The sequence below is a fragment of the Micromonospora sp. WMMD882 genome, from assembly GCF_027497255.1.
Classification (GTDB): domain Bacteria; phylum Actinomycetota; class Actinomycetes; order Mycobacteriales; family Micromonosporaceae; genus Micromonospora.
Window position 1 is genome coordinate 5,233,282 of sequence record NZ_CP114903.1, and the last position, 57,671, is coordinate 5,290,952.

General features: G+C 73.9%; 47 protein-coding genes, 1 tRNA gene and 1 riboswitch (2 of these 49 only partly in view). Of the genes, 27 read left to right on the forward strand and 21 right to left on the reverse strand.

Annotation, left to right across the window (positions count from 1 at the left end; all coding sequences use genetic code 11):
- On the forward strand, positions 1 to 599 hold the end of the coding sequence (locus O7606_RS22390; RefSeq protein WP_281595988.1) for a S8 family serine peptidase. The gene continues 1,087 nt to the left of window position 1, outside the view; 599 of the gene's 1,686 nt are visible here — the last part of the coding sequence; its start codon lies beyond the left edge, outside the window; the stop codon is at positions 597 to 599.
- 107 nt (positions 600 to 706) lie between these two features.
- On the opposite strand, the gene O7606_RS22395 is transcribed toward O7606_RS22390, so the two are convergent.
- Together O7606_RS22395 and O7606_RS22400 are read right to left on the reverse strand one after the other, a co-directional pair.
- Positions 707 to 2,092: a hypothetical protein gene (locus tag O7606_RS22395; protein ID WP_281595989.1), complete on the reverse strand. Its 1,386-nt coding sequence runs from the start codon at positions 2,090 to 2,092 to the stop codon at positions 707 to 709.
- 313 nt (positions 2,093 to 2,405) lie between these two features.
- Entirely contained in the window at positions 2,406 to 3,068 is a 663-nt protein-coding gene (locus tag O7606_RS22400) for a helix-turn-helix domain-containing protein (RefSeq protein ID WP_281599811.1), read from the reverse strand.
- 252 nt (positions 3,069 to 3,320) lie between these two features.
- On the opposite strand from O7606_RS22400, the gene cysS reads away from it, so the two are divergent.
- Both cysS and rlmB read left to right on the forward strand, forming a co-directional pair.
- On the forward strand, positions 3,321 to 4,736 hold the full coding sequence (gene cysS, locus O7606_RS22405; protein WP_281595990.1) for a cysteine--tRNA ligase: 1,416 nt from the start codon (positions 3,321 to 3,323) through the stop codon (positions 4,734 to 4,736).
- A complete protein-coding gene (rlmB, locus tag O7606_RS22410) occupies positions 4,736 to 5,869 on the forward strand; it encodes a 23S rRNA (guanosine(2251)-2'-O)-methyltransferase RlmB (RefSeq protein ID WP_281595991.1) in 1,134 nt (377 codons plus the stop codon). Before cysS ends, rlmB begins: the two co-directional genes overlap by 1 nt.
- 105 nt (positions 5,870 to 5,974) lie before the next feature.
- On the opposite strand, the gene ugpC is transcribed toward rlmB, so the two are convergent.
- Positions 5,975 to 7,066 carry a sn-glycerol-3-phosphate ABC transporter ATP-binding protein UgpC gene (gene ugpC, locus O7606_RS22415; RefSeq protein WP_281595992.1) on the reverse strand — a complete coding sequence of 364 codons (1,092 nt, stop codon included), beginning with the start codon at positions 7,064 to 7,066 and terminating at the stop codon, positions 5,975 to 5,977.
- Positions 7,067 to 7,439: 373 nt separating this feature from the next.
- Here ugpC and O7606_RS22420 point away from each other — a divergent pair.
- Positions 7,440 to 7,513, forward strand: a tRNA-Thr gene (locus O7606_RS22420).
- A gap of 26 nt (positions 7,514 to 7,539) precedes the next feature.
- Here O7606_RS22420 and O7606_RS22425 read toward each other — a convergent pair.
- On the reverse strand, positions 7,540 to 7,821 hold the full coding sequence (locus O7606_RS22425) for a hypothetical protein (RefSeq protein ID WP_281595993.1): 282 nt from the start codon (positions 7,819 to 7,821) through the stop codon (positions 7,540 to 7,542).
- An 87-nt stretch (positions 7,822 to 7,908) separates the two neighbouring features.
- Here O7606_RS22425 and O7606_RS22430 point away from each other — a divergent pair, with 87 nt between their 5' ends.
- The 4 genes from O7606_RS22430 to O7606_RS22445 all read left to right on the forward strand — a co-directional run bounded on the left by O7606_RS22430 (position 7,909) and on the right by O7606_RS22445 (position 12,426).
- A complete protein-coding gene (locus O7606_RS22430; protein WP_281595994.1) occupies positions 7,909 to 8,310 on the forward strand; it encodes an AraC family transcriptional regulator in 402 nt (133 codons plus the stop codon).
- A gap of 34 nt (positions 8,311 to 8,344) precedes the next feature.
- Entirely contained in the window at positions 8,345 to 8,758 is a 414-nt protein-coding gene (locus O7606_RS22435; protein WP_281595995.1) for a VOC family protein, read from the forward strand.
- Between the two features lie 349 nt (positions 8,759 to 9,107).
- The gene (locus O7606_RS22440) at positions 9,108 to 11,483 is read left to right on the forward strand and encodes a M4 family metallopeptidase (RefSeq protein ID WP_281595996.1); all 2,376 of its coding nucleotides are present in this window, start codon (positions 9,108 to 9,110) and stop codon (positions 11,481 to 11,483) included.
- Positions 11,484 to 11,610: 127 nt separating this feature from the next.
- Positions 11,611 to 12,426: an enoyl-CoA hydratase/isomerase family protein gene (locus O7606_RS22445; RefSeq protein WP_281595997.1), complete on the forward strand. Its 816-nt coding sequence runs from the start codon at positions 11,611 to 11,613 to the stop codon at positions 12,424 to 12,426.
- Positions 12,427 to 12,597: 171 nt separating this feature from the next.
- Here the strand turns inward: O7606_RS22445 and O7606_RS22450 are convergent, their stop codons facing one another.
- From O7606_RS22450 to O7606_RS22460, 3 genes are all read right to left on the reverse strand, one after another.
- A complete protein-coding gene (locus O7606_RS22450) occupies positions 12,598 to 13,758 on the reverse strand; it encodes a hypothetical protein (RefSeq protein WP_281595998.1) in 1,161 nt (386 codons plus the stop codon).
- 66 nt (positions 13,759 to 13,824) lie between these two features.
- The gene (locus O7606_RS22455; RefSeq protein WP_281595999.1) at positions 13,825 to 15,366 is read right to left on the reverse strand and encodes an FAD-dependent oxidoreductase; all 1,542 of its coding nucleotides are present in this window, start codon (positions 15,364 to 15,366) and stop codon (positions 13,825 to 13,827) included.
- Positions 15,367 to 15,429: 63 nt separating this feature from the next.
- Complete coding sequence (locus O7606_RS22460) at positions 15,430 to 15,912, reverse strand: MSMEG_6728 family protein (RefSeq protein ID WP_281596000.1); 483 nt, start codon at positions 15,910 to 15,912, stop codon at positions 15,430 to 15,432.
- A 67-nt stretch (positions 15,913 to 15,979) separates the two neighbouring features.
- On the opposite strand from O7606_RS22460, the gene O7606_RS22465 reads away from it, so the two are divergent.
- Positions 15,980 to 17,914: an NAD-binding protein gene (locus tag O7606_RS22465; RefSeq protein WP_281596001.1), complete on the forward strand. Its 1,935-nt coding sequence runs from the start codon at positions 15,980 to 15,982 to the stop codon at positions 17,912 to 17,914.
- A gap of 206 nt (positions 17,915 to 18,120) precedes the next feature.
- Here O7606_RS22465 and O7606_RS22470 read toward each other — a convergent pair whose 3' ends face one another.
- Both O7606_RS22470 and O7606_RS22475 read right to left on the reverse strand, forming a co-directional pair.
- On the reverse strand, positions 18,121 to 19,377 hold the full coding sequence (locus O7606_RS22470) for an APC family permease (protein ID WP_281596002.1): 1,257 nt from the start codon (positions 19,375 to 19,377) through the stop codon (positions 18,121 to 18,123).
- A gap of 10 nt (positions 19,378 to 19,387) precedes the next feature.
- Positions 19,388 to 20,155, reverse strand: coding sequence for a phosphatase PAP2 family protein (locus O7606_RS22475; RefSeq protein WP_281596003.1), 768 nt, complete (start codon positions 20,153 to 20,155; stop codon positions 19,388 to 19,390).
- A 99-nt stretch (positions 20,156 to 20,254) separates the two neighbouring features.
- Here O7606_RS22475 and O7606_RS22480 point away from each other — a divergent pair, with 99 nt between their 5' ends.
- Positions 20,255 to 21,463, forward strand: coding sequence for a DUF4032 domain-containing protein (locus O7606_RS22480; protein WP_281596004.1), 1,209 nt, complete (start codon positions 20,255 to 20,257; stop codon positions 21,461 to 21,463).
- A 63-nt stretch (positions 21,464 to 21,526) separates the two neighbouring features.
- Here the strand turns inward: O7606_RS22480 and O7606_RS22485 are convergent, their stop codons facing one another.
- The 5 genes from O7606_RS22485 to O7606_RS22505 form a co-directional block, all read right to left on the reverse strand.
- Entirely contained in the window at positions 21,527 to 22,714 is a 1,188-nt protein-coding gene (locus tag O7606_RS22485; RefSeq protein WP_281596005.1) for a hypothetical protein, read from the reverse strand.
- The gene (locus O7606_RS22490; protein ID WP_281596006.1) at positions 22,639 to 23,163 is read right to left on the reverse strand and encodes a hypothetical protein; all 525 of its coding nucleotides are present in this window, start codon (positions 23,161 to 23,163) and stop codon (positions 22,639 to 22,641) included. Before O7606_RS22490 ends, O7606_RS22485 begins: the two co-directional genes overlap by 76 nt.
- Positions 23,164 to 23,229: 66 nt before the next feature.
- On the reverse strand, positions 23,230 to 24,339 hold the full coding sequence (nagA, locus tag O7606_RS22495; RefSeq protein ID WP_281596007.1) for an N-acetylglucosamine-6-phosphate deacetylase: 1,110 nt from the start codon (positions 24,337 to 24,339) through the stop codon (positions 23,230 to 23,232).
- Entirely contained in the window at positions 24,336 to 25,235 is a 900-nt protein-coding gene (locus O7606_RS22500; protein WP_281599812.1) for an ROK family protein, read from the reverse strand. The genes nagA and O7606_RS22500 overlap by 4 nt, the downstream gene beginning before the upstream one ends.
- A gap of 128 nt (positions 25,236 to 25,363) precedes the next feature.
- A complete protein-coding gene (locus O7606_RS22505) occupies positions 25,364 to 26,290 on the reverse strand; it encodes a sugar isomerase (RefSeq protein WP_281596008.1) in 927 nt (308 codons plus the stop codon).
- A 195-nt stretch (positions 26,291 to 26,485) separates the two neighbouring features.
- Here O7606_RS22505 and O7606_RS22510 point away from each other — a divergent pair, with 195 nt between their 5' ends.
- From O7606_RS22510 to O7606_RS22530, 5 genes are all read left to right on the forward strand, one after another.
- Complete coding sequence (locus O7606_RS22510) at positions 26,486 to 27,271, forward strand: DeoR/GlpR family DNA-binding transcription regulator (RefSeq protein ID WP_281599813.1); 786 nt, start codon at positions 26,486 to 26,488, stop codon at positions 27,269 to 27,271.
- Between the two features lie 174 nt (positions 27,272 to 27,445).
- Positions 27,446 to 28,690, forward strand: coding sequence for a hypothetical protein (locus O7606_RS22515; RefSeq protein ID WP_281596009.1), 1,245 nt, complete (start codon positions 27,446 to 27,448; stop codon positions 28,688 to 28,690).
- Between the two features lie 230 nt (positions 28,691 to 28,920).
- Positions 28,921 to 29,916 carry an ATP-binding cassette domain-containing protein gene (locus O7606_RS22520; RefSeq protein ID WP_281596010.1) on the forward strand — a complete coding sequence of 332 codons (996 nt, stop codon included), beginning with the start codon at positions 28,921 to 28,923 and terminating at the stop codon, positions 29,914 to 29,916.
- The gene (locus tag O7606_RS22525) at positions 29,913 to 30,929 is read left to right on the forward strand and encodes an ABC transporter permease subunit (RefSeq protein ID WP_281596011.1); all 1,017 of its coding nucleotides are present in this window, start codon (positions 29,913 to 29,915) and stop codon (positions 30,927 to 30,929) included. The genes O7606_RS22520 and O7606_RS22525 overlap by 4 nt, the downstream gene beginning before the upstream one ends.
- 158 nt (positions 30,930 to 31,087) lie before the next feature.
- Positions 31,088 to 31,585: a DUF3263 domain-containing protein gene (locus tag O7606_RS22530; protein WP_281596012.1), complete on the forward strand. Its 498-nt coding sequence runs from the start codon at positions 31,088 to 31,090 to the stop codon at positions 31,583 to 31,585.
- A gap of 95 nt (positions 31,586 to 31,680) precedes the next feature.
- Here O7606_RS22530 and O7606_RS22535 read toward each other — a convergent pair whose 3' ends face one another.
- Entirely contained in the window at positions 31,681 to 31,896 is a 216-nt protein-coding gene (locus O7606_RS22535; protein WP_281596013.1) for a hypothetical protein, read from the reverse strand.
- Positions 31,897 to 32,074: 178 nt separating this feature from the next.
- On the opposite strand from O7606_RS22535, the gene O7606_RS22540 reads away from it, so the two are divergent.
- From O7606_RS22540 to O7606_RS22550, 3 genes are all read left to right on the forward strand, one after another.
- Complete coding sequence (locus O7606_RS22540) at positions 32,075 to 32,380, forward strand: hypothetical protein (protein ID WP_281596014.1); 306 nt, start codon at positions 32,075 to 32,077, stop codon at positions 32,378 to 32,380.
- A 105-nt stretch (positions 32,381 to 32,485) separates the two neighbouring features.
- Positions 32,486 to 33,346 carry a hypothetical protein gene (locus O7606_RS22545; protein WP_281596015.1) on the forward strand — a complete coding sequence of 287 codons (861 nt, stop codon included), beginning with the start codon at positions 32,486 to 32,488 and terminating at the stop codon, positions 33,344 to 33,346.
- 104 nt (positions 33,347 to 33,450) lie between these two features.
- Complete coding sequence (locus tag O7606_RS22550; RefSeq protein ID WP_281596016.1) at positions 33,451 to 33,960, forward strand: GNAT family N-acetyltransferase; 510 nt, start codon at positions 33,451 to 33,453, stop codon at positions 33,958 to 33,960.
- A 135-nt stretch (positions 33,961 to 34,095) separates the two neighbouring features.
- On the opposite strand, the gene O7606_RS22555 is transcribed toward O7606_RS22550, so the two are convergent.
- Complete coding sequence (locus O7606_RS22555) at positions 34,096 to 36,510, reverse strand: AAA family ATPase (protein ID WP_348651174.1); 2,415 nt, start codon at positions 36,508 to 36,510, stop codon at positions 34,096 to 34,098.
- A 985-nt stretch (positions 36,511 to 37,495) separates the two neighbouring features.
- Here O7606_RS22555 and O7606_RS22560 point away from each other — a divergent pair.
- Entirely contained in the window at positions 37,496 to 40,432 is a 2,937-nt protein-coding gene (locus O7606_RS22560) for an alpha/beta fold hydrolase (RefSeq protein WP_281596018.1), read from the forward strand.
- Entirely contained in the window at positions 40,432 to 41,301 is an 870-nt protein-coding gene (locus O7606_RS22565; protein WP_281596019.1) for an ABC transporter permease subunit, read from the forward strand. Before O7606_RS22560 ends, O7606_RS22565 begins: the two co-directional genes overlap by 1 nt.
- 37 nt (positions 41,302 to 41,338) lie before the next feature.
- Here the strand turns inward: O7606_RS22565 and O7606_RS22570 are convergent, their stop codons facing one another.
- Complete coding sequence (locus tag O7606_RS22570; protein WP_281596020.1) at positions 41,339 to 42,706, reverse strand: DNRLRE domain-containing protein; 1,368 nt, start codon at positions 42,704 to 42,706, stop codon at positions 41,339 to 41,341.
- 180 nt (positions 42,707 to 42,886) lie between these two features.
- On the opposite strand from O7606_RS22570, the gene O7606_RS22575 reads away from it, so the two are divergent.
- Positions 42,887 to 43,717 carry a peptidoglycan recognition family protein gene (locus O7606_RS22575; RefSeq protein ID WP_281596021.1) on the forward strand — a complete coding sequence of 277 codons (831 nt, stop codon included), beginning with the start codon at positions 42,887 to 42,889 and terminating at the stop codon, positions 43,715 to 43,717.
- Between the two features lie 34 nt (positions 43,718 to 43,751).
- Here the strand turns inward: O7606_RS22575 and O7606_RS22580 are convergent, their stop codons facing one another.
- Entirely contained in the window at positions 43,752 to 44,477 is a 726-nt protein-coding gene (locus tag O7606_RS22580; RefSeq protein ID WP_281596022.1) for a prepilin peptidase, read from the reverse strand.
- 113 nt (positions 44,478 to 44,590) lie between these two features.
- Positions 44,591 to 44,726: riboswitch (SAM riboswitch) on the forward strand.
- A gap of 11 nt (positions 44,727 to 44,737) precedes the next feature.
- Here O7606_RS22580 and thrC point away from each other — a divergent pair.
- The 3 genes from thrC (at position 44,738) to paaN (ending at position 49,158) form a co-directional block, all read left to right on the forward strand.
- A complete protein-coding gene (gene thrC / locus O7606_RS22585; RefSeq protein ID WP_281599814.1) occupies positions 44,738 to 46,027 on the forward strand; it encodes a threonine synthase in 1,290 nt (429 codons plus the stop codon).
- 386 nt (positions 46,028 to 46,413) lie between these two features.
- Complete coding sequence (locus O7606_RS22590; protein ID WP_281596023.1) at positions 46,414 to 47,430, forward strand: GNAT family N-acetyltransferase; 1,017 nt, start codon at positions 46,414 to 46,416, stop codon at positions 47,428 to 47,430.
- 54 nt (positions 47,431 to 47,484) lie between these two features.
- On the forward strand, positions 47,485 to 49,158 hold the full coding sequence (gene paaN, locus O7606_RS22595; protein WP_281596024.1) for a phenylacetic acid degradation protein PaaN: 1,674 nt from the start codon (positions 47,485 to 47,487) through the stop codon (positions 49,156 to 49,158).
- Between the two features lie 42 nt (positions 49,159 to 49,200).
- Here paaN and O7606_RS22600 read toward each other — a convergent pair whose 3' ends face one another.
- Complete coding sequence (locus O7606_RS22600; RefSeq protein WP_281596025.1) at positions 49,201 to 49,731, reverse strand: GNAT family N-acetyltransferase; 531 nt, start codon at positions 49,729 to 49,731, stop codon at positions 49,201 to 49,203.
- Between the two features lie 226 nt (positions 49,732 to 49,957).
- Between O7606_RS22600 and O7606_RS22605 the strand changes: the two genes are divergently transcribed.
- Entirely contained in the window at positions 49,958 to 50,161 is a 204-nt protein-coding gene (locus O7606_RS22605) for a cold-shock protein (protein ID WP_013288855.1), read from the forward strand.
- A 1,041-nt stretch (positions 50,162 to 51,202) separates the two neighbouring features.
- Positions 51,203 to 52,825 (forward strand): chaperonin GroEL, encoded by a 1,623-nt coding sequence (groL, locus tag O7606_RS22610; protein ID WP_281596026.1) that lies wholly within the window; start codon positions 51,203 to 51,205, stop codon positions 52,823 to 52,825.
- 96 nt (positions 52,826 to 52,921) lie between these two features.
- Here the strand turns inward: groL and O7606_RS22615 are convergent, their stop codons facing one another.
- Positions 52,922 to 55,405: a S8 family serine peptidase gene (locus O7606_RS22615; protein WP_281596027.1), complete on the reverse strand. Its 2,484-nt coding sequence runs from the start codon at positions 55,403 to 55,405 to the stop codon at positions 52,922 to 52,924.
- Between the two features lie 20 nt (positions 55,406 to 55,425).
- Here O7606_RS22615 and O7606_RS22620 point away from each other — a divergent pair, with 20 nt between their 5' ends.
- Positions 55,426 to 57,300, forward strand: a complete 1,875-nt coding sequence (locus tag O7606_RS22620; RefSeq protein WP_281596028.1) for a glycerol-3-phosphate dehydrogenase/oxidase — start codon at positions 55,426 to 55,428, stop codon at positions 57,298 to 57,300.
- Between the two features lie 13 nt (positions 57,301 to 57,313).
- On the opposite strand, the gene O7606_RS22625 is transcribed toward O7606_RS22620, so the two are convergent.
- Positions 57,314 to 57,671, reverse strand: the 3' portion of a protein-coding gene (locus O7606_RS22625) for an FAD-linked oxidase C-terminal domain-containing protein (RefSeq protein WP_281596029.1). The gene runs 1,043 nt beyond the window's last position; 358 of the gene's 1,401 nt are visible here — the last part of the coding sequence; its start codon lies beyond the right edge, outside the window; its stop codon occupies positions 57,314 to 57,316.

Sequence of the window (57,671 nt, forward strand, 5' to 3'; positions counted from 1 at the left end):
GCCCGAACGTGATCAGCGTGTCGTCGCTCGGCCCGTCGTACAAGAAGTCGGACTTCTCGAACTACGGCACCGAGCAGACCGCCGTCGCCGCGCCGGGCGGCTGGTTCCGGGACGGGTTCGGCACCGACACGTACCGGACCGACGCGAACATGATCCTCTCGGCGTACCCGAAGCACGTCCTCCAGGAGGAGGGCTCGGTCGACGCCGACGGCAACATCGTGGCCGGCGCCGAGACCTTCGTCTTCAAGGACTGCAAGGCCAACGGTGAGTGCGGCTACTACACCTACCTCCAGGGCACGTCGATGGCCGCGCCGCACGCCTCCGGGGTCGCCGCGCTGATCGTCAGCAAGTTCGGCAAGAAGGAGCGTCGGGACGGCTTCGGCATGGACCCGAAGCTGGTGGAGCAGCACCTCTACCGTACGGCCGCCGAGCGGGCCTGCCCGGAGCCGCGCCTGCAGCAGTACCGCAACGAGGGCCGGGACGAGACGTACGACGCCTACTGCGCCGGCAGCCTCAACTTCAACGGCTTCTACGGCTACGGCGTTATTGACGCCTACGCCGCCGTGAAGACCCCCCTGAAGCCCAACGCCCGCCCCTGACACCCGTCTTCTCCGCTCCAGTTCAGGGAAACTGCGGCATCCGGCGCCTCGGATGCCGCAGTTTCGCTGTTGTGGTGGCTGGGTCATCTCCGCCGTGGGGATCGGGGTCATCGCCGCCAGCCGCGGGCGGCCAGGACGGCCCGGACCTCCCGGAGCACCGCCGGGAAGTCGTGACGCAGCCGCCGGCTGGTCACGTGCAGCACCAGCCAGCCGGCGCCGACCAACTGGTTCAACCGGAGCCGGTCCCGGTGCAACTGCTCCGGACTGGCGTGCCACTGACCGTCGTACTCGACGGCGACCTGGAACTCCGGCCAGGCCAGGTCGGGGTGCACGACCAACCCCGACGCCAACCGGACCGGATACTGGGTGACCGGTCGGGGCAACCCGGAGAGCACCAGCCGGGCCCGCAGGTGCGACTCGGGCGGTGACTGCGCGCCCGGGTCGACGAAGTCGAACACCCGCAACGCCTGCCGACCACCCGGTCGACCGGCGTTACGTTCGCCGAGGTCGACGAGCGCCGCCCGGGTGGTCAGCCCGAGCGCCAGCATCGTGTCGATGACGGCGATCGCGTGGAGCGGATCCTCCCAGGCCGCGGTCTCCCAGGCGGCCCGGGCCGGCGAACTCGTCGGCACCGCCCTCGCCGCTCCCGCCATGCCAGGAAGGTCTGCCGCCGCCCCGGCCATGCCGGGAATGTCTGCCGCCGCCCCGGCCATGCCGGGAATGTCTGCCGCCGCCCCGGCCATGCCGGGAAGGCCCGCTGCCCCGGCCGTTTTCGGGCGGCCCGCTGCCCGTGCCGCCGGTGGGCGGTCCGCTGCCCTGGCTGGTTCCCGGCTGCCTGCTGCCCGGGCCGCCCCCCGGCCGCCCGCAACCCCGGTCGCGGCGGTGGCGTGAGCCGGTCCGGTGGTGTCGATCGGGCCGAACGCGACCGTCGTGCCAGTCGGTGTCGGCCGTGACATCGGGGCGGGCCGATCACGGTGGGCTGACCTCGGCGAGGTGGTCGAGCCGACCAGCGCCGACGCGGCGGTCACCCCGCCCGCCCCGCCCCCGCCCACCATGCCCCCGCCCACCATGCCCCCGCCCACCCCGCCCCCGCCCACCATGCCGGCCGACCACCGGGCCGACGGCGCGGGCGTGTGGCAGCCGAGCGGCGCCCCGGTGGTGTGCACCCGCACCCCCTTCCGAGCGCCCATCCGCGCCGGATGCGGGATCAGCACGTGCACGTCGGACTCGAAGGTCGCCGCGTGCGTGACCCCGTGCAGGTAGGCGGCGGAGGAACCGGCGATCATGCCCCCGGACGGCAGGACGAGCGCGGTGGCCCGGCAGGCCAGCGCGTGATCCTGGGGCAACCGGGCGTCGGCGTAGAGGTCGTGGCCCAACCGCAGCCAGGCTCTGCTGCGGAGCTGGTGACGGGTGATCAGGCCGTGGCGTACGACGTCCGCGCCACGGAAGACCTGCCAGACGAGGGCATCGGGGCGGTGCGGCGAGGGAGGCATACCGGCAGCCTGCACCGGTGGTGGCGACTCCGCTACCCCCTGTGGACAACTGCGTCCCCTCGATCAACTCTGCCCTGTGGACAACACCCGAACCGCCGCCGGATGTGTTAGGGGCGCCCCGCCGAGAGGCCTGAGATTGAGGCGCGGACGAGGTGGCACGCGTGGTGGCGCGCCGGACGTTTCCTTGGAAACGGGGTGACGTCGCGACGATAGCCCCTATTTCCCGGAAATGGCCTCGCCGGCGGGGCCGTCCTCGCCAGCGGGGACGGTGGGGACGGTGGGGACGGCGGGACGTGGGTCAGGAGAGGGGTGGTCAGGAGAGGGCGCGGGTGATCGCGGCGGCGGCGGAGAGCACCTGCTCGCCGACCGTGTCGGCGTCCAGCGGGGCCAGGGCGACCACGCCGACGCTCGCCTCCAGGCCGGGTACCCCGAGCACCGGTGCGGCCACGCCGTACGCCCCGGGTTGCAGTTCCCCGGCGGTGGTCACCGGGCCGGCGGACCCGGCGCGACCGGCGAGGATGGCCCGGCCGGCCGCGCCGCGTTCCAGTGGGTGCCGCGACCCCGACCGGTACGCCACGTGGAACGACGTCCAGCTCGGCTCGACCACGGCCAGGGCGACGCCCTCGCCCCCCTCGACGATGGTCAGGTGCGCGGTGGCGCCGGACTGCTCGGCCAGCCGGCGCAGGGCGGGCAGCGCTCCTTCGGCGAGCAGCGGCTGGGCCCGGCGGGCCAGGTGCAGCACGCCCGCGCCGAGCCGGAGTCGCCCAGCGCCGTCGCGGCGCAGCATGCCGTGCTCGGTGAGCGCGCTGACCAGCCGGTAGACCGCGGCCCGGCCGATGCCGAGCCGGTGCGCCGCCTCGGTGACGGTCAGGCCGCCGGTGGCGTCGGCGACCAGGTGGAGCAGTCGCAGCCCCCGGTCCAGGGTCTGCGCCGTCTCCCCGCCGGCCCGCCCGCCCGTCGGCCCGCCTGGCGGCAGGGTCGCGTGCCCGCCCGCCGGCCCACCCGCCGGCCCGCCCGCGTGCCCGCCCGCCGGCAGGGTCGCGGCGGTCGGTGACGATGACGTGTCCGCGCCGGTCGGGCCGGCGGGCGGCGGGGGCGTGCCGGTTGGCCCGGCGGGCGCTGCCGCGCCGGTCGTCGGGCCGTCGGGGCGTGCGGCCGTCTCCACAGCAGGAAGCGTACGGCCCGGCACCGGACGGCCCGGAAGTGTGGGGACCGTTACCCTTGTACGGTGACGCTGCGCCTGTATGACACCGCCTCCCGATCGGTGCGGGATTTCGTCCCGCTGGAAGCCGGCAGGGTGGGGGTCTACCTGTGTGGTCTCACCCTCCAGGCGCCGCCACACATCGGTCACCTTAGATCAGGCGTCAACTACGACGTGTTGCGGCGCTGGCTGCTGGCGAAGGGTTTCGAGGTCACCTTCATCCGCAACCTGACCGACATCGACGACAAGCTGCTGGTCAAGTCGTGCGAGCAGGATCGACCGTTCTGGTCGATCGCGTACGACAACGAGGTGATCCTCGCCGCCGCGTACCGGGCGCTCAACGTGTTGCCGCCCACCTACGAGCCGCGCGCCACCGGGCACGTCCCGGAGATGCACGAGCTGATCGCCACGCTCGTCGATCGCGGGCACGCCTACCCGGCGACGGACGGCTCCGGCGACGTCTACTTCGACGTCGCCTCCTGGCCGGCGTACGGCGAGTTGTCCGGTCAGTCGCCGGACGCCATGCAGTCGGCCGGGGACGCCCCGGACCGGGGCAAGCGGGATCCGCGCGACTTCGCGCTGTGGAAGGGCGTCAAGGCGGACGAGCCGGGTGACGCGTACTGGCCGTCGCCGTGGGGGCGGGGCCGTCCCGGCTGGCACATCGAGTGCTCGGCGATGTGCTGGCGTTACCTGGGCGGGGAGTTCGACATCCACGGCGGCGGGCTCGACCTGACCTTCCCGCACCACGAGAACGAGATCGCCCAGTCCCGGGCCGCCGGGCTGCCGTTCGCCCGCTACTGGGTGCACCACGGCCTGCTCAGCCTCGGCGGGGCCAAGATGGGCAAGTCGGCGGGGAACGCTCTCGACCTGGCGTACGTCGACTCGCTCGGGGTGCGCCCGGTGGAGTTGCGTTACTACTTCGCCTCGGCGCACTACCGGTCCCGCATCGACTACACCGAGGATGCGCTGCGCGAGTCGGCGACCGCGTACCGGCGGGTCGAGGGTTTCGTGCAGCGGGCCGCCGAGCGGGTCGGTCCGGGCGCGCCGGGTGGGCTGCCGCCGGAGTTCGTCGAGGCGATGGACGACGACCTGAACACGTCCGCCGCGTTGGCCGTCCTGCACGACCTGGTCCGGGACGGCAACACCGCCCTGACCGGCGGGGACGATGTGACGGTCCGCACCACGCTGGCCGCCGTCCGGGCGATGCTGGCTATTCTCGGGGTCGATCCCCTGGACGCCGCCTGGACGGGCGGCGGTCGTGGCGACGACCTGCGTGGCGTCGTGGATTCTCTGGTCGCGCTGGCCCTGGAGCAGCGTGCCCAGGCGCGCAGCCGTAAGGACTGGGCCGCCGCCGACGCGGTCCGCGACCAGCTCAAGCAGGCCGGTGTGGTGGTCGAGGACACCCCCCAGGGCCCCCGTTGGACTATTGGAGAGCAGGACTGATGCCCGGCAACTCACAGCGCCGTGGCCGGCGACTCACCCCCAAGCAGGGGGCCCCGAAGGGTTCCGGCGGCAAGAACCGCGACTCGCTCGCCGGGCGGGGCAGGACCCTCCCCGCCGACGAGCGCCCGTGGCACAAGGCGTACTCGGGTACCGAGCAGGTGCCCCAGCGGACGGCCTGGAAGCAGGACAAGGAGCGCCGCGCCGCCGCCGAGGAGGGCCGCGCGCCCAAGATCGGCCAGCCCGGCACCAAGGACACGACGTGGGGCAAGGGCAGCCGGGCCGGAGTGCCGCTGCGTAACAGTGGCGGTCGGGGCGCCGGCCGATCCACCGGCGCCGGGCGGGGCGGTGGCCCACGGGTGGCGCCGGGCCGGAAGTCGAACCCGGCGAAGGACGGCCCCGAGCTGCTGGTCGGCCGGAATCCGGTGCTGGAGTCGCTGCGCGCCCTGGTGCCGGCGACCGCGCTCTACACGGCGCAGGGCATCGACGTCGATGACCGGATCAAGGAGATCATCCGGACGGCCGCCGATCGGGGCATCGCCAACCTGGAGGTCAGCCGGGCCGAGCTGGACCGGATGACCGGCGGGGTGCTGCACCAGGGCGTCGGCCTCCAGGTGCCGCCGTTCGCGTACGAGCCGTTCGAGGATCTGGTCGCCGCCGCGCTGGAGCAGACCGCGCCGCTGCTGGTGGCGCTGGACGGGGTCACCGACCCGCGTAACCTCGGCGCGGTGATCCGTTCGGCCGCCGCGTTCGGCGCGCAGGGGGTCTTCGTGCCGGAGCGGCGGGCCGCCGGGATCACCGCCACCTCCTGGCGGACCAGCGCGGGCGCGGTGGCCCGGGTGCCGGTGGCCCAGGTGACCAACCTGACCCGGTCGTTGAAGGCCTGCCAGAACGCCGGGTTCATGGTGGTCGGGCTGGACGCCGACGGCGAGACCGACCTGTACGACCTGGAGGCGGCCGTCGGTCCGCTGGTCGTGGTAGTCGGCTCCGAGGGGCGGGGGCTGTCCCGGCTGGTCGGCGAGACGTGCGACCTGACCGTCAGCATCCCGATGGTCTCCGACGTCGAGTCGCTCAACGCCAGCGTCGCCGCCGCGGTCACCCTCGCCGAGGTGGCCCGCCGCCGCGCCGCCGCCTGATCCGGTCGCGCCGCCGGTCACCGACCCGGTGCGTCGCGTCCGTCACCTGCGACAACGAGAAGGGGGCGGCCCGCCGATCGGCGGGCCGCCCCCTTCTCCGTCACATCAGATCCGGTGCCCGGTGGCGGCGTTGAACACGTGGGTACGGCCGGGGCGCGGCTTGACGAACACGGTGTCACCCATGTTCGGCATGGCCCGCCGGTCGGTACGCACCACGAACCGCTCGTTCGCGCCTTCCAGCGCGGCGTGGCCGTAGACGTTGGCGTCGGAGCCGAGGTCCTCGACCAGCTCGACGACGACGGGCATGCCGCCCTCGGTCGGGCTGACCAGGTCGCAGTCCTCCGGACGGAAGCCCACGGTCACCTTGCCGTTGCCGCCCTCGGCGCGGGCCGCCTCGACCTGCCTGCGGTCCAGCGGGATGAGCATCTCGGCGAACGAGGCGCCGTTCTCGCCCAGCGGCACGGTCTTGATGTTCATGGCGGGGGAGCCCATGAAGCCGGCGACGAAGACGTTGGCCGGGGTGTCGTAGAGCGCCCGGGGGGTGTCCACCTGCTGGAGGACGCCGTCGAGCATGACCGCCACCCGGTGACCCATGGTCATCGCCTCGACCTGGTCGTGGGTGACGTACACGGTGGTGACACCCAACTTGGCCTGCAACGACGCGATCTGGGTACGGGTCTGCACCCGGAGCTTGGCGTCGAGGTTCGACAGGGGCTCGTCCATGAGGAAGACCTGGGGCTCCCGGACGATGGCCCGGCCCATCGCGACCCGCTGGCGCTGGCCGCCGGAGAGGGCCTTCGGCTTCCGGCCGAGGAACTCCTCGAGCTGGAGCAGGCTGGCCGCTTCCTTCACCCGCCGGTCGATCTCCGCCTTCGAGGTCTTGCGGAGCTTGAGCGCGAACGCCATGTTCTCGTACACCGTCATGTGCGGGTAGAGGGCGTAGTTCTGGAAGACCATCGCGATGTCGCGGGCCTTCGGCGGCAGGTGCGTGACGTCGCGCTGGTCGATGTAGATCGAGCCCTCGTCGACGTCCTCCAGGCCGGCGAGCATCCGCAGGCTGGTGGACTTGCCGCAACCGGAGGGGCCGACCAGGACGAGGAACTCGCCGTCGCCGATCTCCAGGTCGAGCTGGTTGACGGCGGGACGCTCGGTGCCCGCGTAGATGCGGGACGCCTTGGCGTAGGTGACCGTGGCCATGAGGGGTGCTTCCTTTCACCGGCAGGAACGTGCCGGACGATCCGAGTGAAGGAGCGACCGGCGCGGTGCCGCGCCGGCCAACCGGGCGAAACCCGGCAACTGAGGGGCGCCGGAATGTCGTCCGTGTCACTGCACGGTAAACGGGATTTCCTCCGCTGCCAAGGCGGGGGGCAAGGGATGGGACCGACGACATTCGCATACCGGTCAGTCAGGCACGCACGGCCATCAATCGCTCGTAAATTGGCTGCGTTGCGTGCACCCTGGCGTCACAACCCGGCCCCGGGTGTCGCATCGGATCACGTTTCCGGTGCTGAGGGCCCTGGTGAAGGAGGAAATCCGGACGCCAGTCGCTATGCTGACCACGGACGCACGCGCCCCTGTAGCTCAGCTGGCCAGAGCACTCGCCTTGTAAGCGAGATGTCGCCGGTTCGATCCCGGCCGGGGGCTCCTTTTCCCGTTGGTTTCGGGTCCGTTCAGCCCTGGACGGACCCGACCGGCGGACCCCACCCGCCCGACGTCGACCCCTCCGGGGTCGACCCGCCGCCCGTGGACCGGCCGACGTCGCCGCCCGTGGACCGGCCGACCTGGGCGTACGTGATCACGCGGTGCCGGGCGGCGAGCCGGTCCACCCGGGCCGGGGGCCAGGTCGTCGCGGTGGCCTCCGCGCCCGTGACGAGCGGTGGCGGCGCCCCGACCGGCCCGAGCGCCCACGCCCGCAGCCGGTACGGCGCTGCCACGTCGACGCTGAACTCCATAGTAGACATTGTGCCTCAGTGGCGGCGGCTTCGCCCGTTGGTCGGTGAGCAGGCAATTCGTCGTAGGCTGGCGGCCGTGATGGGCGGATGAGCCGCGCGGTGGAGCAGTCCAACCGGGCGATGCTGCGGGCCCGGGACGCGATGGACCGCTCGTACGCCGAGCCACTGGACGTTCCCACCCTGGCCCGGATCGCGCACGTCTCCCCGGCGCACTTCATCCGGACGTTCCGGGCGACCTTCGGTGAGACGCCGCACCGTTACCTCCAGCGTCGCAGGGTCGAACGCGCGATGTCGCTGCTGATGACGACGGACCGGGACGTCACGGACATCTGCTACGCGGTCGGCTTCGGCAGCCTCGGCACGTTCAGCCGCACCTTCCGGGGGATCGTCGGCGAGTCGCCCACCGCGTTCCGGCGGCGTCGGGCGGCTGCCGACGCCGTGCCGAGCTGCTTCGCCAAGGCCTGGACCCGGCCCAGCAGTTTTGGATAAGCAGCAGGTCAGCGCGGGGCTCTACGGTGCTCGCATGACGATGATGAACGCGATCAGCCGCTCCCAGATCTTCGTGCTCGACCAGGACGAGGCCCTCGACTTCTACGTCGGCAAGCTCGGGCTGGAGGTGCACACCGACGTCGACCTCGGCTTCATGCGCTGGCTCACGGTGAACGTCCCGGGCGACCGCGAACGGGAGATCCTGCTGGAGAGGCCCGGTCCGCCGGCGCTGGACCCGGCCACCGCCGAGCAGGTGCGGGAGCTGCTCACCAAGGGCGCCGCGGGCGGCTACCTCTTCATGACCACCGACGACGCGTACCAGACGCACGCGGACCTGGTGGCGAAGGGCGTGGACATCACCGACGAGCCGACCGAGCGTCCGTACGGCATCGACTTCGGTGTCCGTGATCCCTTCGGCAACCGGATCCGCGTCGGCCAGATGTTCTGAGACCGGCCGGGCCGCCGTCCCCCGCAGGCCGCGGCGGGTCCCCACCCCGTTCCGGTGCGCCCCGGCCGGCCGTGGGGACCTGTCGCGTCGGCTCCCGGGACGAGATCGTCGGCCGAACATCCACTGCGGACCCTCAACCAGGCAAACGATCTTGACATCTGTCGACCGGGCTGGTCTCATGCCGTTCGGACGGGCGACGAGACCCTGCGGACCCACCGCCGGGAAACCGTGTCCGGCCGGACGGCCGGGTGTCGACGGGGGACACCTCCACCTCATCTTTCATGCCTCCCTCGGTCGCCACGTCCACCTGCGTGACTGACTGTCACACCTCTGCCTGCCAGGAGGGCATGTGAGAAGATCCCTCGCCGCTGTCAGCTCGGCGCTGCTCGCCAGCAGCCTGCTGACCGGCGTCGCCGCCACCCCGGCCCAGGCGGCGCCCACGCCCGCCGACCCGGACGCCGCCGCCCGCTCCGCGCTGCGGGCCAACCCCGCCGTGGTCAAGGGCAGCAACCGCGAGTCGTACGCGGCGCACCGCACCACGGTCGACCGCGACGGCGCCGGCCACGTCCGCTACACCCGTCGCTACCAGGGCCTGCGGGTCGCCGGTGGGGACTTCGTCATCCACACCACGCCCGGCGGCGGGTACGCCGGCTCGTCGGTCGGCCTGACCACCCCGCTGACCCTGGACGTCAAGCCGACGTTCCCGGCCGCCTCGGCGAAGACGCTGGCCGCGGCGCGGTTCAAGGGCCGACGCACCTCGGTGGGCACGCCGGAGCTGTTCGTCGACGCCACCTCCGGCAAGGGCCGGCTGGCCTGGGAGACGGTGATCACCGGCTGGCAACCGGACGGGCAGACCCCGTCCCGTCTCCACGTCGTCGTCGACGCCACCACCGGCCGGCTGATCGGCACGTACGACGAGATCGCCATGGTCGCCGGCACCGGGTACGGCGTGCACGGCGGCCAGGTCACCATCGACACCGTCGCCGCCAACGGCAGCTACACGCTCACCGACCCGGTGCGCGGCGACGGCTCCACCTGCGACATGGGCAACGACACCGTCACCTGCGCGCCCTTCACCGACGCCGACAACGTCTGGGGCAGCGGCACCGTCGGCAGCCGACAGTCGGCGGCGGTGGACGCGCACTACGGGGCGGCGAAGACGTACGACTACTTCAAGAACGTGCACGGCCGCGACGGCGTCTTCGGCGACGGCCGGGGCGTGCGCAGCCGGGTGCACTACGGCGACAACTACGACAACGCCTTCTGGGACGGCCTCCAGATGACCTACGGGGACGGTTGGGGCAACGCCAGCCCGCTGGTCTCCCTGGACATCGCCGGGCACGAGATGACCCACGGCGTCACCGACAACGTGGTCCCCGGCGGTCTCACCTACGCCGGTGAGGCCGGCGGTCTCAACGAGGCCACCAGCGACATCTTCGGCACCGCCGTCGAGTTCTACGCCAACAACCCCACCGACCCGGGTGACTACCGGATCGGCGAGAAGCTCGGCCCGGCGCTGCGGGTCATGTACAACCCGGCGCAGGACGGCGTCTCGGACAGTTGCTGGTCGACCGCCACCGCCGGCAAGGACGTGCACTTCTCGTCCGGCGTCGGCAACCACTTCTTCTTCAACCTGGCCGAGGGCACCGGGGCCACCCCGTACGGCACGTCGCCGGTGTGCGGCTCGGCCCCGGCGGTCACCGGGATCGGCCGGACCAGGGCGGAGCGGATCTGGTGGCGGGCGCTGGACGTCTACTTCACCTCGAACACGTCGTACGTGAACACCGCCAACCCGGGCAACACCGCACGGGCGTACACCCTGCGGGCGGCGGCCGACCTGTTCGGCGGCTGCGGCGTCGAGTACCGGGCCGTCCAGGCGGCCTGGACGGCGGTGAACGTCGCCGGCGGCGACGCGGCCTGCACGGCGGCGGACGGCTTCTCGCTGACCCTGACGCCGACCAGCACGGCGGTCAACGCGGGCGAGTCGGCGACGGCCGGGCTCACCCTGGCCACCACCGGCGGGGCGGCGCAGCCGGAGGTCACGTTCTCGGTCAGCGGCCTGCCGGCCGGTGCGACCGCCTCGTTCAGTCCGACGGTGACCAGCTCCGACGGCCAGACCACGCTGACCGTCACCACGGCCGCCGGCACCCCGGCGGGCAGCTACCCGGTCACGGTCACCGCCACCGGAGCGACGGTCACCCGGACGGCCAGCCTCACCCTGATCGTGTACGGGCCGGGCGGCGTCTGCCCGGTCGGGCAGCAGCTCGTCGACCCCGGCTTCGAGTCGGGCGGCACGGGTTGGACGGCCACCCCCGGAGTGGTCGGGCAGTTCGGCGCGGTCGGCCAGCCGGCCCGCACCGGCGTCTGGAGCGCCTGGCTGGGCGGTCACGGCCGGACCAGCACCGACTCGCTCGACCAGCGGCTCGCCCTGCCGGCCGGCTGCGCCACCTACACGCTCAGCTACTGGATGAGCGTGCGGACGGCGGAGACCAGCACCACCAAGGCGTACGACACGATCAGGGTGCAGGTGCTCGACGGGTCCGGGGCGGTGCTGGCCACCCTGGCCACGTACTCGAACCTCAGCCGCAGCGACGGGTACGTGTCCCGGAGCCTGTCGCTGGCCCCGTACCAGGGACAGAGCGTGACGCTGCGGTTCGTGGCGACCGAGGACGTGTCGTTGCAGACCTCGTTCGTCCTGGACGATCTCGCGGTGACCATCGCCTGATCCCGGTGATCCACCGGCCGGACCGACCGTCCGGCTGACCGGCGCCCGGCGGGGCCCGGCGACCACCCACCCCGGTGGTCGCCGGGCCCGCGTCGTTAGGGTCGGCGGACGAGAAGGGTGGTGGGCGGTGTCGGACCCGCAGTTGACGGTCGAGGTGACCGGGCCGGTGGCGACCGTGACGATCAGCAACCCGGCCCGGCGCAACGCGATGACCCACGAGATGTGGCGGCGGTTGCCGGTGCTGCTGGACCGGGTCGAGGCGGACCCGGCCGTCCGGGCGCTGGTGCTCACCGGGGCGGGGGACACCTTCTGCGCCGGCGCGGACCTGGCCGACCTGGGGGAGACGCTGGCCCTCGGTGACGCCGGCGTCGCGGTCGCCGCCGAGGAACGGCTGGCCGCCTTCGCCAAACCGACGATCGCCGCCGTGCGGGGGGCCTGCGTGGGCGGCGGCTGTCAGCTCGCCGTCGCCTGCGACCTGCGGATCGTCGCCGCGGACGCGCGGTTCGGGGTGCCCCCGGCCCGGCTCGGGCTGGTCTACCCGGCCCCGACCACCCGCCGGCTGGCCGCCCTGGTCGGCCCGGCAACCGCCAAGTACCTGCTCTTCACCGGCGAGCTGATCGACGCCGAACGGGCCGTCCGGGTGGGGCTCGCCGACGAGGTCGTGCCGGTGGACCGGCTCGCCGACCGGGTCGCCGGGCTGACCGGGAGCGTCGCCGCCCGGTCGCAGCTCACCGTCGTCGCGGCCAAGGAGATCGTGGACGGCCGGGCGGACGCCGACCGGGTCGCCTGGTGGTACGGGCAGGTCCAGACCAGCGGCGAGGCCCGCGAGGGGGTGGCCGCCTTCCACGAACGCCGCCCGGCGCGGTTCACCTGGGCGGTCCCGCCGGAAAAAACGTCCGGACCGGATGTCGGAGCCGGGCCGGCCGGTTCGTGGGGTGACTGAGGCCGGCACCGGACCGACGGCGCGCTCAGGAAGATCCTTCGTGAGCCCGGACGGGAGGGGCCGCCGGCCGCCCGGCTGAGCGGGCCGACCCACCGGCCAACGGGGACGCTCAGCCGGGCGGGGACACCGGAGCCACCGGCCCCGCCGGACGCGTCGGGCCGGAGCAGCAGGTCAGGTGGCGCGTCCCCGGCGGGCGGCGGTGGCGGCGCGGGCCGCGTCGAGCGGGCGGCTGACGCAGTCGGCCATCTGCGCCACCAGCTCGCTGTGCAGCAGCGGCCGGTTCACCTCGCTGGCCACCTGCAACGCCGGCCCGGAGACGGAACGCCAGATGGCGGCCAGCCCCGCGCCGAGGCCGAGCAGCGCGATCGCAGCCCGGGTGACCGGGGAGCCGCCGGCCGCGGCGGCGCTCACCCCGACCACCGCCACCAGGACCAGCACCAGCGGTACGAGCACCGGGTAGAAGATTCCCCGCGCGGCCCGGACCACCAGTTTCCGGTCCCGGATGATCAGGTTGCGGGCGACGATCGCGTAGTGCTCCTCGTCGAGCAGGTCCCGGGGGTGCAGGCCGCCGGTCAGCACGCCCCGCCACAGGTCGCCCTGGTTGCGCAGCTCGTGGGCCAGGTCGCGGGGCTCGGCCTCGGCCGGGTCGCCGGCCAGCGTGGCCCGGACGGCGGTCGTCCAGCTCTCCAGCGAGCGGCGCACCACCGGGGCGGCGTACGGCGGCAGCACGCTGGCCAGCTCCTCCAGCCAGCGGCGCAGCTCGGTCTGCCGGCCGCCGAACCGGTGCGCCAACTGCTCGGCGTCGCACCGCCGTACGGTGTCGGCGAGCGAGCGTCCGAGCCGGTACGCGAGCCCGACCCGGTGGTTGGTGGCCATCGCCCAGCGCAGCACGTCCACGTTCAGCTCGTTGAGGGCGAACAGCATCGCGGCCACGTCGCCGGGCCGGTCGTGCCGGGCCCGACCGACCTTGGCCTGGGCGGCGGCGGTGGACGGGCCGACCCCGTCGTTGCGGCTCAACGCGGCGATCTGGGCGAGGGCCACGTCCACCCCGTCGAGGTACATCTGCATGCGCTGTCGTCCCGACATCTCGGTCAGGTTGGACAGCTTGGCCGGGGGGACGGTCGGACGGGGCCCGCCCCCGTCACCCAGGCCGGTGAGCTGCGCGTGGTGGTACGCGTCGGCCATCCACCAGCCGAGCCGCAGCGCGGTCACCACGCACGCCCGTTCCGCCGCCGTCCCGGGGTGTCCCGCGCTGGCGTCGGGCTCGGGGCGGCCGGCCTCGTCGAGGCGGGGCGTCGGCTCCGCGCGGAGCCGCTGGTGGCGTGACTGCACAGGTCCCTCGCTGGCGTACCGTTACGCCCAGCTTATTCGTATACCAGTGCTAATTTCGTGAAAACGTCATTTCCCGGGGGGCCGGTCGGCGAGCAGCCCACGCGGACGCACCGAACGTACCGGCTCGGCGGCCCCGCCCTCGGCGCGCAGGATGTGGTTCGCGGCGATGATCCCGGTGGCCGCCGCCCGCTCCATCAGCGCGCTCGGGAAGTCCGTCCGGATCCCGTCGCCGGCCAGGTAGAGGCCGGCGGCGCCGGTGCGCACCCCGGGCCGGGTCGCCTGGCCGCCCGGCCGGAACGCCGGGGCCTGCGCCTCCACCCGGGCGCGCAGCTCACGGACCCGCAGCCCGGCCACCTCCGGCCAGAGCGCGGCCAGCTCGCCGCGCATCCGCTCGGCCAGCACGTCGGCGGCCACCCCCGGCTCACACGCGTACGCGTGCACCTCCACCACCGAACCGCCGACGCGCTCCGCCCAGCGGCGGGACTCCCGCTCCAGCCGGTGGTAGAGGGTCACCGAGTCCAGGGTGGCCTCCCGGGACACCCCGCTGAACACCGCCCGGTCGGCGCGCACGTCCCCGTCCAGCCAGTACCGCGCCACCGCGTACGGCGGACCGGGCGGGCCGAACGCGGGCATCCGCGCCACCAGGTCCCCGGCGACCGCCGCGAGCCCGGGGGAGGCCCCGACCAGCGCGGCCAGCGCCGGCGGGTCGACCGCCAGCACCACGTGCCCGCCCCGGTACGCCGTGCCGTCGCCGGTCGTCACCTGCCAGCCGTCCGCGTCCCGCGCCAGGGTGGTGGCCGCCGCCCCGGTGACCACCCGACCGCCGTGCCGCCGCAGGTGCCGGGTCAGCGGCGCCCAGATCACCGTCGCGTAGTCCTCGGCGGGCGCGTCGAACGCCAACCCCTCGGCGTTGCCCAGCAGGTAGAAGTGGAACTGCGCGACCATCTCGGCGGCCGACATCTCCGCCTCGTGGTTGAAGAACGAGTGCGAGAAGACCTCGAACAGCATCGCCCGCGCCCGGTCCGGCAGCCGCAGCGAGTCGAGCAGCTCGGCGGCGGTCCGGTCGTCCAGCTCGGCGTAGGTGCGCTCCGGATCGTAGGTGAGCAGCGGTAACGCGGCGTCCCGGTCCATTCCGCGCAGGTCCCGCAGCCGCAGGCTGGGGCTGCGCAGCAGCAGGGCGAGCAGGTTCGCCGGCGGGGCCGGCGGCAGCCGGCCGAACTCCTCGGTCGGCCACCGTCGACTCAGGATCGGGTAACCCGGCACCGCCCGCAGGAAACCCAGCCCCGGGTCGGCCCGCCGCAGGATCGACCGCCAGTTGTAGTACTGCCGGAAGAACGCGTGGAAGCCGTGCTCGACCACCTGCCGGCTGCCGTCGGCCAGGGTCTCCGGCCACGCGCCGAGCCGCCCGCCCAGGGTGGGCGCGGCCTCCAGCACGGTCACCCGGACGCCCCGTTCGGCGAGCACCACCGCCGCCGACATGCCGGCGATGCCACCGCCGACCACCACCACGTCGACCGGGCGGGGCACCCGCGACGCGCCCCCACCGCCGGGGTCCACGAGGTGCTCCCGTACGCCGATCAACCGGCCGACCCGCTGCGACAGCGCCATGCGCCCAGTCTCCCCCAGCCCCGGCCGGACCGCCCTCCGTGCAGGTCGGGGGGCGCGCCGGGGTCACCCGTCGGGGCAGCGGCGGGGGCGGTCCGAGGCGGGCCAGACGTACTCCAGGTCGTCCGGCACGGCACCGAAGAGCGGGCGGTAGTGGTCGGGATCCTTGCGCAGCAGGGACGACCGGTGGCTGCGGTGCAGGTCCTCCCGGCCCAGCCAGGGCGGCAGGTCACCGGCCCCGGCCAGCTCCGGCTGGGTACGGACCACCCGGAGGCCGCAGCCGGTGGCGAGATCGGCGACGAGGGTGGCCGCGCAGGTGTCCGCCCGCCCGCCCGCGCGCCACACCGCGCACACGTCCAGGCCGTACCGGACCAGCGCCTCCTCGTACCCGGCCCACATCTTCACCGCCGGATGGTGCCGCCAGCCGTACCCGGGTCGGGTCAGGCCGCGCAGCACCTGGATCGCCTCCACCCGCTGCTTGCCGAGCCGGCGCTGGTCCAGCACCCGGGCGCTGGCCAGGAAATCCGGGTACGGAAGGAACGTCTGCACCGCTGAGCTCTACCCGTAGCGTCGGGCCGCATGCCTCGCCCGCGGCGCGTGGACGGCGGTGGATACCATGCGGCGCATGGCGGAGCCCCTGCTCGACCGCGCGTGGCGGGCCGGCCGACGACTACGCCCCAACGGTTCCCGACGCCACTACGTGGTCTGCGGGCACGACCCGCTCGCCTACTGGGTGGTTCGGGCGTTGCTCACCAGCGAGGTCGCCAGCGGCCGGATCCGGGTCACCCTCATCGTGCCGGAACGTCCCCGCTCCGACGGCCCGGACGGGCGGCACATCCACGGCGTCGACGTGGTCCGGGCCGACCGGCTGGACACCGCCACGTTCCGCCGGGTCGGGCTGGCCGACGCGGCCGGGCTGGCCCTGCTGCACCAGGACGACGTGGGCAACCTGTCGGCCGCGCTCTGCGCGCAGGAGGTCGAGCCGAAGCTGCGCCTGGTGGTGCGCATGTTCAACACCGGCCTGGCCAACGGGGTCCGGCAGATCTTCCCCGACTCGGCGGTGCTGTCGGACGCCACCATGGCCGCCCCGGCGTTCGTCGCCGCCGCGCTCGGCGAGGTCGCCCCCACCCACTTCCGGCACGCCGGCCGCACCCTCTACGTGGCCCACCGCGACGACGTACGCCCGGAGGAAGTCGTCTGCGCGGTGGCCGACACCCGCGATCCCCGCGAGGTGCGGCTGCTGCCCGCCGACGAGTCCACGGCGGACGTGGTGCTCGCCGAGGCGACCGGCCGGGCCCCCGGCGCGGAGCTGGCCGCCCGCCGGTTGGCCAGGGCCCGGCGGCGGCGCGGCTGGCGTCGGCCGCTGGCGGTGCCGTTGCGCGCGGTACGCAGCTTCGCCACCCGCAAGATCGGGGCTGCGGTGCTGGCGGTGCTGGCCCTGATCGGGACGCTCGGCTGGCTCAACGGCCGGGCCGCCCACCTGAGCTGGGCCGACGCGCTCTACCTCACCCTGGTCACCACGCTCACCGGCCAGGATCCCGACGCCGCCAAGCCGCTCGCCGAGCAGATCATGCAGGTGGTGCTCAGCGTCGCCGGCCTGGCGCTGATCCCGTTGATCACCGCCGTGGTGGTCGACGGCGTGGTCAACGCCCGGCTGGCCCTGCACTCCGGCCGGATCCAGCCGGACCGGGCCGGGCACGTGGTGGTGGTCGGCCTCGGCAACGTCGGCACCCGGGTGATGGCCCTGCTGCACGACTTCGGTGTCGAGGTGGTGGCGATCGACAGGCACGCCGAGCCGCGTGGCGCGTCGCTGGCCCGGCGGCTCGGCGTACCGCTGATCGTCGGGGACGCGGCGCTGGAGGACACGTTGCGGGCCGCGTCGGTGGGCGCCTGCCAGGCCCTGGTGGTGGTCTCCACCGACGACGCCACCAACCTCCAGGCCGCCCTCAACGGCCGGGCGCTGAACGAGGACCTGCGCGTGGTGCTGCGCCTGTTCGACGGCGACTTCGCCGAACGCATCCAGCGTGCCTTCGGCATCGGCGCGTCGAGCAGCGTGTCGTACCTGGCCGCGCCGTCGTTCGCCGCCGCCCTGCTGGACCGCGCGATGATCGCCACCATCCCGGTCGGCCGGCACGCGCTGCTGGTCACCGAGGTCTCGGTGGCCGCCGGATCTCCGCTGGACGGTCACCCGCTGGACGCGGTCGGCCGTCCCGGCGAGGTGCGGCTGCTCGCGCACGCCCGCGCCGGCCAGCCCCGCTCCGAGTGGCGCCCCGACCCGCGCCTGGTGATCGTGGCCGGTGACCGGCTGACCGTGCTGGCCCGCCGCGCCGGCCTGAACGCGCTGCTCCGCGAGGTCACCGCCCCCGACATTCCGCCCTCGGCCGTTTCCCGGTCCGTCCCGCCGGGCGTTGTCCCGCCCCCGACGGCTCCGGCCGCCCGCGTCGCGCCGCCGACTCCGGGCGGACCACCGGCCCGGAGCGCGCCGCCACCCGTGGAGTCGTTGCCTGCGGAGCCGTTGCCCGCCGAGTCGGACGAGTCTGGCACGTCCTGACGGTCGGCACCGTCTTTCAGCCGCCCTGACGGAGACTTCCACGGTAGTGGATGTCATGTCGGCGGTCTTCGAAAAGGCACGGTGTACGTCCGGCGGGGGCTGGTCGGGCCGGTCGCCGAGATCCTTGATCTGGGGGTGTCGGGCGCTCACGACCAACCCGTTTCGCGGAAACGGAGTCGATCAAGGGGGTGGTCGACCGAAGTCGATCAAGGGGTGACTCGGCGGAAGCGGAAGCGGAAGCGGTGGCGGGCGGCGTACCAGAGGGTGCCGAGGGCGAGGACGCCGAAACCGGCGAGCACGCTGCCCAGCGGCAGGTTGGCCGCGAGCACCAGGCAGCCGACCAGCCCGGCCACCGCCAACGCCCGCCCCGGCAACCGCCGGTCCGGCTCCCGCCCCAGCGTCAGCGCCGCCGCGTTGGTGATCGCGTAGTAGACCAGCACCGTACAGCTCGAAAAACCGATCGCCTGACGGACATCGCCGAGGAGCGCCACCACGATCACCACGGCGGCGACGGTCAGCTCGGCGCGGTGCGGCACCCGGTGGCGGCGGTGCACGGCGGCGAGCCCGCCCGGCAGGTCCCGGCGGCGGGCCATCGCCAGGGTGGTCCGGCCGACCCCGGCGACCAGGGACAACAGCACCCCGGTCACCGCCACGGTCGCGCCGGCGCGCACCACCGGAGCCAGACCGGGCAGGCCGGCGGCGGTCACCACGTCGGCCAGGGGGGCGGCGGAACCGGCCAGCGCGTCGGCCCCCAGCACGCCGACCGTGACCACCGCCAGGACCAGGTAGATCGCCAGCACGACGCCCAACGCCAGCGGCACCGCCCGGGGGATGGTCCGCCCCGGATCGCGTACCTCCTCACCGAGGGTGGCGATCCGGGCGTACCCGGCGAACGCGAAGAACAGCAGGCCGGCGGCGGTGAGCACGCCCCGACCCGAGCCGCCCGGGTCACCCAGCCGGTCGACGGAGACCGCGCCGACGCCGGTCGCCGCGACCAGCGCCAGCACCGCCAGCACCACGCCGACCAGAATCTTCGTCGCGGTCGCGGTCTTGCCGATGCCGCGCAGGTTCACCGCGGTCACCGCCACCACGGCGGCGACGGCGACCAGCCGCGCCCGCTCCGGCCACAGGTACGCCCCGATGGTCAGCGCCATCGCCGCGCAGCTCGCCGTCTTGCCGACCACGAACCCCCAGCCGGCCAGGAAACCGGCGTACGGGCTCAGCCGCTCCCGCCCGTACACGTAGGTGCCGCCGGACTCCGGGTAGCGGGCGGCCAACCGGGCCGAGCTGGTCGCGTTGCAGAACGCCACGAAACCGGCCACGGCCACCGCGAGCAGCAGACCCGCGCCGCCGGCCGCCGCCGCGGCGGGCGCGAACACCACGAAGACGCCCGCGCCGAGCATCGACCCCAGGCCGACGACCACCGCGTCGGCCACGCCCAACCGTCGCGCCAGTCGATCCACGACCCCGACCCTAGGGGTACGGGGTGAACGGCCGGTTCCAGCGCCGTAGCCGACCCGGCAGCGGCAGGGCGTCCCACGGGATCCGGCGCAGGATCCGGTCCAGCAGCAGCCCGAGCAGCAGCCCGGCCACCGAGTCGGTCAACCAGTGCCAGCCCAGGTAGGTGGTGGTGAAGATGACCACGACGGGCGGGACCACCCGGATGGCGGTGACCAGTCGGGGCGGCACGCGCCGGCCGAAGTCGCGCAGCAGCGGGGCGAGCAGCAGCGCCAGCACGCCGTACCAGACGATCGCGTTGGCCACGTGCCCCGACGGGTACGACTGGGCGAACCGCAACGGCAGCTCGTCGGAGAACAGGGGCAGGGTCTGCTCGACCGGCAGGTACGGCTCCTTGACGCTGGCGCTCGGCGCGGGCCGGGCCGTCCAGACCTTCAACGGGCCGATGGTGAACGTCGTCAGCCCGAACGCCACCACCGGCGGCAGGATCGGCCGCACCGACCCCAGCCGGACCGCCAACGCCACGCCCAGCCCCGCCGCGAGCAGCGTCAACGGGGTGCCCTGGCCCAGGAGGTTGAACACCACCGCGATCCGGTACGCGACGGTCGGCCGGTGGTCGGCGGCCCAGTCGGCGACCGCCAGGTCCAGCCCGAAGAGGTGGCCGGCGGCCAGCGCCACGGTGATCCCCACCAGCCCGGCCAGCAGCAGCGCGTCCCACCACCAACCGGCGGGACGCACCGGGGCGGGCCGGGCCTTTCGCCGTACCGTCGGGGTCTCACGCACGTCGGACACGCTACCGGCCGGCGGCGTCCGCCGGTCCGACGCTGTGGGCCGAGCCACGAAGGGAAGCGCCGCACCGGGGCTAGGCGGCATGCTTGACCCGTGCGGATCACTTCGGCCCTTGTCGACCCGGCGCTGCTCGACCTTCCCTGGTCGACCCCGCTGGAGCAGTGGCCTGCCGAGCATCTGGTGGCGCTGCCGCAGGGCATCTCCCGGCACATCGTCCGGTTCGTCCGTCTCGGTGGGTTCGTCTACGCGGTGAAGGAGACCGGCGAGCGGGTCGCCGAACGCGAGTACGACCTGCTCCGGGCCCTGGAACGGATCGACTTCCCCTCGGTGGAGGCGGTCGCGATCGTCGCCGACCGGCACGCCCCCGACGGCGAGCCCCTGGACCCGGTGCTGATCACCCGGCACCTCCAGTTCTCCCTGCCGTACCGGGCGCTGTTCTCGCACACCCTGCGCCCGGAAACCCTGGAACGGCTGCTCGACGCGCTCGCCGCGCTGCTCGTCCGGATGCACCTGACCGGCTTCTTCTGGGGCGACTGCTCACTGTCGAACACGCTGTTCCGGCGGGACGCGGGCGCGTTCGCCGCGTACCTGGTCGACGCCGAGACCGGGGCGCTGCGCACCTCCCTGTCCAACGGTCAACGCGGCGAGGACCTGGAGATCGCCCGGGTGAACATCTTCGGCGAGGCGCTCGACCTGCAGGCCGCCGGGCTGCTGCACGAGTCGGTCGACCCGGAGGTGGTCTGCGAGGAGGTCGTGCGGCGGTACGAGCGCCTCTGGCACGAGATCACCTACGAGCAGCAGGTCGAGCGGGAGGCCCGGCACGACATCGAGAGTCGGATCCGCCGCCTCAACGAGCTGGGCTTCGACGTCGCCGAGGTGGCGCTCTCCACCATCGAGGACGGGCGGTACCTGATCCGGCCGAAGGTGGTCGACGCCGGCTACCACACCCGTCGGCTGCTCCGCCTGACCGGCCTGGACGCCGAGGAGAACCAGGCCCGCAAGCTCCTCAACAACCTGGACGCGTACCGCGCCGAGAGCGACCTGACCGACGAGCAGCAGGCGGCGCACCGCTGGCTGACCGAGGTGTTCGAGCCGGTGGTCCGGGCCGTCCCGGCGCACCTGCGCCGCAAACTGGAGCCGCAGGAGGTGTTCGCGCAGATCATCGAACACAAGTGGCTGCTGTCGGAGCAGGCCGGCCGGGACGTGGGCATGGCCCCGGCGGTCCAGTCGTACCTCAACGAGGTGCTGGTGCACCGCCCCGACGAGCAGGCCGTCCTGGGCGTCGAGGTCACCCCGGCCTGACCGGCGTGCTGCCGGCGTCGTGCCGGCCCTGCGGTGCTGCCGGCGCCCTGCCGGTGATCCGGGTCAGCGGCAGAACAGGCCGCCGCCGCGCAGGTCGCGCACCCGGGCGTACCCGTCGATCGCGCCGTCCCCGCTGACCGCCCGGGTCTGGGTGATCAGCACGCAGGTCGCGCCGTACCGCTCGGCGATCGCGGCCCGCCGCCCCGGCGTGGTGCCGGGGGCCCGCAGTTCGCGCCGGGCCGCCTCACGTTCCTTCTCGTCGCCGATCCACGGGTTCGGCCAGCCCGGGTTGACCGTGTGGTAGCCCAACCAGTTCAGGTGCCGGTCGGCGTGCCGCCGGTCGGTGAGCACGGTGACGCCGGTGGGCACGTACCGGGTGACGAAGTCGTACTCGTGGGACGGGCCGCTCAGGCTCGGCGTGCGGGCGCGCTCCCGCAGCGCCTCGGGCAGCGCGCCGGTCGGCGCCGCGCCGAGGAAGCCGTTCAGCGGCGTGACGTCCACCGCCAGGCCGGCGAGCAGCACCAGCGCCGCGAACGCCCCGAGCAGCCGCCGCCCCGCCCGTCCGCCCCCGACGGGCGCGCTCTCCCCGTCCGCCGGCAAGGTCCGGCCGGCGGGCGACGTGGTCGGCGGCCAGCGGAGCACCGCGCCGGCGACGAACGCGCCGAACGCGACGTGCAGGGCCAGCATCGCGGTCGGCGCGACCCGCAGCAGGTGGTACTGCCCGGTGGCGAACGCGACCACCAGCACCGCCACGGCCAGCCCGCACATCAGCGCCAACGGGTCACGACGCTGGGCGCGCAGGCGCAGGACCAGCGGCGCCAGCCCGAGCAGCCCGTACGCGCAGGAGAGCTGCGTGGGGCTCAGCATCCCCTCGCCGAGCTGCCGGTGGATCTCCACGAACTCGGGCGCGCCGGTGAACAGCCCGCTCACCGTGCTGAACGGCCACGCCGTTACCAGCAGGAACGCGCCGATTCCGACTCCGACGACACGGAACAGGTCCGACCCGCGCCAGCGGGGGCCGGCGGCCAGCAGCACCGCCGTCGCGCCGAGCGCCGTGTTCACGGCGGTGAACGAGTGGACCAGGGTGATCGCCGCGCCGAGAAGTCCGAAGGAGACCAGCGGGCCGAGCTCCCGGCTCCGGCGGTACGCCAGCAGCCGGTCGAACGCGAGCAGCATCAGGCCGACCGCGGTGGTGCTCGGGTACGCCACCACCTCGGCCAGCGAGCGCAGCGACAGGAACCCGCTCCACACCGGAGGGCGGATCCCCCAGAGGAAGAGCGTGGCGAGCAGCGCGAACGCGGCCCGAGCGGGGAACCGGTGAACCAGCGGCAGAACCTGTGGAACGCCCACACCAGCAGCGTCGTGTTCAGCACCGCGAGCACCCCGAACACGGCGGTGGAGGAGAGCCCGGTGACCCGTACGACGACGGCGAGCAGCCAGGTCAGCGGCGAGTGGTAGGGGCTGCCGGCGCCGGTGCCGGTCATCGGGTCCGGTGGGGTGAACAGGTCCCGGGCGAGCGTGTCGACCGTCGCCACGTGCAGCAGGAAGTCGGTGGCCCAGGTGTGCTGGACGGCCACCCCGGCCGACCAGAGCACCAACCCCGCCCCCACCACGTGGTACGCGTTCACCCGGCGACGCCCGTCACCAGCAGCGGCCCCCGACTCCGAACCCTGCTTCCGCCCCAGCCCCTGTCCCAGCACCCCGGGATCCTACAAACGCCCCCACGACTGTCGTCTGTCGAACTCCCCACCGGGCGGGGGCTGGGGTCAGGGGAGCCAGTGGCCGTTTCGCATGACGCGCAGGACGGTGAGGTGGTCGTCGAGGACCACCAGGTTGGCGGCGAGACCGGGGTGCAGGGCCCCTACCTGGTGGTCCAGGCCGACCGCGCGGGCGGGGGTGGTGGCGAGCATGCGGCAGGCGTCCGCCATGGACACTCCGGCGGCCACCGCGTGCCGCAGCGCGGCGTCCATGGTGAGGGTGCTGCCGGCGATCGCCCCGCCCTCGGTCAACCGGGCCACCCCGTCGGTCACGGTGACCGCCTGACCGCCCAGCTCGTACCCGCCGTCGGGCATGCCGGCGGCGGCCATCGCGTCGGTGACCAGCGCGATCCGTTCCGGGCCGGCGACCGAGGCGGCGAACGTGAGCATCCCGTCGTGCAGGTGCACCCCGTCGCCGACCAGCTCGCAGATCACGTTGGGCGCGGAGAGCAGGGCCACGGCCGGCCCCGGCTCCCGGTGGTGCACGGGGCGCATGCCGTTGAACAGGTGCGTGCCGACGCTGGCCCCGGCGGCGATCGCGGCCCGGGTCTGGTCGAAGGTGGCGTCGGTGTGCCCGATCGCGGCGACCACCCGCTCCCCGGTGAGCAGCTTGATCGCGGCGAGCGCGCCGTCACGTTCCGGCGCGAGCGTCACCATCCGGACCGTGCCCGCGCCGATTCGGATCAGCTCGGCCAGCTCGTCGGTGGACGGGTCGCGGAGGTACTGCGGGTTCTGCGCGCCGCAGCGCGCGTCGGACAGGTACGGGCCCTCGAAGTGGATACCGGCGAGCACCCCCTCCCCGACCAGCGGGGCGAATGCCGAGGTGGCCGTGCTCATCAGCGCGAACGGGGCGCTGACCAGGCTCGCCAGCAGGGTGGTGGTGCCGTGCCGCAGGTGGAACGCGGCGGCCTGCCGGGCCGCGTCGGGGTCGCCGGTGGTGAAGGTGTGCCCGCCGCCGCCGTGGGTGTGGATGTCCACGAAGCCGGGCACGATCCAGTGGCCGTCGCGCACCGACGGGTACTCGGCGACGGCCCGGATCCGGCCCTCCTCGACCTCCACGCACCCCTGACGGATCACGCCGTTCGGGGTCACCACCTTGCCGTTCACCCGTACGGTCATGCTTCCTCCAGGAGGTCGAGGGCGAGCAGGGCCGCGCCGAGACAGCCGGCCTCGTCGCCGAGGGTAGCCGCCACCAGCCGGGGCTCCCGGTGGAAGGTGAGCCGTTCGCGCAGGGCCGTGCGGAGCGGGTCGAACAGGTGCCGGCCGGCGCGGACGAGACCTCCGCCGAGCACGACGGCCTGCACGTCGAAGAGCGCCTGGCCGGTGGCGAGCCCGTCGGCGAGCGCCTCGACGGTGTCCTGCCAGACCTCCCGGGCCAGCTCGTCGCCGGCCACCGCCCGGTCGACCACGTCCGCGGCGGTGCTGCCCGGGGCGCCGGCGAGTTCCGCGTACCGGCGGCCGACGGCCGCCGCCGAGGCCACCGCCTCCAGGCAGCCGACCCGTCCGCAGCCGCAGCGCGGCCCGCCGGGGCGGACCAGGATGTGGCCGATCTCGCCGGCGGCGCCGTGCGCGCCGACGACGGCCGTGCCGGCGACCACGTGGGCGGCGGCGATCCCGGTGCCGACCGCGACGAAGAGCACGTGCGGGGTGCCACGTCCGGCCCCGAGGCGGGCCTCGGCCAGCCCGCCGGCGCGCACGTCGTGGCCGAGCGCCGTGGGCAGGCCGAGCCGCGTCACCGCCAGCTCCCGCAGGGGTACGTCCCGGAAGCCCACGTTCGCGGACCAGACCGCCACGCCGGCGGCCTGGTCGACGATCCCCGGCACGGCGATGCCGACGGCCCGGGGAGCGAGCCCGTCGGCGTGGGCCTTGCCGGCCAGCCCCTCGGCGACGTCCAGGATGGTGGCGATGACCGCGTCCGGGCCGCGTTCGGCCCCGGTCGGATGTCGTTCGGAGTGCGCCACCGTGCCGTCCGGGCGGACCAGCGCGCACTTCATCCCCGTCCCGCCGACGTCCAGCGCGACGACGACCGGCGCCCCGACGGCGACCGGCGGCGCGTCGACGGCGTCGGACCGGGGGTGGGCCGGCGGGGCGTGCGGTGCGGGCCCGGTGGGGGCCGGCGGGCCGGGCGGGTCGGGGGCGGGGGTCACGCCAGTACCACGGAACGGGTCAGGTGCCGGGGCGCGTCGGGGTCGAGGCCACGGCTGGTGGCCAGGGCCACCGCGAACCGCTGCGCCAGGATCAGGTCGGCCATCGGGTCGACCGGGGTACGCCCGGCGGCCCAGCGCCCGAGCACCGTACGGCAGCCGTTGGTGCGGCTGTGCACGAACGCCGCGCCGGTGGCGGCGACGTCCTCGGCGAGGCCGTCCGGGATCTCGCCGAACGCCCAGACCAGCCGGCCCGGGGCGGCGATGGAGATCGGCCCGTGCCGGTAGTCCATGGCCGGGTACGCCTCGGCCCAGAAGGTGGCCGCCTCCCGGCACTTCAACGCGGCCTCCTGGGCCAGGCCGACGGTCCAGCCCCGGCCGAGGAAGGTGGCCTGCTCCACCCGGGTCGGGTCGAGCGGCAGCGGGGCCCGGACGGCGACCTCGGCGTCGGCGGCGAGCGCGGAGACGTTGTCGCCGAGGTGGGCGCGGAGCAGCGCGAGGGCGGTGGTGGCGAACCGGGTCTGCACCACGGACCGCTCGTCGGCGAACGGCAGCGGCACGGTGTCGGCGAGGCCGGCGGCCGGGGAGTCGGGGTCGCCGACGATGACGGTGGTCGGCAGGTGGCCGCGCAGCGCGGCGAGCAGGTCGGTGACCTCGGTGGTGGTGCCGGACCGGGTGATCGCGACGAGCCGGTCGTAGCGCCGGGTGGTGGGGAACTCGGACGCCTGGAACGCGTCGGTCTCGCCCTGGCCGGCGGCCTCGCGGCGGGCCGCGTACGCGGCGGCCATGAACCAGGAGGTGCCGCAGCCGACGACGGCGGTCCGCTCGCCGGGGCGCGGGAGTCGGTCGGCGACGGTCGGGGCCAGATTGGCCGCCTCCCGCCAGCAGTCGGGCTGGCTCGCGATCTCTGCGTCCACGTACGCCATGAGAAATCCTCGCAGGGGAGACTGTGCGCAATACGGCTCGTTACAGCTATGTTTCGAGCGTCATTCTGCGCGAAGTCGGGTGCTCCTGGCAACCGCTCGCCGGATCGCGCAGCCGAAGGTTTTGCGCACACCCAGTTTCGCGCACTACTGTGCACGCAATCAATCACCTTCCGTGCAGTCGTGGAGGCCCCCGAGGTGGACCGGTACGCGAGATGGAACGCCCTACTGGAGATGCTGACCGACAGCGGCAGGGTCAGCGTCGAGGAGGCCGCCGGGCGGCTCGACGTCTCCCAGGCCACCATCCGCCGGGACTTCGACCAGCTCGCCCAGCAGCAGATGATCACGCGTACCCGGGGCGGGGCGGTCGCCAACGGCGTCTCGTACGACCTGCCACTGCGCTACAAGACCGCCAAGCACTCGGCCGAGAAGCAACGGATCGGCGCCGCCGCCGCCGCGCTGGTCTCCCCGGGCACCGTGGTCGGCCTCAACGGCGGCACCACCAGCACCGAGGTAGCCCGGGCCCTGGCCGTCCGGGCGGATCTGAACACCAGTGCCGAGGGCGCCCAGTTGACCGTGGTCACCAACGCCCTGAACATCGCCAACGAGCTGCTGGTGCGGTCCCGGATGAAGGTCGTGGTGGCCGGCGGGGTGGTCCGGCCCAAGTCGTTCGAGCTGGTCGGCCCGCTGGGCGGGGCGCTGCTGCGCGAGGTCACCCTGGACGTCGCCCTGCTCGGCGTGGACGCCATCGATCCGCACCTCGGGGCCGCCGCCCACCACGAGGGCGAGGCGGCGATGAACAACCTGATGGTGGCCCGGGCCAAACGTGTGGTGATCATCGCGGACTCGTCCAAGCTGGGCGGGCACGCCTTCGCCCGGATCTGCCCGGTGGACCGGGTGGAGACGCTGGTGACCGACTCCGGCGCGTCCCCCGCCGTGGTGGCGGAGTTCCGCGCCGCCGGGGTCGACGTGGTCTGCGCCTGAGCCGTCGGGCTTCCCGACGGCCCACCGGCGGCCCGACGGGCCCGGCGGCTGGGCGTGGTCTGTCCGGGAAGCGGAAAAGTTCGGTCGAATAACGGACACGTCCGGGACGGCCGCCAGGGCATCGATAAACTGTAGGGTCGCCGCACGTGGCGGAGGAGCCACGACGAGCCTTCCGTGAAGGGCAGTCCCATGCTGCGGCTACGCATACTTCTGACCGCGTCCCTCTGCGCCGCTGTCGGCGCGATCGGCGCGCCCACGGCCCTCGCCGCCCCGGTGGCCCGCGCCGCGGCCGACACCGCGCCGCCGGTGATCGCGGACCTCACCGTCACCCCGGACGACGTCGGGGTCAGCGGGGTCGACCTGGTGCCGGTCACCGTCGCCGTCCGGCTCACCGACGAGTCGGGGGTCATCGAGGCCGGCGAGATGGACGGCGTCGCCACCCCCCTGCTCGGCCTGCGCCGGGTCGAGGGCGGTGAGCGCAACGAGGGCGTGGAGTTGAAGCTCACCTCCGGCACGGCGAAGGACGGCGTGTGGAGCGCGACCGTCCACGTCCCGTCCACCTGGGACGGCCGGTGGGAGGTCGGCCAGGTGATCGCCGAGGACTCGGCCCGCAACCGGCTCGAGGTCGACCCGCGTGACGCGGGGACCACCGTGTCGCTGGAGGTGACCGGCGCCCACCAGCCGGCGGTGACGATGGAGCTCACGCCCGACCCGCTGGTCGGTGACGGACCGCTCACCGTCAAGGGGCGGTTCTACGACAAGGACACCGGCAAGGGCCTCCCGAACCAGCCGATCTTCTTCGGGCACGACAACGTCTGCGTCGAGCAGCCGGGCACGCCCAACGGCGTCACCGCCGCCGACGGCACCTTCAGCAGGGTGTATCCGGTCGGCGACATCTACCTGCGCTGCGTCGGAATCCTGCGTCCGACGAACATCGGCATCGTGCCGGCCTACATCGTCGTCACGTCCGCTCACCCCCGGTTCCGGCCGACCATCACCGCGTCCGCCGACCGGACCACCGTCCAGCCCGGTACGAAGGTCACCTTCACCGGCACGGTCAAGCCGTCCGGCCTGTCCACCGTCGAGCTCCAGCAGCTCAAGGACGGCAAGTGGCAGAAGGTCACCAGCGGGCAGCTCGACGACCGGAGCCGTTTCACGCTGACGGTCACGCCGAAGGCCACCGGTGAGCACTCCTACCGGGTGGCCCGCCCGAGCGATGATCCGGAGCTGGTCGGCGCGTCCAAGACCATCGTGGTGCGGGTGACCACGTCGGGCGGCGACGGCGGCGGGGACGGCGAGCTGCCGATCACCGGCCCGGCCACGTTGCCCATGGTCGGTGGCGCGCTGGCGCTCATCGCCGTGGGGACGGGGCTGACGCTGCTCGGCCGGCGACGTCGGGGGGCGGACCCGGACCGCTGACCGGCGTCGCGCCGTACCCGTCAGGAGCGCGCTGTCGTCGCGCCGTACCCGTCAGGAGCGCGCTGTCGTCGCGCCGTACCCGTCAGGAGCGCGCTGTCGCCGCGGCTGCCCGCCGCGGCGACGGTCGTTCCGGGGTCGGGAAGCGACCCGCGTCGGCGATTCGCGCTTTACTACTACGGATAGCGAAGTATCATCCTTGCCGTCATACAACCGAGCGGGGGAGGTTCACGGTGCCCGCCGTCCTGGAGATAGAAGGTCTACGCAAGACGTACAAGAGCCGCAGGCGCGGCGAACGGCACGCGCTGGACGGCTTCGACATGCGGGTCGACGCCGGTCAGGTGCACGGCTTCCTCGGCCCGAACGGCTCCGGCAAGACCACCACCCTCCGTACGCTGCTCGGTCTGATCCGGCCCGACGGCGGCCGGATGGCGCTGCTCGGCCGGGAGGTGCCGGCCGCGCTGCCCGAGGTCGCCGGACAGGTCGGCGCGATCGTGGAGAGCCCGCAGTTCTTCCCGCACTTCTCCGCGCGGGACACCCTGGAGCTGCTCGCCGGCGCTGGCGGGGTGCCCCGGCCCCGGGTCGAGGAGGTGCTGGAGCTGGTCGGGCTCCGGGACCGGGCCGGCGAACGGGTCAAGACGTACTCGCTCGGCATGAAACAGCGCCTGGCGGTGGCCTCCGCGCTGCTCAAGAACCCGAAGCTGCTGATCCTCGACGAGCCCGCCAACGGCCTCGACCCGGGCGGCATCCGCGAGATGCGGACCCTGGTACGCGACCTGGCCGCCGCCGGGATGACCGTGGTGCTGTCCAGCCACATCCTCGGCGAGATCCAGCTCATCTGCGACTCGGTCACCATCATCTCGCTGGGCCGCCGGGTCGCCTTCGGGCCGGTCGACGAGGTGCTCGCCCGGTACTCCGGCGGCACGGTACGGGTCCGTCTGGAGGCCGCCGCCGACCTGCCGACCGCCGCCGACGCCCTGGGCCGGGCCGGTGTGCCGGTCACCGCGTACGACGACCACCTGATGCTGGCCGGCGTCGACAAACCGGCCACCGTCACCAGGCTGCTCGCCGAGCACGGCCTGTACGTCAGCGAACTCGCCCCGGTCACCGCCGACCTGGAGAGCGTCTTCCTGGAGCTGACCGCGACCGCGCCCGTCCCCGGCCAGCACCGCCAGGTCGACCAGTCCCGCCGGGTCGGCGACGCCAGCACGGGAGGTTGGGGAGCATGAGCCTGTACACCACGGAGCTGCGCCGCCTCGGCAAGCGCCGCTTCACCCGGTACATGACGCTGATCGGCCTGCTGGTGCTGGCCGCCGTCGCGGTCGGCACGTTCCTCACCAACGAGCGGATCGGGCCGGCGCAGCGGGCCACCGCCGAACGGCAGGCCCAGGCGGAGTACGAGCAGCAGATCCGCTTCACCGAGCAGGAGCGCGTCGAGTGCCAGCGGGCGGAGACCGCCGGGGAGCCGAAGAACGGCCGCTGGCCCGAGGACTGCGCCCAGATCACCCCGCCGCCCCGGGACGCGTTCCAGGCGCAGTGGTACCTCCCCTCCACCTTCGACTTCCGGGAGAACTTCGGCGGCGTCCTGACCACGTACGCGGCGATCCTGGTGCTGGTGGCGTTCGTGGTCGGCGCCTCCTTCGTCGGCGCCGAGTGGAGCACCGGCGGCATGATGAACCTGCTGCTGTGGCGGCCGAGACGGACCGGCGTCCTGCTGACCAAACTGGCGGCGCTGCTCACCGGCGTGGCGGCGGTGACCCTGCTCGGCACGCTGGTCTGGACGGCGGCCTTCTGGGCGGTCGGCACGTTCCGGGGCAGCACCGAAGGGATGACCGGCGGCGCCTGGCAGTCGTTCGCCCTCACCGGCCTGCGCGGTTTCGCCCTGGTGCTGGTCGCCGCCGTGATCGGTTTCGCGTTGGCGTCGGCCGGCCGGCACACCGCGTTCGCCCTCGGCGGGGTGCTCGCCGTCGCCGTGGTCGGCCAGTTCGGGCTGGGCATCGTCCTGTCGCTGGCCAACGCGAAGTTCCCCGAGGCGTGGCTGCTCCCCACGTACGCGTTGGCCTGGATGAGCAAGCAGGTCAAGCTGGAGAACTACCAGGCGTGCAACTACTCCACGGTGTCCGGCTGCCAACCCGACACGCTCACCATCACCTGGCAGCAGTCGTCGGCGCTGTTCGCCGTCGGGCTGGTGCTGGCCCTCGGCGCGGCCCTCTGGGGCATCCGCCGCCGCGACATCGCCTGACCGGCAGGCCGGAAGGGACCCGACCCCACGCCTCGTACGCGGGGACGGGTCCCCTCCGACGTCGCCCCCCGGCGTACGGTGCGCTGCTGGCCGGGCCTGGTTAACCTGGGGTTCCCCCGGTTGGCGTCGCCGAGCCGGCCGCCTGCCCGAGGAGCGCCATGCCGCCGTCCGCCGACGCGTTCCCCGGCCGTGCCGAGCGGGTGGAGCCGGAGCCCACGTCACCGCCGGCCGGCGTGCCCCCGCCGCGGTCCGCGCCCGAGGTCGAGTCCACCCGCGTGGCGTCCCCGCCGACCGACCGGCCCCGCGCCACGGAGCCGTCGGAGGCGGTGGAGCTGCCGCCCGGTCCGTCGCGGTCGGTGGAGTTGCCGCCCGGAGAGCCGACGGACCCGGCGGCAGCGGACCCGGCGGTCGGGTCCGGGGCCGGTGACGAGCTGGCCGAACGGGATCGCCGGATCCTCGCCTTCGAGCGGAACTGGTGGCGGCACGCCGGAGCCAAGGAACAGGCGATCCGGGACACGTTCGGCCTCTCCGCCACCCGGTACTACCAGTTGCTCAACGCGCTGCTGGACAACCCCGCCGCCCTCGCCGCCGACCCGGTGCTGGTCAGCCGGTTACGCCGGCTGCGTTCCTCCCGGGCCCGCAACCGTCGCCGCTGACCACAGTCCGTCCCGCGCCGCCCGAACCGCCGCCCGCGCCGTTCCGGCGTCGGATCGCGCCGTTCCGGCGTCGGTCGCGCCGGTCGGCTGCGGCCTCAGCGGCTCTCGTACGTGCGCAGCCCGTTGCCGATCGCGAAGAACGTCGGCGCCCACTCCCCGATGAAGATCCCCCACCGGTCCGCCCGGGCCACGCCGGCCCGTTCCAGGTGCTTGGAGAGGAACCAACTGGTGAAGGAGAGACCGATGCTGACGAACCCGGCCAGATAGGCATGCTCCGACCGTAGGCCGGTCTCGTGCAACCTCTGCAACATCAGCGCTTCCCCCCGTCGCGTCGACGACTGCCGTCAAGCCGAGGCTACTATCGGTGACCGCTCCGGTTCGCTCGGTTGACCGATCGTCCCGGGCGGTCGGCGGGTATGTGGGCGGGCGGGGCGGGTAGGTGGTCCCGACCCGGGCCACCGGGCCGGGTCGGCGAGAGGGGGCACAGCCATGGCCGCACGCGCGTACGCCCGTCATCCGGCGATTCTCGCGGCCCTGGCCGGGGCGGCCGGGGCGGCGCTCGGCTGGCTGGCCCGGGCCGGCCGGAAACGTCCGCCGCAGTCCGGGCCGGACCGCGCGCCGGAGCAGACGGTGAATGCCCCCTACACCGCCGAGGAGCCGTACTCCGGCCTGCCGCGACCGCCGACGCCACCGGCTCCACCCCCGGTCCCGCCGGTCCCGCCGGTCCCGACGCCACCGGTTCCACCGGCGTCGGGCCGACCGGACACCGACGTGCCCGGTGGCATGCCACCATGACCGACGGCGTCACCAGCCGACGACGCCGCCGACGCGACGGACCACGACCGGTGTCGCCACGGCCGACGCAGCGTGGTCGTTCCCGGCCCGGGAGAGTTGACGATGATGCAGGTCAGATCCGCTTCCACGGCGTCGCCGGGGCACCCGGAGAACGAGGATCTGGTGTTCCGGTTCGGGCCGCTGGTCGGGGTGCTCGACGGGGCGACCGTCCCGGACGGTTTCGACACCGGCTGCGTGCACGGCCCGGTCTGGTACGTCCGGCAGCTCGCCGCCCGGCTCGGACTGGCCCAGGCGGCCCGGCCGACCGCCGCGCTGACCAGCCACCTGGCGGCGGCCATCCTGGGGGTACGCGCCGACCACGGCGGCGGGTGCGACCTCGACCATCCGGGAACCCCGTCGGCCACCGTGTGTCTGCTGCGGGACGGCGGCGACCGGGCCGACTACCTGGTGCTCTGTGACAGCCCACTGGTCCTGGACACCGGTGACCGGGTCAGCGTCGTCTCCGACGACCGGTTGGAGGTCGCGCTGGCCGAGCTGCGTGCCGTGCCGGCGACCGTTCCGACGGGCTGTGTCGACGACCCGGTCAGCGGGTTCCGCCGGGCGGTGACGGCGCAGCGCGAGCGGATGAACCGTACGCCCGGGTACTGGGTGGCGGCGGGCGAGCCGGAGGCGGCGTACCAGGCGGTCACCGGGACGGTTCCGCTGCGCGGGCCGGGCGCGGTACGCCGGGCGGCGCTGCTCAGTGACGGGGCGTCCTGCGCGGTCGAGCAGTTCGGCCTGTTCGGCTGGGACGGTCTGCTGGACCTGGTCGGCACGGCTGGCCCGGGCGCGTTGATCGAACGGGTCCGGGCGGCGGAGCGGGACCATCCGGAGCGGTTGCGGCGGCACAAGCGCGCCGACGACGCGTCCGTCGTGCTCTGCGAGTTCGATGGTGGCGCGGTGGCGGCGACCGACCCCGGAGCGTGACGAGGAACACTCCGCCCGGCCGACCGGCCGGTACCCGCCGCCGGACCGGTGGAGGCCAGACGTTCGGGTGGACGCCGCCCGGCCCGCCCGGCAGACTGCGGCACGTGGCTGGAGACGTCCGGTTGGCGCCGGTGGACGAGGGAAACCTGGAGCCGCTGCTCTCGGTTGCCGCCGCGGAGGCGGAACCGGGTGACGTGATGCCGCCGGTGGAGGCGCCGGCCGGCTGGTCGCTGGCCCGCCGGGACGCGTTCCGGGAGTTCCACCGGGCCCACTTCGGCGGCCTCCACGGCGGCACCGGCACCGTCATGTACGCGATCCTGCTCGGCGGCGAGGTGGTCGGCATGATCCGGATGGCCCGCCGGGCGGAGCCGGGTACGGTCGAGGCCGGCATGTGGCTGGGGCGTTCGGCCCGGGGCCAGGGGGTCGGCGCGGCGGCCCTGCGGGAGCTGCTCGACGTCGCCGCCGCGCACGGCATGCACACCGTGGTCGCCGAGACCACCGTCGACAACGCGGGCGCGCTCTCCGTGCTGACCCGCTGTGGCGCGCGGCTCCGCGCCGACGGCGACCAGGTGTACGCGGAGATCTCCCTCGACGCGCCCGCCCCGAACTGCTGAGCCGCCCTGCGGCGTGAGTTACCGGCCTCTCCTCCAGGATGTGGGGGCATCCTTTCCGAGGGACACCCCGCCTCAGGGACATGAGGTCGAGCAGACGCCGGAGGGCGAGACGATCGAGCGCCGACGGCGGGTCGATCACGCCTTGGCGGCGTACGCGGCCAGCCAGGCGACCTGATCCGGGTCCAGGGACGGGCGGACCCGACGGCGGGCCTGCGCGACGTGCGCGGCGGTGACCGTGGCGGCGGTCAGCGACTCCCGCATCGCGGCCAGCGCCGCCTCGCGGACCAGCGCGGCGCAGTCCGCCGCCGAGAAGCCGTCCAGCGCCTCGGCCAGCGGGGTCAGCTCCACGTCGTCGGCGAGCGGGACGTTGCGGGCGGCGGCGCGCAGGATCTCCACCCGGGCGTCGGCGTCCGGTGGCGGGACGTAGACCAGCCGCTCCAGGCGTCCGGGCCGAAGCAGCGCCGGGTCGACCAGGTCGGGTCGGTTCGTCGCGCCGACCACGACGACGTTGCGCAGCGCCTCCACGCCGTCCAGTTCGGTGAGCAGCGCGGCGACCACCCGGTCCGTGGTGCCGCCGTCGGTGGCCTGGCCGCGTACCGGGGCGAGCGCGTCCACCTCGTCCAGGAAGATCAACGTGGGGGCGGCCTCACGGGCCCGGCGGAACAGCTCCCGTACCGCGCGTTCGCTCTCGCCGACCCACTTGGACAGCAGCTCCGCGCCCTTGACCGAGAGCACGTTCGCCCGTCCCGAGCCGGCCAGCGCGGTGACCAGGTACGTCTTCCCGCACCCGGGCGGCCCGTAGAGCAGTACCCCGCGCGGCGGCTGCACACCGAGCCGGGCGAACGTGTCCGGGTAGGTCAACGGCCAGAGCACCGACTCGGTGAGGGTCTGTTTCACCTCGACCAGGTCACCGACGTCCTCCAAAGTGACGTTGGCCAGCTCCAGCGTGGCGGACGCCATCGAGGTGGGACGGACCACCTCCAACGCGGCGGTGAAGTCGGCCATCGCCACGGCCGGCTCGTCGGTCGACTTCTGTCGCAGCGCCGCGCGGACCCCGGCCTCCCGGACCAGGGCGGCCAGATCAGCGGCGACGAAACCGGGGGTACGCGCGGCGACCTCGTCCAGCCGGACGTCGGTGGCGAGCGGCACCCGGCGGGTCAGCACGGTCAACTGCTCCCGGCGCAGCGCGGCGTCCGGCAGGGGCACGGTGATCCGGAGCGAGAGCAGATCCGGGGCGCGCAGCGCCGGGTCGACGGACTCCGGGCGGCTGGTCGTGCAGACCACCGCCACACCGGCCCGTACCGCCTCGGCGAGCACCTGCCGGAACACGGTGGCCAGCGGGCCGGGCTGCTCCGCCGGGGCGAGCGCCTCCACGTCGGTGACCAGCAGCACCGCCGTCCCGTCGGCGCGGGCCGCAGTGGCCGCCTCCCGTAGCCGTCCGGCGGCGGCCTGGTTGGTCAGGGCCGCCAGCTCCGGGGCCCAGAGCGGCCGGACCCGCGCGCCCACCACGGCGGCGACCGCGCGGACGAGCGCCGACTTGCCCGACCCGGCCGGCCCGCTGAGCAGCACGCCGAGCGACACCGTCGTGCCCAGCCGGTCGAGGACCTCGCGGTGGTGGAAGCCGAGGTCGAGCAGCTCGGTCAGCTCCTCGGCCTGGGTCCGCAGACCGGGCAGCTCGTCGACCCCGGGCGTCTGCGCCGCGTCCTCCACCGCCGGACGCGACGAGCCGCCCGCGTCCCCGTCCGATCGCGTGCCGCCCGGCATGTCCCCGGCGGGTCGCGTGCCGCCCGGCATGTCCCCGGCGGGTCGCGTGCCGCCCGGCATGTCCCCGGCGGGTCGTGTGACGCCCGGCATGTTCCCGGTCGGGCGCGACATGCCGGTTGGTTCCACGGTCGGGCGCGCGACGCCGGTCGACCCCCGAGCACCGGTCACGCCACCGGTCGCGTCCCACGCCGGTACGCCGCCGTCGGACCCGGCCCGGGCGGTGCCGTGGGTGGCCTGCCCGTGCTCCCAGCCGACCACGGTGTCCATGGTGACCAGCGCGCCCGGCCCCGGCTCGACGGCGACCACGGTGAGCAGGGTGCTCGTCCAGGCGTACCCGACGGTGTTGGCGAGGCTACGGCGCGCGGCTTCGACCAGCGTGCGGGCCGGGGCGTCCGGTCGGACGTCCTGGGGCAGCAGCGACACGTCGTCGCCGGCCGTGACCACCTTGCCGAGCAGGGCGAGCCGGAGCATCTCCGGGGAGACCGCGGCGACGATCGCCGCCGGCCCGCGCAGGGTCACCCGACCGGCCGCCGTGGTCGGGATGGGGCTGAGCGTGACCTGACCGCCGTCGCGGATGCCGAGGTTGCCGAGCAGCAGGTCGTCGGCCTGGAGCAGGCCGCTGCCGGCGCCCGGCTCGGCCTTCGCCACGATGCCGGCGGTCTGCCGGCGGCCGGTCAGCCGGACCGGGTCACCGGGCCGCAGGGCCAGCGCGGTGAGCACCTCCGGGGGTAGGCGCACCACGCCCCGGCGGGCGTCCAACGCGGCCGGACGCAGGCTCGCGATCAGGGTCAACTCGGGTTCTGCCACCCGCCCGAGGGTAGCCGCCACCGTCCGCCCCGGTCGGTGAGCGACGCACCGCCGGTCGGTGAGCGCCCCGGCGCCCTGGCCGGGTTCGACCTGCGGCCCTGGCCGGGGTGCGAAGCGCCACCCGGGCGCGGTAGGGAACCGGGCTTCCGCCGGGCGAACCCTGTCTGCCACTGGAAGCCAGCCAGCCAGCCAGCCGGTCGGCCGGCCGTCACTGCGCGCGACGGTTGCCGGTGAAGAGGTATCTGCCACCCATCCTGTCGAGCTGCCCCAGATATGGGGCGGTGGCGGCGGTGGAGGCGGCGGGGGCAGCGATCACCGGACGGCGGAGAAGGTCGAGACGGTCGAGACGGCCCGGTCGACAAGAGCGCGATTTCCGCCATGTCGTGGGGTGAGCAGGCCGGGTGACCACCACTTCGGGGTTTTGGGGAGCCCTTGCGGCCATCCCGGGTGAGTCCTTGCGGCCATCCCGGGTGAGTTCTGGGGAGGCAACCCAGTCGTGCCCCATATCTGGGGCAGCTCGACAGGCTTCGCCTCAGGGCACAAGGAAGGGGTGGCCAGGTGAGGCCCTAGGCCCGACAGGGGGATCTCGCTGTCGGTCCGGTCGGATTTGGAGCCGAGTCGGATGCGGAGTCGAGGTCGGAGTAGGAGTCGAAGGGCGGATTCGGGGCCAGCCGGGTCGGTGGTGGTGCGGACCACCGACCCGACGGCCGGTCCGAGGGTGTGATTCTGCTCGCTAGCGGTAGGAGGTGATGTTCCTACCACGGAAGGCCGCCGACGGCGGGGCGACTTGACGGAATCTCGGGGCTTTCGCGGGAAGATTCGTAATTCACGGGATGCGAAGACTACTACCGGGATTCTTCGAGGCGTGCGCGGTCGACTGTTCCGTGCCGCCGATCGGCGCAACCGGACGGACGTACGGAGGATCTCAGCCAACGCTCAGGATCAACGACGTACGGTGTCCTCCATGCCATCCCTGTCGGCCGCGCGGTTCCGGCGTGCCCTGCCCACCGGTCGCCGGTTCGTCGCCGCCTCGGTGGTGACGGTGCTGGTCGCCGTCGTCGTCGGCTGGGCGGTGTGGCCCGAGCGCCCGTCCTTCACCGTCCGGTCCGCGCTGCTCCCGGTCCCCGCCGGTCCGACCGGCAGCGACCCGTCCCAGGGCGACCCGACCGAGGAAAGCCCGGCGCCGGTCGCCCTGGACATCTCCTTCTTCCTGCCCAGGGACGCCTCGGCGGCCCGTCGGGCGCCCGCGGTGCTGCTGGCCCACGGCTTCGGCGGCACCAAGGACTCGGTCCGTGCCGACGCCGAGGAGCTCACCGAGCAGGGCTACGCCGTGCTCACCTGGACCGCGCGTGGGTTCGGCCGCAGCGGTGGGAAGATCCACCTGAACAGCCCCGAGCACGAGGTACGCGACGCCCAGCGGCTGCTGGACTGGCTCGCCGACCGTCCGGAGGTGCGCGTCGACGCTCCGGGTGACCCGGCGGTGGGCGTGGTCGGCGGCTCGTACGGCGGCGGGCTGGCCCTGCTGCTGGCGGCGCAGGACCAGCGGGTCGACGCGATCGTGCCGATGATCACCTGGAACGACCTGCCCCGGGCGTTCCTGCCGGAGAGCACCGGCCGGGCGCCTGTCGACGGGGTCTTCAAGAAGGGTTGGGCCGGGGTCTTCTTCGGCAGCGCGGGCGCGGCCCCCACCGGCCTGGCCGGTCGCGCCGACCCCGCAGCGGCCGACAGCGGGGGCGGCGACCCCGGGGAGAGCGCCGGCGAGGGGACCGGTCGCGCCGACGCGGCCGAAGGCGCCGGGCCGGGCGGGCCGCCGGCCCAGGGTGGCGCGCCCGCCCAGGGTGGCCTGGCAGGCGTGGACCCGGCGTGTGGCCGGTTCGCCGCCGACGTCTGCGCCGCGTACCTGCGGATCGCCGCCACCGGTCGGGCCGACCAGGCTGCCGTGGATCTGCTGCGCCGGTCCAGCCCGGCGACCGTGCTGGACCGGATCAAGGCCCCCACCCTGCTGGTGCAGGGGACGGCGGACAGCCTCTTCCCGCTCGCCGAGGCGGACGCCAACGCCCGGGGGATCGCCGCCACCGGCACCCCCGTCCGGGTCGCCTGGTTCACCGGCGGGCACGACGGCGGCGACGGCCCGAAGTCCGACTCGGACCGGGTGAAGTACCTGACCGTGCAGTGGCTCGACCACTACGTCAAGGGCACGGGCGACGCCCCGGGCGACGATTTCACCTGGTCCCGGATCGCCGGTTTCGACGCCCTGGACCGGGGGCTGGTGGCGACCGGTTACCGTGCCGACGACTACCCGGGCGTCGGCGGTGACGCGCGGCGTGAGGTCACCGTGACCGGGCCGGCCCAGCCGGTCGCCAACCCGCCCGGCGGCAACCCGGCCGCGCTCTCGTCGCTGCCGCTGGCCGGGCGGTTCTCGTCGTTGCTCGACGGCGTCGCCGGGGACCTGCCCGGGCAGCACGCCCGTTTCGACTCCGCGCCGCTGGACGAGCCGGTCGACGTGGTCGGCGCGCCCACCGTACGCATCCGGGCCGCCTCCCCGACCGGCGAGGCCGTCCTCTTCGTCAAGCTCTACGACGTCGACCCGAACGGCGCGGCGAGCCTGCCCAACGGCCTGGTCGCGCCGGTCCGGCTCACCGGCCTGCCCGCGCGGATCGACGACGCCCAGCCGGTCACCGTCACCCTGCCGGGGATCGTCCGCCGGATCGAGGCCGGGCACCGGGTACGGGTCGTGGTGGCCACCAGCGACCAGGCGTACGCGACGCCGGCCGAGCCCGCCGTGCACACCGTCGCCCTCGGCGACGGGCCGGTGGTGCTGCCCACGGTGGCCGGCGAGCCGATCCCCACCACCGCCGTGCTGTGGCGCTGGGTGCTGGCCGGGCTGCTCGCCGCCATCGTCGTCGGGCTCGTCGTGGTCGTCGCCGTGCTGCGCCGCCGGCACCGCCGCCACGACACCTCGGTCCATCCCGCGTACGCGGACACGCCGCTGGCCGTGCGTCAGCTCCGCAAGGAGTACGCCGACGGCTTCGTCGCCGTGTCGAACGTCGACTTCGAGGTGCACCCCGGTCAGGTGGTGGGGCTGCTCGGGCCGAACGGCGCCGGCAAGACCACCACGCTGCGGGTGCTGATGGGGTTGACCCAGCCGACCGCCGGGGAGATCTACGTCTTCGGGCGTCGGCTGGTCCCCGGCTCGCCGGTGCTGTCCCGGATCGGCTCCCTGGTCGAGGGGCCGGGTTTCCTGCCGCACCTGTCCGGCCTGGAGAACCTGAAGGCGTACTGGCGGGCCACCGGGCGACCGGAGGCGGAGGCGCGGTTCGCCGAGGCGCTGGAGATCGCCGGTCTGGGCGACTCGGTGCACCGCCGGACGAAGAAGTACAGCCACGGCATGCGGCAGCGGCTCGCCATCGCGCAGGCCATGCTCGGCCTGCCCGAGCTGCTGGTGCTGGACGAGCCGACGGACGGGCTCGACCCGCCGCAGATCGCCGAGATGCGCCGGGTGCTCCAGCGGTACGCCACCGACGGCCGGGCGGTGCTGGTCTCCAGTCACCTGCTCGCCGAGGTGGAGCAGACCTGCACCCACGCGGTGGTGGTGAACAAGGGGCGGATCGTAGCCTCCGGCCCGGTCGAGGAGATCGTCGGCGAGTCGCCGAGCGTGCTGTTCGACGTCTCCGACCCGGCCGCCGCGCGAACCGTGCTGGCCGGGCTGGACGGCGTGCGGGTGCTGCCCGACGCCGACGGTCAGCTCGTGGTGGACACCGACGGCGCCGCCCGCAGCGAGGTGGTCGCCGAGCTGGTGCGGGCCGGGGTCGGGGTGAACCGGGTGGTGCCGCGGCGTCGCCTGGAGGACGCGTTCCTCGCCCTGGTCGGCGAGAACTCTCGGGGAAGCGGAGACCGGTGATGGCGGACCTGTCCACGGTGGGCGCGGCCCCCGGTTACCGGCCTTCGGCCACCCTGCCGTTGCGGGCGGAGTTCCGCCGGCAGGCGTCCCGACGGCGTACCCAGTTGGCGCTCGGGTTCATGGTGCTGCTGCCGTTGATCATCCTGATCGCGTTCCAGTTCGACGCCGGTGACGACGACGACAACGGCGGCGGCGAGTTCGCCAGCCTGGTCGAGTTCGCCACCACCGGCGGACTGAACTTCACCCTCTTCACGATCTTCGTGTCGGCGTCGTTCCTGCTGGTCGTGGTGGTGGCGCTGTTCTGCGGGGACACCGTGGCCAGTGAGGCGAGCTGGGGGAGCCTGCGTTACCTGCTGGCCGTCCCGGTGCCCCGGGCCCGGCTGCTGACGGTGAAGCTGCTGGTCGCGTTGGCGTACTCGGGGCTGGCCCTGCTGACCCTCGCCGGCACCGCGCTGCTCGTCGGCACGCTCCGGTACGGCTGGTCGCCGCTGCGCAGCCTGGTCGCCGCGGAGCTGCCCCCGGGGGAGGGGCTGCTGCGGCTGCTGGCCGTGCTCGGCTACCTGGCGGTCGTCCTGCTGGTGGTGGCCGGTCTGGCGTTCCTGCTGTCGGTGGTCACCGACGCGGCGCTCGGCGCGGTCGGCGGCGCGGTGCTGCTGTGGATCCTGTCCAGCATCCTCGACCAGATCACCGCGCTCGGCGCCTTGCGGAACTTCCTGCCCACCCACTACAGCACCGCCTGGCTGGGCCTGCTGTCGACGCCGGTGCAGACCGACGACGTGGTGCTGGGCTGCATCTCCGCGGTCTGCTACGCCACCCTGTTCTGGGGGATCGCCTACTGGCGCTTCACCCGTAAGGACGTCACGAGCTGAGCCGGATCCGTCGTCGCTGCCGGATCTCCGTCCCCGGTCACCGGCAGGTATCGGTGCCGAAGTCGGAGAAGGTCTGGCCCTGGATCGGTAGGAAACGCCACTGGTAGCCGTCGGCCAGCAGGTTCACCCACAGCACGCCGTGCGTGGTGCCGTTGCGGACCTCGCTGTTCGGGACGACCGTCCCGAAGTCCGCCTGGAGGGAACGACCGCCGGTGCCGACGACGAACTGGCGGATGCCACGGATCGGGTCGGCGGCCCGGGTCGGGGTCTGCGGGGCGAACCGCTCGTACTGGTGGGCGTGTCCGCTGATGACGATCTCGGCGCGATCGTCGTAGAGCGCCTGGAACAGGGGGAGGACCTCCGGCCGTTGCCGTTCGCCCGAGCTGAACACCGGGTGGTGCCAGTACGCCAGGGTGCACCGGGCGGGGTTCGCGGCCAGGTCGGCGCGGAGCCACCGCTCCTGCGGCGAGCCGACGTGGCAGCCGCCGACCCGTGAGCAGTTCGAGTTCAGCACGACGATGTGCCAGCGTCCGCCGGCCAGGTCGTAGGAGTAGTAGCCCTTGTCGGGGGCGCCCGCCGCTGCCCCGAAGTACCCGAAGTACCCGGCGGCGTTCGGTGTCAGGTACTCGTGGTTGCCCACCGCCGGGCGGGTACGGCTCTTGTGCCGTCCCCAGGTCGGGCCGTAGCAGTTGGCGTACTCGGCGGCGGTGCCGGTCTCGTAGACGGTGTCGCCGACGGCGGCGACGGTGCCGGGCTCACGGTCGAGGATCCGCGCGGTCTGCTCGTCCTGGTCCCGACCGCAGACGGCGATGTCACCGGCGGCGAGGAGCACGTTCTGGTTCGAAACGGGCGGACCGGTGTCCACGATCAGTTGCGGCCCGTTGGGGAAGTTCTCCCGGCTGTCGTAGTAGGCGCCGTCCGGGTCGGTGGAGGAGATCCGGAAGCTGACGATCAGGTTGCCGGTGATCGCCGGGGTGACGTCCGCCTCGTACCAGCCGTCAGGCCGGACCGCGCCGAACATGGACAGCGGCGTGCCGATCGGCGCCGGGCGGTTGGCGGCCCGCAGGGTCGTCTCGACCCAGTTGTTGGCGACCTGCTCCACGGTGCCGCCGGTGGGACTGCCGGCGTGACCGACGTCCCGGGTGTGCAGCCGGAGCCGGGCGTGGGTGACGGGCTCGGTCATGCCGGTGACGACGAACGAGACGTACGACATCCGGGTCGGCCCGGCGGCCACCGCGAGCACCTTCGTGGTGTCGTAGTTGGTGTTCGGGGAGGCCAGGTTCACGTACGAGTCGTTGCTGGCGTAGAAGAGCGAGGTGGCGACGGCGCCGGCGGGCACGGCGAGGCCGAACGTGACCGCGAGGACCATGACGGTCAGCGATACGAGGTAACGGGATCCGGGCACGGGGCGTCCTCCGTGGTCTCCGTCCCGGTCTGTCCGGAAGCGGTGAGGACAGTCAACCCCGCCGGACGTGATCGTGTCCGCAATGCCGGGTGGGCGGGCGTTGCCGCCAGGGTGACGGTCGAGGTGTTTGTCTGACGCCCTGGCCGCCGTCACCCACCTCGACTTCGGAACGGAGTCATCGTGAGAGTTCCCGGGATTCCCTTCGTGCAGGGCCGCAACGTCTACCCGGACCGGGACGGTCTGAAGTACGGCATCGCGATCCACGCCACCGCCAACACCGCCACCGCCGAGCAGGAGGCGTCGTACGCGACCAGACGCACCGACGGCGTCAGCGCCCACTTCTACGTGGACTCCGACTCGATCGTGCAGTCGCTGGACACGGACGTCCGGGCCGGCCACGCCGGTTCCGGCACCGGCAACGAGAACGCCATCGCGATCGAGATCACCGGCCTCGCCGGCAGCTCCCGACAGTGGTGGCTGGCCAACGTCGCCTGGGGCCGGCTCGCCACGGTGCTGGCGACGCTCTGCCGCCACCATGGCGTCGCGGTGCGGCGGGCCACCGTCGCCGAGATGGTGGCCAACCCCCGGGTGCGGGCCTTCTACGGGCACAACGACATGCGGTTGGCCTGGGGCGGCACCACACACACCGACCCGGGGCCGAACTTTCCCTGGGACCACCTGCTCGCCACCGTGGCGAGCGCTCTCGACAGCGAGGACGACATGACACCCGCTCAGTTCCTGGCCATCCTGCAGGACCCCGCCGTCGCGCGCGCCATGCGCGCCCTGCCCTGGCAGTACGACGGACGGGGCATCCCGCCGAACTACAACACCCTGAACGTGCTCAACGAGACCCTGGAGAACACCCGCGCCCTGGTCGGCCGCAATGTCAGCGAGGAGGTCGTGCGGGCGGTGCTGACCGCCCTCAGCCCGGAGGCGATCGCCGCGGCGGTGCCTCCGGACCTGGCGAAGAAGCTGGCCGACGAGCTCGCCGCCCGGCTGGCCGTGACCTGACCGGTCAGCGGTCACGGACGCCGAGACGGCGGTGTCAGGCGGCCACCGCGAGGACGGCCAGCAGCGCGCCGACCAGCAGGGCCGGCCCGAACGGCACGCTCGACCGCCAGCCGATCCGGCGGGCGCCCAGCAGCACCAGCAGCACGGGCACGTTCACCACCCAGGGCAGCACCAGGCACAGCACCACCGCGTCCCAGCCGAGCCAGCCCAGGTGGAAACCGAGCAGCGCGCCCACCTTGGCGTCGCCGAAACCGAAACCGGCCCGGGGCAGCAGCACCAGCCCGGTGAGCAGCAGCCCGACCAGCAGGCCGCCGAGCAGCGCCCTCAGCCAGTCGTCCCACCGGCCGGTGACCAGGGCGACCACGGCGAACAGCGTCGGGGCGGCGGCCAGCGCCGGCAGCACCACCTGGTCGGGCAGCCGGTGGCAGGCGACGTCGACGACGGCCAGCAGCACGCCGAGCACGGCCAGCGCGAGGAACAGCGGGAGCACGGCCACCGGGCCGAGCGCCGCGCCGAGCAGGCCGCCGGCCAGCCCGGCGAGCACGGCGGTCGACCAGCGGGGCACGCCCGTACGGTGTCCGCAGGCGGGCCGGCGTAGCCAGCCGGCCGCCCCCGGGGGCAGCGGGCCCCCGCACCGCGCGCAGTCCGGCCGGGCCGGGGCCCCGTACGGCACGGCGAGCCGGTACGCCACCGGGGGCAGCAGGGCGCCCGCCGCCGCGCACCCGAGCGCGGCCGATCCGACCACCACCCACGCCGACATGCGCCGCACCCTATCTTCACCGGGTCGGCGCGGGCAGGGGCGTGGCTCACAGGGTGGGAAGGGTGTTCGGCGGCCGGGGGTGGACGCCCGTAGACTCGGCGGCACAACTGCATACCTCATCCAGAGGGGCTGAGGGATACGGCCCGACGACGCCCCGGCAACCACCCCGCGCGCTCAGAGTTGAGCGCCGCGCGGGGCAGGTGCCAAATCCGTCCCCGCCGCAGGGTGCGACGTGGGGAAAGATGAGAGGACTCCTCGACATGACGTCGACGCTTCCCGCCGCCTCCGGCATCGACACCGCCGCCAGCCCGGCCCGCGCGCTGGTCTGCCGCGCCTGTTCGGCCCGGTACCCGTTGGCCGCCCAGCACGCCTGTTACGAGTGTTTCGGCCCGCTGGAGGTGGACTACGACGCCGCCGCCCTGGCCGCGGTCACCCGCGAGCAGATCGAGGCCGGCCCGCGGAACCTCTGGCGGTACGCCGCGCTGCTCCCCGCCGGCCAGGACCCGGCCACCCGGGTCACCCTCGACCCGGGGCTGACTCCGCTGGTCGCGGCCGGCAACCTCGCCGCCGAGCTGGGCATCACCGCCCCGCTGTGGGTCAAGGACGACAGCGCCAACCCGACCCACTCGTTCAAGGACCGGGTGGTCTCGGTGGCGTTGACCGCCGCCCGGGCCCTGGGTTTCACCAGGTTCGCCTGCGCCTCGACCGGAAACCTGGCCAACTCGGTGGCCGCGCACGCCGCCCGGGCCGGGACGCCGTCGGTGGTGTTCATCCCCAGCGACCTGGAGCAGGGCAAGGTGGTCACCACCGCCGTGTACGGCGGCGAGCTGGTCGCCATCGACGGCTCGTACGACGACGTGAACCGGCTCTGCGGTGAGCTGGTGGAGACCGACGAGTTCGAGGACACCGCGTTCGTCAACGTGAACGTCCGGCCGTACTACGCGGAGGGCTCCAAGACCCTCGGGTACGAGGTGGCCGAGCAGCTCGGTTGGCGGATCCCGGCGCAGGTGGTCGTGCCGATGGCCAGCGGCGAGCTGCTCACCAAGATCGACAAGGCGTTCAGCGAGCTGGTGGAGATCGGCCTGGTGGAGGCCCCGGCGGGCGGCTGGAAGGTCTTCGGCGCGCAGTCGGCCGGCTGCAACCCGATCGCCACCGCGCTGCACGCCGACTCCGACACCGTCACCCCGGTCAAGCCGACCGGCATCGCCAAGTCGCTGAACATCGGCGACCCGGCCGCCGGCCTGTACGCGCTGGAGGCGGTGCGGCGCACCGGCGGGTGGATGGAGTACGCCGACGACGACGAGATCCGCGCGGGGATCCGACTGCTGGCGCGCACCACCGGGGTGTTCGCCGAGACGGCCGGCGGGGTGACCGTGGCGGTGCTGCGCAAGCTGGTCGAGTCCGGGCGGCTCGACCCGACGGCCGAGACCGTGGTGTTCAACACCGGTGAGGGTCTCAAGACCATCGACGCGGTCGCCGGCCTGGTCGGCCCGACCCACCGGATCCGGCCTTCGCTGCGCGCCGCCCGCGACGCCGGCCTGCTCGGCTGACCGCCGCCGCTCGCCCCGCCGGCTGACCGCCGCGTTCGTGTCGCCGGGTCGACCGGCGTGCATCACTGCGCCGGCCGACCGCCGACCGTCCTGTCGGGTGGTCGGGTCGGCCGGTGGGGTGGACGGCTCACCCGAACGGGGGATACGGTCGATCCGTCGGGTAACTGACTCTTCGCCCACGGTACGAGAAACCACCCACCTGGGCCTTGACGACAGCAAGTGGACGAGCGCAAGATGCTTCGTGCGGGAGGGCTTTCGCCGGAGACTTTTCAAGCCTTGCGACCCAACGCCGGAGGCGTTGTGCGATCGTCCCTCCCGACCAACTTTCTCCGGGCCGGCGATTTAAATCGCTGGCCCGGTTGCTTTTCCTGGCGCACCCTCGTCGGATGAGCATCGTCATCGCGTCGTTCGACGAGTCCGACCAGGCCGCGATCGACGCGGCGTACGCGGTCAGCGGGGCGGCCAAGGCCGTCGACCTGCCCGACTTCCCGCACGCCCGGGAGGCGTTCGAGGCCACGCTCCGGCACCCGATGCCCGGCCGGTCGCAGCACCTTGCCCTGGCCACCCTGGACGGGACGCCCGCCGGGTATTTGGAGCTGCGGATGTCCGTTCTGGAAAATCTCGACAACGCCGGCGTCGAGCTGCTGGTGCACCCGGCGCGCCGGCGGCGGGGCGTCGGCCGCGCGCTGCACGAGTACGCCGTACAGGTGCTGCGCGGGCAGGGCCGCAAGCGGCTGATCGGCCCCACGGTCGGGCCGCTGCCCGACGGGCCGGACCGGCCGGACAACGGCAGCGGGTTCGCCGCCGCGATGGGGGCCAAGCCGGCGCTGCCCGAGGTGCGCCGTCGCCTGGAGATCCCCACCCTCGACCACCCGGCCCTGGACGCGCTGCTGGCCGACGCGCGCGGCCGGGCCGCCGGCTACCGCACGGTCGGCTGGCAGGGGGCCACCCCGGCGGAGTACCTCGACGACATCGCCTACCTGGACAGCCGGCTGCTGGAGGACGCGCCGATCGGCGACCTGACCATGGAGCCGGACAAGGTCGACGCCGAGCGGGTCCGGGGTGTCGACCGGGTGTTGGCCGTCCGGGGCCGTCGCGCCTACCACCAGGGGGTCCTGCACGTCGCGAGCGGTCGGCTGGTCGCCTGGACGATGATCGACGTCCACCGGGCCACTTCGTGGCACGCGTTCCAGCAGATCACCATCGTCGATCCGGCGCACCGGGGCCGCCGGCTCGGCCTGCTGTGCAAGATCGAAAATCTGCGGTACGTGCTGGCGCACGAGCCGCAGCTCCGCGTGATCGACACCTTCAACGCGGCCAGCAACTCGTACATGATCGCGGTCAACGAGCAGATGGGCTTCCGGCCGGTCGACGCCTGGATGGAGTGGCAGCTCGACTTCTGACACCTGCGGGTCGGCCCGTGACGGCCGTTCCCCGGCTGCGGCATGATGGCGGGCATGACGGAGACCCCGCATCCCCTGTACGCCACGCACGCCGACACCCTCGCCCGGGCGCTGACCGCGATCACCGAGCGCGGGTACTGGTCCGCCTACCCGGAGTCGCCCAGCCCCCGCGTGTACGGCGAGACCGCCGCCGCCGAGGGCCGGGCCGCCTTCGAGGCGTACCTGGGCGGTGACTTCCCCCTCGACCAGCCGGGCGCCGGCGACCGGGTCGCCACCGAGGCGAGCCCGTTCGGGGTGCCGCTGGACGTGCGTTACCCGCACGCCGGCGTGGACGAGCTGGTCGCCGCCGCCTCCGCCGCCCTGCCCGGCTGGCGGGACGCCGGCCCGCAGACCCGCACGGGCGTCTGCCTGGAGATCCTGGCCCGCCTGCACCGGCACATCTTCGAGCTGGCCAACGCCGTGCAGTACACCAGCGGGCAGGCGTTCGTGATGGCCTTCCAGGCCGGCGGGGCGCACGCGCTCGACCGGGCGCTGGAGGCGGTCGCCTACGCGTACGCGGAGATGACCCGGCACCCGGGGACGGCGGCCTGGGAGAAGCCCGCCGGCAAGGGCGAGCCGCTGCGGATGACCAAGACGTTCCACGTGGTGCCCCGGGGCGTCGCGCTGGTGATCGGCTGCAACACGTTCCCCACCTGGAACTCCTACCCCGGGCTGTTCGCCTCGCTGGTCACCGGCAACCCGGTGGTCGTGAAGCCGCACCCGCGCGCGGTGCTGCCGCTGGCGATCACCGTGAAGCTGGCCCGGGAGGTGCTCGCCGAGGCCGGCTTCGACCCGAACCTCGTCCTGCTCGCCGCCGAGGCGCCCGGCGAGAAGCTCGCCTCCGACCTGGCCCTGCACCAGGCCGTCCGGATCGTCGACTTCACCGGCTCCACCGAGTACGGCGACTGGCTGGAGCAGCACGCCCGGCAGGCGGCGGTGCACACCGAGAAGGCCGGACTGAACACGGTGGTGATCGACTCCACCGACGACTTCGCCGGCATGTGCCGCAACCTGGGGTTCACGCTGACCCTCTACAGCGGGCAGATGTGCACCACCTCGCAGAACGTCCTGATCCCGGCCGGCGGCATCGCCACCGACCAGGGGCACAAGAGCTTCGACGAGGTCGCGGCGGGCATCGCCGGGGCGGTGGCCAAGCTCACCGCCGACCCGGCCCGCGCGGTCGAGCTGACCGGCGCGATCGTCAACGACGGCGTGCTGGACCGGCTGGACGAGGCGGCCAAGCTCGGTGACGTCGTGCTGGAGTCGCGGCCCCTGGAGCACCCCGCCCACCCTGACGCGGTGGTCCGTACGCCGACCATCGTCAAGCTGGCCGCGGACGCCACGGCGACCTACGGCCGGGAGTGGTTCGGGCCGATCTCGTTCGTCATCGCCACCGACTCCACCGCCCACAGCCTCGACGTCCTGCGCGCCACGGTGGGGCAGAAGGGCGCCCTGACCGCCGCGGTCTACACCACCGACGAGGCCGTGCTGGACGCCGCCGAGGCGGCGGCGATCGACGCCGGGGTGCACCTGTCCTGCAACCTGACCGGCGGGGTCTTCGTCAACCAGTCGGCGGCGTACTCCGACTTCCACGGCAGCGGGGCCAACCCGGCCGCCAACGCCGCCCTCACCGACGGCGCGTACGTCGCCAACCGGTTCCGGGTCGTCCAGACCCGCCGCCCCGCCTGAGGGCCAACGCCTGACCGGTCGGGCGGCACGACTCCCGACCGGTCAGGCGGCGCGCCGCATCTGGAGCTCCCGCAGGGCCGGGATCGTGGGGTGCGGTACGCGTACCCCGGTGTCGGTGAAGCCCAGCCGCCGGTAGGCCCGGTAGGCCCGGTCGTTGCCGACCACCACCTCCAGCATCAGCTCCGGCCGCCCGCATGCCCGGGACCAGGCGGCGACCCCGTCGATCAGGTCGGCGAGGAGCCCGCCGCCGCGCCGGGCCGGCGTCACGTAGACCCCGAAGACCACGGTCAGGCCAAGCTCGTCGGAGGAGGCGACGCCGCCGGCGTGACCGACCAGCCGGCCGCCCGGGTCGGCGACGAACTGCGCGGTGTGCGACCCCTGCGAGGTGTACGCGATCCGGGCGGCGTACTCGGCGTGGGGGCGGGCGGCGGCGTCCGCGAGCGTCTCCAGGAAGGCCAGCGGCGAGTCGGCGAGCATCTCCAGCCGCAGGGCCCGCATCCGGGCGGCGTCGGCCGGTCGGATCCGCCGGACCGGCGCGGCGCCCAGGGTCGACCGGGCCGAATTTCGCGTCATGCCCGAATGCCTACCGCAATGATGGCCGCCGATGCCCGTCCGGGTCGAGAGCTGACCGATACGCCCTGGTTTGTGGTCGTGCGCTGCGGTCACGCTTCGTGTAGCGTGCGATTTCGGTTCGCAGAACATCGACCGCTTCCGGGTCGGTGTTCACCGGTGGTTCCGATGCCGGCTGCCCGCCGGTGTCGGGGGTTGCGTGTCGCCCAGCGAAGTGAGGAAGTGCACCGTGGCGCAAGGCACCGTCAAGTGGTTCAACGCCGAAAAGGGCTACGGCTTCATCGCCGTCGACGGAGGGCAGGACGTCTTCGTCCACTTCTCCGCGATCGAGATGGACGGCTACAAGGCGCTGGACGACGGGCAGCGGGTCGAGTTCGAGATCGCTCAGGGGCAGAAGGGTCCGCAGGCCGAGCGGGTACGCGTCATCGCCTGAGTCGAGCCGGTGGCGGTGCGGCCAGCCACGCCACCCCGTCAGTGGAGACCACGGGCCGTCCGGATCAGCCGTCCTGGTGGCGGCCCATGGTCACCGTCTTCTGTGGAGCCCGCCCGGTATCCGATCCGTCGGACCGGGCGAGCCCTCATCCGTCGGGCCCGCCCCGCCCGAGGCCCTCCCGCCCTGACGTTCCCGCCCTGACGTTCCCGCCCTGACGTTCCCGCCCTGACGTTCCCGCCCTGACGTTCCCGCCCTGACGTTCCCGCCCTGAGGTGCCCGTCGACGGGTTTCCGGTGGCGTCGTCGGCGGCTTTCTGCCCGCCTTCGGAAAGCCCGAGGGCCGCCCCGGACCTGTTCGGGCCACCGCCATTCACGATGCGGACGACGCCCGATGGCGGGAAACGTCGCGTTCTTTCATGCTTTCATGGCGCCGACGGCGTGACCGATCGCGGCATCCGTCGCCTCCACCTTGCCGATGCTGACGGCGTGTCCGGTCGCGGGCGCCGTCACATTCGTGCGTCGTCGGCGCGGCCCATGTTCTCCCGTCGTCCAGGAGGACCGTTCCAGGTTCTGTGGGGCGGTGCTGATCGTGGTGGCTGTCGGCCCTCCTGGGGGGTCGTTGGCTGCCACGGCTTCGCCCCGATGCCCGAAGGCCGGCGGGGCGGCGGGCGGCCGATGGCGGACGGCGCACGGCGGGGTGGGGGAGTCCGGTGGGGGTCGGCGGGCCGGGGCGGGGGTCCACGGGGCACGGGCGTCACGCGGAACGGGGTGATCGGGAAGGCGTCGTGCTTGCACTCGGCAGGGGAGAGTGCTAAACAAGTCATTGGCACTCGCATGGCGTGAGTGCCAATGGTCGGGGCGGTAGGGCCACGGTCACGCGGCATCGCGCAGCGTGGCACATGGCCGGTCGTCGCGGGCTATCCGGCCCGGCCGACGGACGTCGTCGTCGCCAGGTGGCGACGTCCCAAGGTGCGTACACCAGGCGGCCCATCCGGGGCACAACACTCGGGTGGCCCGTGAGTGTCCAGGAGGACAACGCCGTATGGCCAAGATGATCGCGTTCGACGAGGAGGCCCGTCGCGGCCTCGAGCGGGGCATGAACCAGCTCGCCGACGCCGTGAAGGTGACCCTCGGCCCCAAGGGCCGTAACGTCGTGCTCGAGAAGAAGTGGGGCGCCCCCACCATCACCAACGATGGTGTGAGCATCGCCAAGGAGATCGAGCTCGAGGACCCGTACGAGAAGATCGGCGCCGAGCTGGTCAAGGAGGTCGCCAAGAAGACCGACGACGTGGCCGGTGACGGCACGACGACGGCGACCGTCCTGGCTCAGGCCCTCGTCCGCGAGGGTCTGCGCAACGTGGCCGCCGGCGCCAACCCGATGGCCCTCAAGCGGGGCATCGAGGCCGCGGTCGCCAACGTCTCGGAGGAGCTGTCCAAGCTCGCCAAGGACGTCGAGACCAAGGAGCAGATCGCCTCCACCGCCTCCATCTCCGCCGGTGACACCAGCGTCGGCGAGATCATCGCCGAGGCGATGGACAAGGTCGGCAAGGAAGGCGTCATCACCGTCGAGGAGAGCAACACCTTCGGGCTGGAGCTCGAGCTCACCGAGGGCATGCGCTTCGACAAGGGCTACATCTCCGCGTACTTCATGACCGACCCGGAGCGTATGGAGGCCGTCTTCGACGACCCGTACATCCTGATCGTCAACAGCAAGATCTCGTCGGTGAAGGACCTGCTCCCGATCCTGGAGAAGGTCATGCAGGGCGGCAAGCCGCTGCTGATCATCGCCGAGGACATCGAGGGCGAGGCCCTGGCCACCCTGGTCGTCAACAAGGTCCGGGGCACCTTCAAGTCCGTCGCCGTCAAGGCGCCGGGCTTCGGTGACCGCCGCAAGGCCATGCTGGGCGACATCGCCATCCTCACCGGTGGCCAGGTCATCAGCGAGGAGGTCGGCCTCAAGCTCGACGCCGTCGGCCTCGACATGCTGGGCCGCGCCCGCAAGGTCGTCGTCACCAAGGACGAGACCACCATCGTCGACGGCGCCGGTGACGCCGAGCAGATCCAGGGCCGGGTCAACCAGATCCGGGCCGAGATCGACAAGAGCGACTCCGACTACGACCGCGAGAAGCTGCAGGAGCGGCTGGCCAAGCTGGCCGGCGGCGTCGCGGTGATCAAGGTCGGCGCGGCCACCGAGGTCGAGCTGAAGGAGCGCAAGCACCGCATCGAGGACGCCGTCCGCAACGCGAAGGCCGCCGTCGAGGAGGGCATCGTCCCGGGTGGTGGCGTCGCGCTGGTGCAGGCCGGCAAGACCGCCTTCGACAAGCTGGACCTGGCCGGCGACGAGGCGACCGGCGCGCAGATCGTCAAGATCGCGCTGGACGCCCCGCTGCGGCAGATCGCCGTCAACGCCGGCCTCGAGGGTGGCGTCGTCGTCGAGCGGGTCCGCAACCTCGACCCGGGTCACGGCCTCAACGCCGCGACCGGCGAGTACGTGGACCTGCTGGCCGCCGGCATCATCGACCCGGCCAAGGTGACCCGGTCGGCGCTGCAGAACGCCTCGTCGATCGCGGCGCTCTTCCTCACCACCGAGGCCGTCGTGGCCGACAAGCCGGAGAAGGCCCCGGCCGCCCCGGCTGGCCCGGGTGGCGGGGACATGGACTTCTGAGTCCGGTTCCGACACACGCCGAAGGGGCGGGCCGCGTCAGCGGCCCGCCCCTTCCGTCGTACCGTGGACCGCCCTGACGGCGGGACGGCCCTGGGCTCAGCGGCGGGCCGCCCGCACGGCGGCGTACGCGTCCACCAGCCCCGCGCCCGCGTCGGCCGTCGCGCCACACCTGTCGGGCCGACCGGCCGCCCCCGGCGGCGGCTCGACCGGGGTGGCGGTGTCCCGCAGGAGTCGCCGGGTGCGTTCCAGGTCGCCGACGAGCGCCGGACTGGCCGACCACATCAGCGCCACCACCCCCGCCACCTGCGGCGTCGCCATCGACGTGCCGTCCAGGACGGCGTACCCGCCGCCGGGCATCGCCGACCGCACCGCCGCGCCGGGCGCCACCACGTCCGGTTTGCCGCCATCTTGCCCCGGGCCGCGGCTGGAGAAGTCGGTGACCCGGCGGGAGCGGTCCACCGCGCCGACGGTCAACACGTCCGGGTGCGTCGCCGGCGGGTCGTCGATCGAGCCGCAGTACGGGCCGGTGTTGCCGGCCGCCGCCACCACGAACACCCCGGCCGCCTCGAAGGCGACGGTCGCCGGCCGTAGCGCCGCCGGGTCGCAGCCCTCGATGACGGGACAGCCCCACGAGTTGGTGAGCACCTGCGGGGCGCGTTCCGGCCGACCGTCGGTGAACGGGTCGCCGCCGGGCGGGAACGGGGCCAGCATGAACTGGAGACAGTCCAGGTAGCGGGCCGGGCTGCCCAGGTTGCGGTCCAGGTTCACGCAGCTCGTCCAGGTCGCCCCGGGGGCCACGCCGATGCCGCCGCGTCCCACCGCGCTGCCCACGGTGTGCGTGCCGTGCCCACCGGTGTCCCGGGGGGACCGGCTGCCGTCCCACGGGTCGTACCAGGAGTCGTCGCCGCCCCGGAAACCGGCCGCGAGGGCCGGGTGACCGGCGTCCGCCCCGGAGTCCGAGCTGCCCACGGTGATCCCCGCGCCGTCCACGCCCAGCTCCGACCAGACCCGGTCGGCGCCGATCATCCGGATGTTCCACTCCGGACCGGTCGGCGCGGTCGCGTCGCCCCGGCTGACCCCGACCGGCGCGGGCAACGGACGCAACCGCTGGCTGACCAGCACCCGGTCCACCTCGGGGCGGCTGGACAGCCAGGCCCGCACCGCCGGCCCGCCGTCCACCTCGATCGCGTTGACCAGGTAGTACGCCGTGTACGGGAGCCGTAGCCGGGCCAACTGTCGACGCAGGTCGGCCTGGCTGCGGTCGGCGGTGTCGACGAGCCGGCGGTAGACCGCGCGGACCCGGGCGTCCCGTCCGGCCGCCCCGGTGGCCCGGGGCACGTCCCGCAGGTCGGCCTGCTCGCGGAGCACCACCAGCAGGCGTTCACCGGAGAGACCGGGCTGGCCGGGGCCCGCGTACACCCCGGCGGCGGCGACCAGCAGCACGCCGACGGTCACCGCGGCGACCGGGCGGCCCGGGGCGCGGCGGGGCAGCAGCAGGCCGTACCCGAGGGCGACCAGCAGCGCGACGGCGAACGCCGCCCCGGCGGCGACCGCCACCCAGAACGGCACGTCCCGGGTGGTGGTCAGCAGCAGGGTGACCTCCTCCGGGTCGGCGCCGGCCAGCGGGCCGAGCACCGTGAGACCGACCAGCCAGCGGACCGGGGCCGGACCGCTCGGCCCGGCGGGCGTGGCCTGGAGCGCGGCCAGCACGAAACCGGCCGGCGGCAGCGTCAGCAGCAGGGCGAGCTGGCTGCCCGAGTGGCCGACGCCGGCGGCGAGCAGGAGCAGCGTCACCCCGGCCACCAGGCCGCCGACCAGCACCAGCCGGGCCGGTCGACGGTCAGGCCCGGCCCCGAAGCGGGCCCACAGCTCCGCGTCGAGCAGCGCTCCGGCGAGCACGCCGACGGCCGTCGCCGCCAGCACGGCGAGCGCCGTCTCCAGCAGCCCGCCGAGCGCGCCCAGCCAGAGCCAGGGCAGCAGCAGGAGCAGCCCGGCGGCGACCGCGAGCAGCGTCACCGGCGCGCCCGCCCCCCGCCCGTGCCCGCCGGTCTGCGCGTGCGCCCCGGTCTGTCCGTGCCCGCCGGTCTGCGCGTGCCCGCCGGTCTGTCCGTGCCCGCCGGTCTGCGCGTCCGCCGGGTCGGGCCGTGCGGCCCGGCGGCGCAGGCGGGCGATGACCACGGCGGCCAGCACGGCGACGACGGCGAGCCCGGCCAGGTACGCCTCGTGGTGCACCGCCGGGATCATCCGGAGCAGGCCGAGCGCGCCCAGCGCCGACACCCCGGCCAGCCAGGCGCGGCCGACGGCACGGACCGCGTCGGAACGCGGCACCAGGGCCAACAGCAGCGCGGGCACCCCCACCATGACGATCGTCAGCAGGGAGACCGCCGGCCAGAGCCAGACCGGCCGGTCCAGCCCGGTGGCGAGCATCACCTGCTCGACCAGCCAGCCGACCACCTGGGGGAGCAGAACCACCCCGACCGTCCAGCAGCCCGCCAGGACGGCCGCGACCACCGGCAACGCGCTCGGTGGAGCCGGAGTGGGCGGCGGCGCGAACGGACCGGGCAGCGGCGCGGGTTGCATGACCGTACGGTACGGGGCGGATGCACGGTGTGCCGTGCGGCGGCCGGTGCGGCTACCGTGAACGGGTGCGTGACCCCAACGTATCCCGTTCCACGGCCGGTAGGCTCTCTCCCGTCCGGCGGGTCGACGACCTGCGCCGGCTCCGGGCCGAGCGGTTCGACGTCCTGGTCATCGGCGGTGGGGTGACCGGCGCGGGCGCTGCCCTGGACGCCGCCTCCCGCGGGCTCAAGGTGGCCCTGGTCGAGGCGCGGGACTTCGCCGCCGGCACCTCCAGCCGGTCCAGCAAGCTGATCCACGGCGGTCTGCGCTACCTGGAGCAGTTGGAGCTCGGGCTGGTGCACGAGGCGCTCACCGAGCGGGGGCTGCTCGCCACCCGGCTCGCCCCGCACCTGGTCCGGCCGGTGCCGATCCTGGTGCCGCTGCCCGACGACGGCGGGGTGCGCGGCCTGCCGGGCCGGGCCTTCCGACGGGCCTACTACGGCGCCGGGGTGGCCGCGTACGACGCGTTCGCCGGGGTCTTCGGCCGGGGTCGGGGCATGCCGCTGCACCGGCACCTGAGCCGGGAGGGCGCCCGGCGGGTCTTCCCCAGCCTGCGCGCCGACCGGCTGGCCGGGGCGATCCGCTACTACGACGGGCAGGTCGACGACGCCCGGCTGGTGGTCACCCTGGCCCGCACCGCGGCGAGCCTCGGCGCGGCCGTGGTGACCAGCGCCCGCGCCGTCGGCCTGATCCGGCAGGCCCGGGAGGTCACCGGGGTCCGGGTCCGCGACCTGGAGGCGGCCCCGGGCTCCCCGGACGCCGAGTTCGAGGTACGCGCCCGCACGGTGATCGCCGCGACCGGCGTGTGGAGCGACGACATGTCGCGGATGCTCAACGACGTGGGGCTGCGCCCCGGCCTGCGGGTGCGGGCTTCCAAGGGGGTACACCTGGTGGTGCCCCGCTCGGCGATCACCGGCGAGACCGGGCTGATCCTGCGGACGGCCACCTCGGTGCTGTTCGTCATCCCGTGGGGCGGGCACTGGATCATCGGCACCACCGACACCGACTGGCGGCTGGACCGCTCCCACCCGGCCGCCTCCGCGCGGGACATCGACTACCTGCTGGACCAGGTCAACACGGTGCTGAACCGGCCGTTGACCGTCGCCGACATCGAGGGCGTCTACGCCGGGCTGCGGCCGTTGCTCTCCGGCGAGGCCGACTCCACGTCGAAGCTGTCCCGGGAGCACGCGGTGGTCGAGCCGATGCTCGGGCTGCTGCTGGTCGCCGGGGGCAAGTACACGACGTACCGGGTGATGGCCGCCGACGTGGTCGACCGGGCGGCCCGCCGGCTCGGCGGGGTCCGTCCCTCGCGCACCGCCGACCTGCCGCTGCTCGGCGCGGACGGGTACGCCGCCATGTGGCGGGACCGGGCCGACCTGGCCCGCCGGCACGGGACGCCGGTCGGCGTGGTCGAGCACCTGCTGGAGCGGTACGGCAGCGTCACCCGGGAGCTGCTCGCCCTGATCGCGGCCGATCCGCTGCTGGCCGCCCCGCTGGCCGGGGCCCCGGAGTACCTGGCCGCCGAGGTGACGTACGCGGCGCGGGCGGAGGGGGCGCTGCACCTGGAGGACGTGCTGACCCGACGGACCCGGATCTCGTTCGAGACCAGCCACCGTGGGCTGGAGTCGGCGGAGCACACGGCGGAGCTGATGGGCGCGGTGCTCGGCTGGAACGCCGACGTGCGGGCCCGCGAGGTCGCGCACTACCGGGCCCGGGTGGAGGCGGAACGCCAGTCGCAGCGGATGCCGGACGACGCCACCGCCGACGCGGCCCGGCTCGGCGCGCCCGACGTACGCGGCTTCGCCGCCGACCGGGGCGTGGAGACCGACCCGAGCGGCCTGCCGACCCCCGGCTGACCCGCGGCGGCCCTCAGAGCACCTTGCCGGGGTTGAACAGACCGTCCGGGTCCAGGGCCGCCTTGATCGCCTGGTGCACCCGGACCCCGACGGGGCCGATCTCCCGGGCCAGCCACTCCCGCTTGAGCAGCCCCACCCCGTGCTCGCCGGTGCAGGTGCCACCCAGCTCCAGGCCCAGCCGCATGATCTCGTCGAAGGCGCGCCGCCCCCGTTCCAGGCTGGCCGGGTCGGCGCGGTCGACCACGATGTTGGGGTGCATGTTGCCGTCCCCGGCGTGCCCGACCACCCCGATCGGCACGTCGCACTCGACGGCGATCCTCGCCACCCCGTCGAGCAGGGCGGCGAGCGCGCCGCGCGGCACCGCCACGTCG

Bases quoted from the DNA above. Each gene is read 5' to 3' on its own strand.
- O7606_RS22535 (WP_281596013.1), bottom strand. From the start codon at position 31,896: ATGTTGCAGAGGTTGCACGAGACCGGCCTACGGTCGGAGCATGCCTAT.
- O7606_RS22580 (WP_281596022.1), bottom strand. From the start codon at position 44,477: ATGTCGGCGTGGGTGGTGGTCGGATCGGCCGCGCTCGGGTGCGCGGCG.
- O7606_RS22545 (WP_281596015.1), top strand. From the start codon at position 32,486: ATGCAGGTCAGATCCGCTTCCACGGCGTCGCCGGGGCACCCGGAGAAC.
- O7606_RS22425 (WP_281595993.1), bottom strand. From the start codon at position 7,821: ATGGAGTTCAGCGTCGACGTGGCAGCGCCGTACCGGCTGCGGGCGTGG.
- O7606_RS22590 (WP_281596023.1), top strand. From the start codon at position 46,414: ATGAGCATCGTCATCGCGTCGTTCGACGAGTCCGACCAGGCCGCGATC.
- O7606_RS22465 (WP_281596001.1), top strand. From the start codon at position 15,980: ATGCGGCGCATGGCGGAGCCCCTGCTCGACCGCGCGTGGCGGGCCGGC.
- O7606_RS22620 (WP_281596028.1), top strand. From the start codon at position 55,426: ATGCACGGTGTGCCGTGCGGCGGCCGGTGCGGCTACCGTGAACGGGTG.
- groL (WP_281596026.1), top strand. From the start codon at position 51,203: ATGGCCAAGATGATCGCGTTCGACGAGGAGGCCCGTCGCGGCCTCGAG.
- O7606_RS22615 (WP_281596027.1), bottom strand. From the start codon at position 55,405: ATGCAACCCGCGCCGCTGCCCGGTCCGTTCGCGCCGCCGCCCACTCCG.
- ugpC (WP_281595992.1), bottom strand. From the start codon at position 7,066: ATGGCCACGGTCACCTACGCCAAGGCGTCCCGCATCTACGCGGGCACC.
- O7606_RS22505 (WP_281596008.1), bottom strand. From the start codon at position 26,290: ATGGCGTACGTGGACGCAGAGATCGCGAGCCAGCCCGACTGCTGGCGG.
- O7606_RS22435 (WP_281595995.1), top strand. From the start codon at position 8,345: ATGACGATGATGAACGCGATCAGCCGCTCCCAGATCTTCGTGCTCGAC.
- O7606_RS22525 (WP_281596011.1), top strand. From the start codon at position 29,913: ATGAGCCTGTACACCACGGAGCTGCGCCGCCTCGGCAAGCGCCGCTTC.
- paaN (WP_281596024.1), top strand. From the start codon at position 47,485: ATGACGGAGACCCCGCATCCCCTGTACGCCACGCACGCCGACACCCTC.
- O7606_RS22395 (WP_281595989.1), bottom strand. From the start codon at position 2,092: ATGCCTCCCTCGCCGCACCGCCCCGATGCCCTCGTCTGGCAGGTCTTC.
- rlmB (WP_281595991.1), top strand. From the start codon at position 4,736: ATGCCCGGCAACTCACAGCGCCGTGGCCGGCGACTCACCCCCAAGCAG.
- O7606_RS22560 (WP_281596018.1), top strand. From the start codon at position 37,496: ATGCCATCCCTGTCGGCCGCGCGGTTCCGGCGTGCCCTGCCCACCGGT.
- O7606_RS22430 (WP_281595994.1), top strand. From the start codon at position 7,909: ATGAGCCGCGCGGTGGAGCAGTCCAACCGGGCGATGCTGCGGGCCCGG.
- O7606_RS22530 (WP_281596012.1), top strand. From the start codon at position 31,088: ATGCCGCCGTCCGCCGACGCGTTCCCCGGCCGTGCCGAGCGGGTGGAG.
- O7606_RS22540 (WP_281596014.1), top strand. From the start codon at position 32,075: ATGGCCGCACGCGCGTACGCCCGTCATCCGGCGATTCTCGCGGCCCTG.
- nagA (WP_281596007.1), bottom strand. From the start codon at position 24,339: ATGACCGTACGGGTGAACGGCAAGGTGGTGACCCCGAACGGCGTGATC.
- thrC (WP_281599814.1), top strand. From the start codon at position 44,738: ATGACGTCGACGCTTCCCGCCGCCTCCGGCATCGACACCGCCGCCAGC.
- O7606_RS22600 (WP_281596025.1), bottom strand. From the start codon at position 49,731: ATGACGCGAAATTCGGCCCGGTCGACCCTGGGCGCCGCGCCGGTCCGG.
- O7606_RS22565 (WP_281596019.1), top strand. From the start codon at position 40,432: ATGGCGGACCTGTCCACGGTGGGCGCGGCCCCCGGTTACCGGCCTTCG.
- O7606_RS22455 (WP_281595999.1), bottom strand. From the start codon at position 15,366: ATGGCGCTGTCGCAGCGGGTCGGCCGGTTGATCGGCGTACGGGAGCAC.